Raw genomic sequence first — 57,671 nt, 5'->3', positions numbered from 1 at the left:
TCGAAAACTCAAAGTCTAATTGTAACTCTACTTTGCAAGCATTTGCGTCAAGTTGTTGAAAGTGCCAACGCCCCTGCAACATTTTAAACGGACCATCTACAAGATTTAATACCACGGTTTGCTCATCAACAAAGGTATTTTCTGTGGTAAACCACTTTTTTATACCTGCTTTTGATATTTCTAAACTCGCGGTCATGCTATTATTGTGTTGCTTAATAATTTTTGAGTCTGAGCAATTAGGTAAAAACTGAGGATAGGCTTCTACATCATTAATAAGGTCAAACATCTCTTTAGTGCTGTACATAACCAGCGCACTTTTTTTTATTTGTGGCATACTCACTCCCAACTGTGTGGTGGAATTTTAGCAAGCTTTACGCGTTTCCCCAAACTTTCACGCTGCTTAAATTAATTACTAAGCTTTTAAATGCATTATTAAAAAATCGATGTAAAACATCTCGTATTACGTATAATATAGGGCACTATGGCTAAGAATAAATCATCAAAATCGACAAGCAATACCATCGCGCTTAACAAAAAAGCGCGACATGAGTATTTTTTACACGATAAGTTTGAAGCGGGTGTAGAGCTCCAAGGCTGGGAAGTAAAAAGCATCCGAGCTGGCAAAGTTAACATCACTGAAACTTATATCCATCTTAAAAACGGTGAAGCATTTTTATTAGGCGCCCAAATCCAGCCTCTTAACAGTGCATCTACCCATGTAATTTGTGATCCTTTACGTTATCGTAAGTTACTATTAAGCAGACGCGAGCTAGATCGCTTAGTAGGCGCAACTGAACGCGATGGCTATTCATTAATTGCTACTGCTATGTATTGGAAGAATTGCTGGGTGAAACTTGAGTTTCATTTAGCAAAAGGTAAAAAATTACACGACAAACGCGAAGACGGTAAAGATAAAGACTGGTCGCGTGAAAAAGAACGCTTAATGAAGCATAAAGCATAAATAAAAACGCCTAATTTATTAGGCGTTTTTTTATTTATTTTAAAATAATTTAACGCACAATTTTAAACCAAACTGCATAAATATACTGCAACTTAGTGGCTGTTAATAAAAGAATAAATTATTACAAAATAAGTGCTCACTAAACTATTTAATTCTTACCACTAATTGCAACGCAAGATTTATATTAAAACCCCGCTTTACGTCGAACTTCTATCTCCAAGTAAATAAAACACACTGACTCTTTTACCAGCAACACCCAGACTAAAGTCACACCACAGCGCAATTGCTAACATCTTTGTTACATGGTATTAATGTGGAGGCTTTTTTAGCTACCAAATTCAACAAAACTAACAAGGACTTAAGGATGAAGCAATTTGCATTTACCCCTAGCTTAATTGCAGGGGCTACTTTGGCATTAACAGCTGGCTTTACAACAACAACATACGCCGCTGATGAAGTGAAAAAAGTAGAACGCATTGAAGTAACGGGCTCTCGTATTAAACGTTCTGATATGGAAGGCCCTTCTCCGGTTCAATCTATCAGTAGAGCCGATATTGATAACATGGGTTATGACAACCTACAGCATTGCTTGAAAGAATGCCTGTTGCAGGTAGCGGTACTTTCTCTACCCGTGGTAATAACCAAGACTCTACTGCAAATGGTTCTGCAGCGGTAAGTTTACGTGGCCTAGGCGCTGACGCAACTTTAGTACTTATTAATGGCCGCCGTGTTGCTATTAGTGCATTCGCTGAAGGTATTACTAACTCATTTGTTGATATTAACAGTATTCCTGTTTCAGCGATTGAACGTATCGACATTTTAAAAGATGGTGCATCGGCTATTTATGGCTCTGATGCTGTTGCGGGTGTAGTTAACGTTATCTTGAAAAAAGATATTGATGGTATTGAAGTAAACTTAGGCTACGGTGGCACTGACGGTCCTAATTACGAAGAAACATCAGCCAGCATCGTTTGGGGTACAAGTAACGAAAAAAGCAGTGCTTCCGTTATTATTGACTACTTTAAAAACACCTCTTTATCGTCAAGTGAAATGGGCAGTTTAGGCACTGCAGATCAAAGAGCTTTAGGTGGTGAGGACTTTCGTTCATCACGTGGCTTCCCTGGTTACTTTTACGTTGATGGTGTAAAAACCATTGACCCTGCTTGTCCAGCCGATAGCGCAACTGCCAGTGGCAGCTGTTTGTTCGATTACGGCCCATACGGCTATATTGCACCAGCATCTGAACGTATTGGGGCTATTTCGCAGTTTGAGTATAATTTTGATAATGGTATTACCGCATTTTTAGAAATGGCAGTACAACACAATAGCTCTGTGGCTATGGGTGCGCCAACCCCGCTAGATGAAGATGCAGGGCTTACTGTGCCAGCAAATCATCCTAATAACCCATTTGGTAAAGATATAGATATTGGCCGTTACAGAACGGTTGATGCCGGTGCTCGCCAATGGGATATTGAATCAGATACGATGCGTTTTGTAGCGGGTTTACGGGGCGAGTTTAACGACTGGAGCTGGGAGACAGCAGTACAAAAAGGTCGTAGTAAATCAATGCAAACTGGCGATCGCTCACAAGGCTGGGTGCGTACCGACTTTTTACAACAAGAAATAGATGCCGGTAATTACAACCCATTTGGCGGCACTTATAACGATCCTGCAGTAATCGACAGAATCACTACTAGCTTAGTACGTCAAGGTGAGTCACATATGACCTCATTTGACGCAAACATTAGCGGTGAAGCATTTAGCTTTGGCGACGATGTGGTGATGATGGCAGCCGGTATTGAGTACCGCGAAGAAGACGTTACAGATATCCCTGATGATCAGTTCCGTCGCGGTTTAATTTTTGGTACTGAAGCTGTATCAGCCGCAGCATCGCGCGATCAATATGCTGCTTATGTTGAATTTTCAATTCCACTAGCTGATACATTAGAATTGCAACTTGCTGGACGTCACGATGACTATAGCGATTTTGGCACAACTACCAATCCAAAAGTTGCACTTCGCTGGGCACCTAGTGATGAAATCACGGTTCGTGGCTCATGGGCACAAGGCTTTAGAGCACCCTCTTTAGCACAAGTTGGCCTAGGTCCATCAGAAAAAAGTCAGTTCTTTATTGATACTCAACGCTGTCAACAAACGGGCTTAGACTGTCAGGCACTTGATTACAACATTCAATTCTCTGGTAATGCAGACTTACAACCTGAAGAGTCTGAATCTTGGAACGTCGGCTTCATTTGGGCCCCTAGCGCAGAGTTTGGTTTAAGTGTTGATGTGTGGAGCATCACCCAAGACAATAAAATTGACCAAGAAGAGTTTGGTCCAATTTATGCTGCCGAGTGTGGTAACCAAAACAGTACTGTATGTGTTCGCTTACCGCCTACTAATGGTGAAAGCTTAGGTTCAATTCAAAAAATCTATAGCACATTTGAAAACGTCTCTTCACAAGAAGTATCTGGCATCGACTTTTCAGCAAATTACAATCATTCATTGGATGATTTAGGTTTATTGAAATTCAATTTAGAGTGGGCTTACCAAAACAAATTTGAAAAAGATGGCCGTGATTACTCTGGTGAGTATGGTTACCCTGAGCATCGTTGGATTTTCTCAACTAACTGGGAAGTGGGCGACTTTAATACTAATGTTAACTTAAGTTATGTTGGTGAGTTTGAAGACACACCTGATATCGACTTTGATGGTAACTTAGATTTTGATAGCAATACATCACGTATGATTGATTCACAAGTGTTGGTTGACTTACAAACGTCGTACCGTATCACTGAGTCAGCTAAATTATCACTAGGTATTAATAACTTGTTTGACGAAGAGCCTCCTTTTGCAATTGGTGATGGCGATTCTGACCTTTACGGTTATGCGTCTGGGGTTCATAACCCACGCGGTCGTTATATTTATACTAAAGTAAGCTTCTCGTTCTAAATTAGAAGCAACAAAAAAACCGCCAATTGGCGGTTTTTTTATTTAAAACGAGAGCTAAATTATAGATCGCCTTCGTTTTCAGATAGGAACTTAGCAACGCCTTCAGGGCTTGCATCCATACCTTTTTTACCTTCAGTCCAACCAGCAGGACATACTTCACCGTGCTCAGTGTGGAACGCTAGCGCGTCAACCATACGTAGCATTTCATCAATGTTACGACCTAGTGGTAAGTCGTTCACTACTTGGTGACGTACATTGCCTTCTTCATCAATTAGGAAAGAACCACGAAACGCAACACCCGCTTCAGGATGCTCAACGTCGTATGCTTTACAAATTTCATGTTTAATATCTGCAACTAGTGCATATTTAACTTTACCGATACCGCCATCTGCAACAGCAGTGTTACGCCATGCGTTGTGTGAGAATTGTGAATCGATAGAAACACCAATTACTTCAACGCCACGTTTTTGGAATTCTTCATAACGCTTATCAAATGCAATAAGTTCAGAAGGACATACAAACGTGAAATCTAGTGGGTAAAAGAAAATAACTGCTTTTTTACCTTTAATTTTTTCATGAAGGTTATAGCTATCTACAATTTCACCGTTACCAAGAACTGCTGCAGCGGTAAAGTCTGGTGCCTGGCGGCCTACTAATACACCCATTTTATTCTCCAAATATTTTGAGTTTGTTGTCAATTGCTTATGCAATGCTGATAGTTATATGGGCTCTAAAACTTAAAAACCAATAGCGCACATATAATTATTATTATTCTAGAGAGAACTGGTGCGAAATGACAATCGTATTTAACGATTCCTCCCATCGATAATACTGAACGCTAAAAAGTGATGGGGTTTATTTTATTAGCTCAGTTTCTTGGTTATAAAGTATTAATAAAATGAAGACACAAAAAAACCTGCAAATGCAGGCTTTTAAAATAGGTTTAATCCATTATGTCGCTGGGCATATCGCCACGAATTTGTTGCCAAATTTCACCGGTTTGATGACCATATTTACGCATCATCATGATCGCACCGTCGTGTTCTCTGTTTTCGGCCAATTTAGTTAAGTCTTTATAAAACTGGCGAGCCAACTCACGCGTCCCCGGATCTGAAAAATAATGACAACCTATTTTTGAATAAAATCCTTTAAAGCCATTGAGTATAAGCACGTAAATACGATTATTACCTGCAACAGCTAACTCGTGATGCACTTTATAATCGTAATCAGCAAATGCTTGCGCACTGTCTTCTAACTCATCGCTTTGTGAGAGAATTTCAATCACACGTTCTGGATTTAACTTTATAGCTGCACGCGTATAAATTGCGCTTATATTAGTGCGTGCAGAGAGTAACTGGTCGGTTAACTCTGGCATTTTATCTTCATCAAGACGTGCTAACGTTTCAAGAATATTTAGTCCTGACGTTTCCCAAAAGTTATTCACTTTTGTTGGCTTACCATGTTTAATAGTTAACCAGCCATCTCGAGCCAATCGCTGTAATACTTCACGTAACGTCGTTCGGGTAACACCTATTAACTCTGAGAGTTCACGCTCAGCAGGTAGAATAGATCCAGGAGGGAAATCGCCATTCCAGATAGACTCTACTATGTATTCTTCAGCAAATCCTGCTGGGCTTTTCGCTTTAAAAATTCTCATCCAATTCCCACTCGAATTAATTCACACTACTACATACGATTAACCGACTGATTGTACCAGACGACGCTCAAGTAACAAGTAAAGTACGCCATATTACTGCCAGTATGCGATTAAAATATTTGTGTCTATAAAATGCTTTATATTTTTTACTAACACTTGTCGCAAGCACTTATATATTCACCCTAGATACATTTTAAGTAGTTATTTACTTTAAGTTCGCGCCTTGCCTTATTAACTTATTACGTAAAGTCACCTCACACACATACTTTACTCGTTTAAAGGGCTACCTCTTTATTCACATTATTGGATTTTTATTGGCTTTTAGAATTATAACCTTAACTTTAATCATCATAAATGCATGTGGGTAGGCTTTAAGTCGTTTTGCTTGCCCCTAACTTTATCCTACGTCATAATCTAACGTCTTATTTAAATACGGATTTATTATGAACTGGCTTGCACAATTACCCACCCAACGTACTCCTTGGCTTTTGTTTAGTGGTATTGTTTTTCTGCTTGAAATAACGGCACTGTTTTTTCAATATAAAATGGGATTGGCGCCATGTATCATGTGCATATATCAGCGTACTGCGGTATTAGGTTTACTTATTGCAGGTATTATTGGTACAAGTAATCCAGAGCATAGAGGGGTTCGCTTGCTCGCCTATAGTGTATGGGCTGTTTCTAGTGTTTGGGGATTTATAATTGCCCGCGAGCATATCGAAATGCAAACAACCACTGATCCTTTTGCATTTAGCTGTGAGTTTGAACCTAACTTTCCTGCCTTTATGCCATTACATGAGTGGATCCCAAGCTTTTTTGCAGCCACTGGTGATTGCGGAAACATTGACTGGCAATTTGCGGGGCTAAGTATGCCGGCATGGATGGAAGTAATATTTGCGCTGTTTGCAGCCACTTTATTTTTACTGGTAACGAGTCGCTTAATGACTAAAAGGTCGCTGTAATGCTTGTGTTTTTTTCAAGCCAAATTAATGCTCTAAAACATTTAAAAATACGTGACAGACAAGCTGTTATAGCGATTTCTTTAAGTATGCTTTCACCTGTTAATAAAGTACTACTTCGTATTATAAAATTATTATTACTCAGTCCGCTGTTTTTAATATTTGCCGTATTTGAAGGCTGGTTACTCATCCCTTTTTTACTACTCGGTGGGTTGTGTTACCCACTACTAACGACTCCAATTGAGATTAACTTTGCTAAAAAGCATTTATGTGAAGCATTAACCCAATATACTAAGGGCGCTTAACGCGCCCTTTTTAACTTAAAACGAAACCTTACCTTCAAGCTTTGCAGCTAATTTTTTACCTATACCTTTTACCATTTTCAAATCCTCTAACGATGTAAAGTTACCCTTTGCTTCGCGATAATCTATAATAGCTTGTGCTTTTTTCTTACCAATACCAGGGAGCTTAGATAGCTGGCTAACATCAGCAGTATTAATATTTAAAGCCGCCTGTTTTACTTGCTGAGTTATTGCTGAGGTATCAACATTTGCGTAGGTAAGAGTTACTGGCAACATACAAAAAGCTGCAGCTAAAATACTATATTTTAGTTTTTTCATCTTTCTTCCTTTTTTGTTCATACATGAACATTTACTTTGTTGTTTATATGTTTAAGTCATAACGCAAAAGGCTTTTTACACCTGCACTTTATTAAATACTTAAACCTAACATTCACTCCCTGTGAGATCCTTAACTGCAACGGTACACAAAAGTGATTAAGTTAAATAAAGTAAAGTTAATCTTTGTTGTCAACTATTATCACTTAATATTAATTAGGGGACTTGCAAATTTAGGCACAAACTTGTACTGTACATAAAAACAGTAATCTAATGGTTTATATATACTATATGCCACGCAAGTAAGCAGGAGAAATCATGGCTGTTGTTGTTAAATATGTTGTAGAACGAAACGGAGTCGAGCGCATGACGTTTACTACCAAAAAAGAAGCTGATGCCTATGATAAAATGCTCGATATTGCAGAGTCGCTTGAAATTTTGCTAGAAAAAGTTGATGTACCATTAAGTGAGCAACAAGTAGAGTCACTCGCTTTAGAAATGGCAAAAAGTAAAGATGACTTCATGACAATATTAAAAGGTGGTAAAGAGCCTATAGCCCCTAAAGCTGCTGTAAAAGGCAAAAAAGCAGATAATGTTGCACCCATAGAAGAAAGTAGCGACAAAAAAGCGAGTTAATAAATTTTGCATAAAAAAGGGAGTAACCTAAGTTACTCCCTTTTTTTGTTTATAACTTTTTATAGTTCTTGTTCTACTTCATCAAATAAGGTTGTAATTTCTTTAGCTGGCTCATTGGTCATTAAGCTAACTAATACAATCGCAATACTTGATAAAATAAAGCCTGGGACTATTTCATAAATAACGCTACTTAAACTCCCACCATTAATGGTAATTGGTGCGTATATCCATATAAGTACTGTTGAAGCCCCCACTAACATGCCTGCTAAGGCGCCAGCAAAGTTCATTCTTCTCCAGTAAAGGCTAAACAATACGAGTGGTCCAAATGCAGCGCCAAAGCCTGCCCACGCATTACTCACTAAATCTAAAATAGAACTATCTCTATCGTAAGCTAAGTAAATAGCAAACATAGCAACTAATGCCACACTAATACGCCCAACAAAAACCAGCTCTTTTTGAGAGGCTTCGCGATGCAGGTATATTTTATAAAAGTCTTCAGTTAACGAGCTTGAACACACTAGCAATTGTGAAGAGATAGTACTCATTACAGCCGCTAAAATAGCTGCTAATAAAAAGCCAGCAATCAATGGATGAAAAACCAATTCAGATAGCACTAAAAATATTGTTTCTTTATCATTTATCGGCATTTCATTTTCTAGTATGAAGGCTGCCCCAAATAAACCAGTTAGTACTGCGCCTATTGCTGATAATGTCATCCAAGACATACCAATGCGTCGCATTGCTGGAATATCTTTAACTGAACGTACCGACATAAAGCGTACTATAATATGAGGCTGACCAAAGTAACCAAAGCCCCAAGCTAACGCAGAAATAATTGCGATAGTAGAGCCACCAGCAAACCAATCTAGCATATTTAGAGAATGAACTTCACTGGCCTTTGGCGAGATAAGTAACAGGTCATAGCTTGCATTAGCAAGCGTTTCCATTACTGGGTGATCAAGCATAGTAAACGTTACTATAGGTACGACTAATAGCGCTATAAGCATAATGCAACCTTGTACAAAGTCGGTCAAACTTACCGCTAAAAAACCACCAAAAAGCGTATAAAGTACTACAACGCCAGTAGTAACATAAAGGCCAACTTCGTAGCTCATTCCAAATGAATTTTCAAATAACTTACCACCAGCAACCACGCCAGATGAGGTATAAAGTGTGAAGAAAACAATAATAACAATAGCTGAAATAACACGTAATATATTTTTATTGTCCGCAAAGCGATTTGCAAAATAATCCGGGATAGTAATTGAATCATTCGCTTTTTCAGTATAAACACGTAGCCTAGGTGCAACTAAGAAGTAATTTGCCCAAGCACCAAGCACTAAACCAATCGCAATCCAAACCTTACTCAAACCAAAAAGATACATAGCGCCGGGAAGGCCCATAAGTAACCAACCGCTCATATCAGATGCACCTGCAGATAGCGCAGCAACACTTGGTGATAAATTACGGCCCCCTAACATGTAACCTGAAACATCGCTGGTTGATTGCTTAAATGCATACAATCCTATACCTAGCATTACAACAAAGTATAATGCTAGTGAAATAATCATTCCTGTTTCCAAATTCGCCTCCACTAATAAATTGCAACAGGCTTTTGATCCAAATAATGACTCTTAAAATATTATAGTTAAGACAGTATTGGGATAAAAACCATTCTCTGTCACTATAGCATGGGTAATAGTTAAAATTCCAACATGTCAACTTTAGTGAATTAAAAACAAACAAATCGTATGTATTTAAGTCAAAATTTCTGTAACTTATTAAAAATATGTTATTAATCTAAGATAAGCTTATTTACATCATGCTATTTTTAATGTTTTGCCATATATTGTTACAATCAATAGTTATTTTTTATCTATACGGAATTTTTTATGTACTTTTACGCTGCACGCCAACCGATCTTAGATCGCGATAAAAAGCTTATTGGCTATGAATTACTATTTCGTGATGGTGTAAATAACGTGTTTCCCGATATAGATGGAGATGAGGCAACAACACGCCTAATAGAAGGCAGCCAGTTTAATTTTGGCCTTGAGGATTTAACTGACAATAAACCAGCATATATCAATTTTACTCTAGAAACTTTACTAAAAGGCTACCCTACTTTACTGAGTAAAGACGCTGTGGTGGTAGAGATACTCGAAACGGTGCAACCTGGTAAGCGTTTACTTGCTATTGTTAAAGACTTAAAAGAAAAAGGTTATACATTAGCCTTAGACGACTACATTCATCAACCTGTGTGGCGCCACTTTTATCCATTTATTGATATTATAAAAATTGACTTTTTAACCTGTAATATAGAAACAATTAAAACAATTATTGATGATTTAAAACCTTATCCACATCTAAAATTACTTGCTGAAAAAGTTGAAACCCATGAGGTGTATAACCAAGCATTGGAACTTGGCTTTGATTATTTTCAAGGGTTTTTCTTTTCAAAACCAGAGATGATCCAAAGTAAAGCGCTTCCCCCCTCTGGTATGACATTAGCCGAACTACTTTATGAGACCTCAACGCTTGATATGGATCTAAAAAAGATCACCGATATATTTGAGCGAGATGTAAATCTATCTTATAAGTTACTGCGTTATTCAAACTCTGCAGCATTTGCTAGACGTGCAAAAATAAGCACAATAAAACAAGCGCTTATCACCCTTGGTGCCAATGAAATTAAAAAGCTTTTATCTTTATTATTTGCAGCGCAAGTTTCAACAGATAAGCCTATGGAGCTAATTAGGTTATCGCTCACTCGGGCGCGTTTTAGTGAGTTACTGGCTATTTCGCATGGTAAGTTTAAAGACACAGGAATGGTTTTTTTAACCGGCATGATGTCGCTTATGGATGCTATATTAGATGAGAGTATGCAAAGTGTGATGCAAAAGCTGCCATTATCTAATGAGATTAAAGCCGCTTTACTTAATGACGAGGGCTTGCTTGCAAGCTACTTAAACTTGGTTAAGTTTTATGAGCAAGGCAATTGGCAGGCAGCTAATCAGATCAGCCAACAACTTGGTTTAGATGATAAAGTACCCGATGCTTACCACGAAGCAATTAGCTGGGTGAACGAGCAAATGCAGTTAATGAGCAATGTTTAATAACAACTTTCTAATCACTAATGAGAAAATAAAACGCCAGCATTGCTGGCGTTTTTAATAGGTTTACAAACTTTCTAAAAAATCTTCATCAAAGTCATCAGGCTCTTCTTTGATTGGCGGGTTACCGTCGTAAAGTTCGTATAATTGGCGTTGAAAATAAATATCTTTAATAAATAAGTAAGGGTCTAGTGAATCGTTCAATAAACCTTCTTGCGCAATTAGTGATGCACGGGCCTCAACAGCTTTTAACGCAAACACTAAAATTGTTTGTGGTGTAGTTAACGCTATTTTAGGTAAAACAAAGTTATCAACTACATCGCCGGTTAAGTTACGCGCTGTAGAAGGCCCCATAGCAGGTAGCATCAAGTAAGCACCATCACCTGCACCCCATACACCTAATGTTTGCCCAAAATCCTCATCTACATGTTCTAGACCTAATGAGCTGGCCACATCAAATAAACCAAAAACACCTACGGTCGAGTTAACTAAAAAACGTGCTAAGCTAACACTGGCATTACCTGGTTTACCCTGTAAACCGGCGTTGATCATATCTACCGGCGCACTAATATTATTGGTAAAATGCACTAAGCTTTGACGCACTGGTACAGGGGTCACCGTGATATACCCTACGGCGGCCGGTCTTAGTATGTATGTGTCTAAAACATCCATATTAAAGTCGTATATTGGGCGGTTAATATTTTGTAGTGGATCGCGCTCGTCCTTTTGGCTATCAGGTACTTGTGCACACCCGGCCAGCACTAACAAAACTATATAAATTAAACCATGTTTTAACATCGCGTATCCTTAAGGTATTAATGTGTCTATTTGCAGTTGCAACTGACGGGTACTTTCACGTTTTAATGCTGCTGAATGCCCTTCTAACTCACCGCTACTTGGCATTACTGAGTCATCATTAGAGATACGTGCAGTAATAACTATATCTTCTGCGCTTGACAAGTTTAATCCTGCAACCATAGAGTTTGCATCACTTAGTTCAACTGTAATAGGAAATTGATACTCGTTAAGCTTAACAACCGCTAGTGGCATTGGAGAGCCATTTAACGCTTTTGCAAAAACAAATAAAATTCCGTTTTCAGGTTGTTTATTTTTAAGCTCTGTACTTACATTTACTGTCACTTTAATTGCTGCACTCTTTGTAACATCAACATTTTGTGCTTGTTGTTGTTCAATCTCACTAATACGCTGCGCAATCATATTATAGCGGGTATCTGCTTTATCCATACTGGCAAGTAATACTTCAAACGCTGCTTTTGCTTGTACCCAATCTTTACGTTCGTAAGCAATGAGTGCTAATAAAGAAATAGCATCTAAATTTTGCGGCTCTTCTTGCAGTACTTTTGAAAGCATACCTGCAGCACGTGTCATGCTTGCCTCACTGCCCTCAAGTAACAGCACTTGGCTGTAACTAATAAGCACCTGCATATTAGCAGGATTCATTTGCAACGCTTTATCAAACGACTGCTGCGCCATATCAAATTCGTTCAATGACATAGCCACACGGCCCAGTAACATCCAGGCAATTTCGTCATCCCCCGTTTGGTTAAGCTTAGTTCGCAGTGCCAATGCAAATGCTTGCAGCTCGTTTTCACTCAGCGGCTCGCCTTTTTGCATAACAGCTCGCTCACCGTACTCTGCCAAGTTATCCATAGCATCGTGCCAAGCCGATATTTGCTGCTGATTACCGGTCATAGAGTAAAAAATACCGGTTAGGGCAATCACAAACGCACCGCCTGTTAAGGCAAAAATACGATTATTACCACGGCTATTAAGTGACTTTTCTGGAGAGAGCTCATTGAGTAAGCGACGTTTGAGCTCGATCACTGACTCACTGTGATTTTGTGCATCAATTCGCTGGTTTTCTAAGTCGTTTTGTAGCTCAACTAAACGCTGTTCATAAATACTAATAAGTTCTGCGTTCGCATTGTGCGTAATGGTTTTAACACGCTCTTTTTTTAAAAAAGGCAACATCACAAACAACAGTGCAATAAGTGTGAGTAAAGCAAAAGACGCCCACATTAAAATCATTTAACTTTGCTCCTGACGTTTATTTTTAGCAATTAATTTAACTAACATTGCTTCGTCGTTGTTGCTCCAGCTTTGTTTTACCGATGCTTTGCGTTGGCGAATAACAATAAAACCAAAACCAAAAATTACAATCAATACCGGTAAAACCCACAGCACTAAAGTTGCAGGGGTTACTGGTGGATCGTAATGTACAAAGTAGCCATAACGATCGATCATATAATCTATTACTTCGTCTTTCGTTTTACCATCTTTTACTAAAGCTAATACTCGCTCGCGTAAATCTTTTGCTACTACCGCATCAGAGTCGGCAATATTTTGATTTTGACACTTAGGGCAACGTAACTCTTTGGTTAGCTCTTCAAAGCGAACCGCTTGCTCGTTACTGTCAAATTGGTAACGGTCTTGCTGAGCAAGCGCCCCCATACTGACAAAAAGGCTAAGGGTTAATAACAACCACTTCATTATTTGAGCTCCTGCATAATTGGTGCAAACTTAGCACGCCACACTCGCGGATTTATATCACCGGTATGGTGCAACAAAATGGTGCCGCTTTTATCAACTAAAAAAGTTTCTGGCGCACCCGACACACCTAAATCTAACGACAGTGTGCGATGTAAATCTAAAATATTAAACTGATATGGGTCGCCAGCACGCGTTAGCATATTGGTTACGTCACTACGCAGTGCTTGCATATCAAATGGCCCGTCAAAATCGGCATCGTAACCTTGCACATAGTACAAGCCTATAATTTTAACGCCTTGCTCGCGCAATTTAGTTAAGTAGCCTAGCTCTGCTAAACATGTAGGGCACCAGGTACCCCATACATTTAATAAATAAACCTCACCTTTTAACTGCTCATTGCTCCATTGCTTATTATCTTGCATTAGATCTGGCAGGCTAAATTCTGGCATAGATTGCCCTAATCGCCCTGTTTGTATTTCCCTTGGGTTAGCAAATAACCCTTGGAATAAAAACACACAAATAAAAGCAAAAACCAGTAACGGTGCTATAGCTAAAAGCTTACGATTCATGCTTCGCTCTCCGCTGTTTCTTTTGTTGATTGAGGCGATGAGGTGCGATAGCGTTTATCAAATAAAATAACAAACCCTGCTAACGAAATTAATATACCGCCAATCCACATCCAACGCACAAATGGCTTATGATAAATTCGTAATGACCACGCGCCTTCGCTTAATTGCTCACCTAACGCTAGGTATAAATCGCGTGTGAAGCCTGCATCAATTGCTGCTTCTGTCATAAACTGCATGCCAATATCGTAACGGCGTTTTTCGGCATGTAACTGAGTGACTAGCTTGTCATTTTTTAATACCGATACAACACCCGCATGGCCACTGTAATTAGCTCCGCGAACATTTTTCACTCCTTCAAAGCGGTATTGATACTGATTAAGCTGCACCGTATCACCTGGTTTCATTGATACGTCGCGCTCAACCGAGTATGCCGAAGTAAGGGTTACGCCAGCAATTACAAAGGCAATACCTATATGGCCAAGTACCATAGCCCAATAACCTAAACCTAAGCGCTTAAAGCCTTCTTTAAAGGTGCTATGTACGGTAACTTTACTGTACAAATCAATACCTGTTGTAATTACAATCCATACAGCTAACGTGGTTGCTAATAAGGTAAGCGGTGCAATCACATCATAGCTAGAAAATAACCAAGCAAAGGTAATAATAATACTGACTAATACACCCATTAGTATTTTGTTTTGTAAAAACGCCCATTTATTTTGCTTCCAGCGTAAAAACGGCCCAATACCCATTAAAATAGCAAATGGCACTAACAGTATTGCAAACATCTTATTAAAAAATGGTTCGCCAATTGAAATGCTGCCTAAGCCCATTTCTTTGTGCACCATAGGCAATAAAGTACCTAGTAATACAATTAAAGTAGCAACCACTAAGAATATATTATTTAGCCACAGTGCTACTTCGCGCGATACTAACTTGTAACGCCCTTCGCTTCGCACTTGCGATACGCGCATGCCATAAAGTGCTAATGCACCGCCAACAACAATAGCTAAAAAGGCCAGTATAAATAAGCCTCTATCAGGGTCAGTTGCAAAAGCATGCACAGATACAATAATACCTGAGCGCACAATAAAGGTGCCCAGTAAGCTAAGTGAAAATGCTGCAATTGCTAACAGTACTGTCCATGATTTAAATACACCACGTTTTTCTGTCACACTCAATGAATGTAAAAGTGCTGTTGCTACTAACCAAGGCATTAAAGATGCATTTTCTACTGGATCCCAAAACCACCAGCCGCCCCAGCCAAGTTCTGAATACGCCCACCAACTTCCTATGGTAATACCTAAAGTTAAAAAGCCCCACGCGGTCATAGTCCAAGGACGAGACCATTTGGCCCAAGTATTATCTAGCTTGCCAGTTAAAAGTGCCGCAATTGCAAAAGCAAACGCTACAGATAGCCCTACATAACCCATATAAAGTAACGGCGGGTGTATGATCATACCCGGATCTTGTAGTAGCGGATTTAAGTCGCGCCCCTCTACCGGAAAATAAGGTAATAAACGCTCAAATGGGCTTGAAAGCAATAAGGTGTACATCATAAAGCCAACACCTAAAAAGCCAAGCACACCAAGTACACGAGCACGCAATACCCAAGGTAGTGCTTTAGAGCGCAGTGCAACAACAGCTGTCCAACCAGCTTGCATCAATAACCACAATAAAATAGCGCCTTCATGCCCACCCCAGGTCGAGGTTATTTGATAATACCAAGGCAAAGAGCTACTTGAGTGATACGCCACATACGCAACTGTAAAGTCATTTGTAAGGCTGGCATAAATAAGGGCGGCAAACGAAATAAATACAAATACAAATTGCCCTACCGCTAACGAAGGAGCAGCACGCATTAAGCGTAAATTACCGGTATGTGCCCCCCACAGCGGAAAAACACATAATAAAACGCTTAGCACCATGGCAAGCGTTAAAGAAAAATAACCAAGTTCTGGGATCATTATTAATTACCACTATCTAGGTTGTATTTAGGTTTCTCGTGTTTAATTCCTTTTAACGCTTCTGCCACTTCAGCAGGCATGTATTCTTCATCATGCTTAGCAAGTACTTCAAATGCTTCTATTACATTGGGCTCCACAAGTACACCTTGTGCAACTATGCCTTGGCCTTCGCGAAATAGGTCAGGCAAAATCCCCTGATAACGCACTACCACGGTTGGGCCTGTATCAACTAAAGTAAAGCTTACTTTTAAACTTTGCTCATTGCGCTCTACCGAACCTGGTACAACCATGCCACCAATGCGTAGCTTTTGGCCTATTTGTGGTTTTTCTTTATTGGGGCCTTTACCGTCAACAAGCTCACTTGGGGTATAAAATAAATTAATGTTTTCTTGTAATGCATACAGTACCAAGCCTATTGAGGCACCAATACCAAACAGCACTGCAACAATAACTAAAAGGCGTTTTTTACGTCTTGGGTTCATTATATTTGCTCCTGCTTAGCATTTTTAATACGAACTTCTCGCGCTATTTGTTGCTCTACCGATGCCATAATATGCTTAGTCTCTCTGAGTGAACTAAATAAAATACCTAATAAAATAAGTGCGCATGTACCAAAAGAAAGCCACACATAAAATCCATAGCCTCCCATTGCAATAAAATCAGAAAATGAGTCAAACTGCATAACTACCTCTTAGTTAACAACTGGCGCACCCATGGGCGATGCTTTTCACGTTGTAATATTTCATTTTTAAGACGAATTAAAGTAACAGTGCCAACAAAAGCCGCAAACGCCAAAATGTTTACCATTAATGGCCAAAACATACTGGGATCAATTGCTTTGGTATCTAGCTTAGTTATTGAGGCTCCTTGATGTAGAGTATTCCACCACTCAACAGAGTAATGAATAATAGGTAAATTAATAACCCCTACAATAGCCAAAATAGAAGCGGCACGACCCGCTGCCTTCTTATCTTCAAAGGCATGGTACAAAGACAACACACCCAAATATAAAAATAATAAAATAAGTTCTGAGGTTAAACGCGCATCCCACACCCACCAAGCGCCCCACATAGGTTTACCCCATGCAGCACCGGTTATAAGTGCAATCGCAGTAATGCACGCCCCTACAGGCGCAATTGCAATAACTGCAAGTTCAGCGTTTCGTAACTGCCAAACCAGCGCAATAATGGCAGCAATTGCCATTGATGAATAAGCACCCATAGATAAAATAGCCGAAGGCACATGAATAAAAATGATACGGTAGCTGTCTTTTTGTTGGTAATCGGCAGGCGCAAAACCAAGCCCCCATACCCAACCAACTAACATACTAATAACCGTAACTACGGCAAAATAAGGCAATAACGTATTGCATAACTTATATGCACGCTCTGCTTTAGCATAGGGATGTAACCACTTCCACATATTAACTTACACTCACTTTTAATGCTGACGATATGGCGATTGGCGCACTAATAATAGCAATAACTAACATAGCGCCAAGAATGGCAAGCTGCCCACTATAATCCAGCGACATAGTACTGGTATCGATAGCTGACGTTGCAAAAATTAAAACCGGAATATACAAAGGCAACACCAATAAACTCATTAAAATACCGCCTTTTTGTAATCCTACAGTAAGCCCAGCCCCAATTGCGCCAATAAAGCTCAACAAAGGCGTACCTAATAATAGCGTTAGTAACGTAGCCATTAATGCTGTGTTATCTAAATTCAATAGTAGTGCAAACAGTGGGGTCATTAATACCAAAGGAAGCCCAGTGATCACCCAATGCGCGGCTACTTTAGCCAACACAGTTAACGATAACGGATACGACGATGCAATAAGTTGTTCAAGTGAGCCATCGTTATAATCATCTCTAAACAGCTTATCTAAGCCCAACATAGTTGAGAGTAAAGCAGCCACCCAAATTATACCCGGCGCCATTCTTGCCAGTAGACCGGGCTCTGGCCCAATAGCTAACGGAAATAATGAAATAACAATTAAAAAGAACAAAATAGGATTGATAATTTCAGCGCGCTGACGAAAAGCAAGTTTAACATCTTTACTAAACACGGCTTTAAAAAGTAACCAATAGGAGTGTTGTCGGGTCATTAGTGACGATACTCCAAAGTGAGTGTTTGTAGGTTGCTAAAATGAGCCGTTAAATCTTGATGCGTGGTTAGCAATATAGCTCCGCCATTTTTTAAATGCTCAACAAAACGTTGCTGTAAAAAGACAACACCACTTTTATCAAGTGCTGTAAATGGCTCATCTAAAATCCATAACTTAGCTTCACTTAACCATAATCGAGCTAACGCAACACGGCGTTGCTGCCCAGCAGAGAGCGTTCTAACCGGTACATCTTCAAGGCCTACTAAGCCAAGCTTACTTAATAAAGGGTATAAATCACCTTCATTAGTGTAGCCATTAATTGCCAGCCAATGCTTAACGTTTTCAAGCGCACTGAGCTGCACATTAACCCCGGTTTTATGGCCTATAAATAATAGATCTCTGGCGTACTCTTCATAGTACTTTTTAATCGACTGATTAAGGTACAGAATATCGCCTTCATCAGGCATAGAAAAGCCCGCTATAATACGTAATAAAGACGTTTTACCAGCACCATTAGCACCTGCTAATTGCATGATTTGGCCGCTATTAAGGCTAAAATTAAGATCCGCAAACAAACAACGTTCTTGCTTGATGCAGGTGACGGACTTAATGTGTAACAAGATGACGATTCTCTCTGCCAAAAATTAGGCGTTAGTCTATCATAATGATAGGGTAATACGAATATTGCTTTAAAATCGATTCACTAAAAATAAAGAAAACTTGATTTAAAATAATGAATACACCTACGCAAATTACATTATCTAATTCATTGGTTAATAACCTAACCTCTAATGCGCCTAAGCATAACTTAACCTCGCTTCCTGGCGAGATGCTTGCGGCAAAAAATATTCAGTTTTCTAAAGAATCGATTACCCTAGATGTATTAATAAATAAGCACTGGCAAACTCTCAGACTTGGCATTACAACTGCGCCAAAAAACTTAGACAAAATAGCCAGCGCAAATATACAGCTCAGTAATGAGGGCAAGTCACTTGCAATTACCCCCAACAATACAAGGCTTACACTTAATCAACCGGTGCAATTACAGCAATTTTTAAATTATATAAATACCGGAAGCGAGTTACAAAATAACCCTATGCCGGCGCAGGTCGTATTAACGCCTACACCCAAGCTGGTAATTGAAAAGCTTAATGCCAGCATTGCAATTAATAAAGAGGTAGCGCAACTACTGGCCGCCGAGCAACCATTAAAAATAATAATTAGCACTAATAACAAAGGCGCGCAGCTAGACGTTATCAATCGCTTTGTTGACTCCGTGCATACACAACCCATAACTCAAGCAAAACTAGCAAGTTTACTTGCGCAAAATTTGCCAAATGCACAGCTACAAGCAACCCCTAAATTTGCAATTTTAACGCATGCACAACAAGCAGGTTCATTTAAGCTTAATATAAACAATAATCAACTTAACCAACTTTCGCATACCGTAACAAACGTAAACTTGAGCAGCCAAGCCAACAAACTGTTAATTAAAACTAATATAAACAGTACCACTGTCATACTTAAAAACTCGTTCACAAAACCGTTTAATCAACTAATTTCGGCGCAGCAAAGCAGCGTATCAACAAGCAATTTAAATAACCCTACTAGTCCATTAATAGCGGCTAATAACAGCCCTATTGATTCTTGGTTAAAAAGTAGTTTTGGTGAACTAAAAACGCGTATAAGTGATGCAGTAAAATACTTCGAAAACAAACCTTTTGCCGCTATAAATCAAACGCCAACAGGTATTAATAAACTAAATGTCGCCGAGCAGTTAAACCAGCAACCTAACCAGTTGCCACCTTTAGTGCAGTTAACCCAATTAATTAAATCAAGTGTTAGCCTATGGCAGTTGCCAACAAGCATGCTCTTTGCAACAACGAGCAATGGCAAACTAAGTTCGCAAAATCAATTACACCCTTTAGAAGCTAAATTACTCGCTCCACTGCTAAACCAACTCAGTGCAGCTAGCGCAATAAACATACCCAATAACACGCCGCTTTTAAGCAGCAAAATAGCAGATATTGCACAGCAGTTATCGCAGCAACCAGCCGACTTAACGCGCCTCGTAAATCAGGCATTTAATCGGATGGTTTCTAGTAACAATTTGCACCCAACAGCTATACAGCGCGAAATTCTTGCCACATTACAACCAACGCAACTGACAAACGACACGCTGCAAAGCAGTTTTAGTAAGGGATTAGAGCAACTTGCAGTAAGCATTTTAGCCGCGCCTATTATTAGCCAAACAACTACACCTATTAGCATTAATAATCAAACCGGCTTAGATGCACTACTGCAGGTGTTATTACCCACATTTAAAACCGGCAACTCTGGTGCTAAATTACTTGAGCAACTGCAACAAAGCCAAGTGCAAGCACTTGCGGGGGAGTTAACACAAGTTAAAAATACCCTTGGCCAAGTAAATGTTACCCCTGCTAATCAGCTAGCCGACTCAAACCCCTTGGTAAACTTTTTATTACCAATGAAATTACCGCCAGAAGCGGCGCAAACAGAAATAACATTAGGCCAATATAAAAAGCCCAGTGGCGATAAGCTAGCAGGAAAAAATGTCTGGTTTGTTAGATTAAACTTTGATTATGCACAGCTTGGTCAGTTACAAATTACTGCCGAATTAATGGATAAAGCACTTGATTGCCAGTTATTTGCATCAAGCCAAGAAGTGACCGCTATGGCTCATCCGCATCTTGATAATTTAAGATCAAAATTAGCCAAGCATGGTTTGCAAGTAGGTGATCTTACTTTAAAGCAAGGCGATGCAAGCCATCAAGCTTTTTATAAATCGCATGCCATTATTAATATTAAGGTATAAAAAATGAGTGACTCAGCCAACAACAAATCTGCGATTGGGCTTTTATATGCAGCCGGAAACTCGCCAATGGTAAGTACCAAGGGCTTTGGTAAATTAGCTGATGAAATAATAGCAGCGGCTGAAAAAAAAGGCATTATGATCCATCAAGATGAAGCATTAGCCAAAACGTTATCACACTTAGAGCTTGGGGAAGAAATACCTAAAGAGTTGTATTATGTAATTGCTGAGCTAATTGCATTTTCGTATGTATTAAGAGGGCAATTTCCGCCAGGCTGGCAAGACTTTCAAGGTAAGTTAAATATTAAGGCGTAGCTTTAACAGCATTAAAAAGCAAAAAAGACGCTAAGCGCCTTTTTGTTTATGCAATGAAAACAGCAGTTCTGCTTCTGCTCTAGGTAATTCGCATTCACGAATTACTTCTTCTAAATCAGCTCCAAGTTCGACCATTTTTACAGCACGAGAATAAATTTTTGCATCTGGATCGTCATACTTTTGCGCTGCTTGTTGTTGAGTTAGCTCTTCATTTTGCTGCTCAACTTCAAGTACTCGCTTACCAATACTTAATAACCCAGTGCGCAACTCTTGTACCTCACTGCGTAAAATATTAATTTGCTCAGCCGAGTCTTTAAATTGCTGCAGCTGAGAGGTAAGCTCACTTGCATAGCTGCTTTTAAATAGAATGATCATCGCCAATGCTATAAGGGCAACAGCTAACGCTATAATTGCTAAACTGAGTAATAACATAATTTTTAGTGGTAAAGCTTATAAATCGCTCAACTCATCCCATTCGTCGTCACTAAGTAGCTTATTTAAATCAACTAAAATAAGTAACTCGTTTTCGCGATTACACACACCCTGAATAAACTTAGCGCTTTCTTCTGTGCCTACATTCGGCGCACTGTCTATTTCTGAGCTTCGCAAATAAACCACTTCAGATACGCTGTCGGCTAAAATACCAATAACTTGCTCTTCAGCTTCAATAATTAAAATTCGCGAATTATCTGTTGCATCCGTACCGGCTAAACCAAAACGGGCACGAGTATCAATAACCGTAACCACATTGCCACGTAAGTTAATAATACCAATCACGTACGAAGGTGCACCAGGTACAGGGGCTATTTCAGTGTAGCGTAATATTTCTTGCACTTGCATTACGTTAACACCGTAAGTTTCGTCTTCTAACTTAAACGTTACCCACTGTAGTATTTCATCATTATTATCTGCATTTTTATTTGCTGACAGTAACTTATCTTGGTTCATGCTGTTTCCCCGTAATGGTCATTACTACTGACGGCTGTCTAGGCCTTTCTCTAATAATGCATTTAAATTATTTACATCTATTAAAGCGCACATTTTTTCTTTAATAACACCGGCAAGCCATGGGCGCTTACTTTGGTTTGTACGCCATTTTACATCTTCTTTACTCAATGTAATGTTATTTATTAGCTTTTCTGCCAATAATCCCCACTGACTGTCGCCTAGTGTAATTAAATACTTGTAGTTAAGTGACGCCTCTAACTTTTCGTCATACTTTTCTGGCATAACCCAACGTGCGGTATCAACCACATTAAGTTTTTCATCTCTATTGAGCATAACGCCTTTAAACCACTTTGGTTTACCAAATAAATGATTTACTTCACTTAATTCATGTATACCGCCTAACGCTTTAAGCGGCACAGCTAGCGTTAATCCTGCCACTTCAAAAAATAAGGCTTGAAACTGCCCGTCAAAATAATCAGCTTGGCTTTGTGCGGCTAATATTTGCTCGGCCGACAGTGTTTGCTCAGCAGAGGTGACTAGGGCTTTGATTTCTTGCGCTATCGGCTTTTTAATAATTTCTGGCACAACTTGCTCAAATACTGGCGTACTTTGTGTGCTCTGCGCTTCTAAATCTGGGTGTTCAGTTTTTTTATCCGTTACTTGCTCAAGTAATTTTGCAACGGGTTCAAGATTATCTACAGGCTCGTCTTCGCACAATAACGCGCCTAGATATTGAGTCATTACTTTTTCATTAGCAAATAATTGCTTACTCATTGATTAACCTTGTTCTATTAAATAGTCGAGCAATGCCTTGTAGGCATATACCCCGCGAGACCGTGGGCAAAATTCACTTGGAACTTGTTGCGCTAAACTGGCGTCTCTAAATTTGGTATCTACCGGAACAACGCCCGGCCACACTTTATCAGTATAAGTATTTTGCAGTGTTTTATATGCCTCTAACGAGGCTTTAGTGCGCTTATCGTACATGGTGGCAATTATAGTATATTCATAGCTTTTAGCTTGAGATGTTTGCATTAACTGCATAGTACGCATCATTCTGTCGAGCCCCTTTAGCGCTAAAAACTCGGTTTGTACCGGCACTAAAATGCGTTCACTCGCAGCTAGCGCATTAACCATTAATACGCCAAGTACTGGGGGGCAATCGAGGATTGCATAGTCGTAATATTCGCTTATTTTTGCAAGCGCTTTTTTTAATATTAATCCCATGCCGGTTTTATTGCCCATACTTCTATCTAGAGTAGCGATAGCCATAGTGGCGGGTAATATATCTAAGTTTTCAATACTAGATGGACATAATGCTTGGAGTATTTCTTCGCTTTGCATGCTAGTTCCGCGTACAAAAATATCGTATACGCTAACCTCTAAATCCTCAGAATCAATGCCAAAGTAATAGGTTAATGAGGCATGAGGATCGGTATCAATCAATAATACGCGCTTACCTTGAGATGCTAAAATACCTGCAAGGCTAACCGCGGTTGTGGTTTTCCCTACTCCACCTTTTTGATTTGCTACAGTCCAAATCTTCACATTGCATCCTAATTACAGTTCATTTCGAGTCGATATACGAATACCGCCATGGGGTAAACGAATTATTTTTATTGTATTATCGTCAGAGGGTAATTCTGCTTCAGGCTCAGGTTTAACGACTACTTGTTGCGGCTCAACGCTTACTACTTCTGCTGTTGGTGGCAACCCATATTTAGATAGGGCAATAACTACTTTGCGATTTTCAGCACGCCCTTGCTTAGTATCGTTAGTGGCAAAAGGAGAATATTGACCATATCCCTCAATCGCCATTCGCGCTGAATTTATACCTAGCCTTTCAAGCTCAACTAAAACGGCTGTTGCACGCGCCACCGACAACTCCCAATTCGAGCTGTACATTTCATTACCTATGGTTTGGTTGTCAGTATAGCCGCGTACTCTAATATAGTTATCTACCGGAGCAATTATATCTTTAATTATTTTAACAACTTGCTTAGCTCGAACTTGCGCTACACTACTGCCACTTGAAAATAGCATGCCAGAACTAAGCTCAATGATCAGCCAATCTTGGCTGAGTTCTAAACTTGCTTCACCATCGCGTATTTCATCTATTAATGACGATTGCAGCTTAGCCAACAAACTATCGAGTGGTTTGCCAAGGTGTTTTTGCTCAATATTACTGGTATCGCTTTGTCCGTCCAGCAGCTTTGGCCCGTGTTCTTCTTTTAAAATACTTTCGCCGTAGAGCACTTCTTGCTCTGGGGTTACTCTGTCTGTCAATATTGCGTCGCCATTTACCCCAGTTCCTTGCTGCGAATGTTGACGGGCTGACTTATCAAATACATAACCAATCGAATCGGACAGCACTTGAAATTTCTCTTCTTTGTTAATTGCTATTGCGTACAAAACCACAAAAAAGGCAAACATAATCGTCATATAATCAGCATAAGACACCAGCCAACGTTCTGTGTGTTGACTTTTAGTAGTGGTGTTGCGTAAGCGACGACGTAACATAATAGGGGCTACTCAACCACGACATTTGGGCGGTCAACCCGATAGGCTTCAAGCTTTAATTCAATGCTTACTGGGCTTTCGCCTTGGCTTATTGCAATTACGCCCTCGGCAAGCATTTCGTGATAAAGCATTTTTTGCTCAACCCGTTGCTTTAACTTATTAGCCATAGGTAAAAATAATAAATTAGCTAAACCCACGCCATAAATAGTTGCTATAAAGGCAGTGGCAACACCGGCTCCAAGCTTTTGCGGATCTGTAATAAACGACATTGCCTGAATAAGACCAAGCACGGCCCCTAAAATACCTATGGTCGGACTATAACCGCCCATAGCTTCATAAACACGACTTGCCTCTAGCAGACGTTCGCGCTCTAACAGTAAATCTATTTCTAACGTATCGCGCAGTTTTTGATCTGAGCAACCATCAACTAATAATCCAAGCCCTTTTGCAGCATAGGCATCTGGGTGGGTAAGCGCTTCGTTTTCAAGGGCTAAATAACCTTCTTGACGTGCTTTATGTGACCATCCTTTTACTTGCTCTATGGCATCTTCAATATTGTATTTAGGCGATACAAAAACCCAGTGCGTAATTTCTAGCATCTTTTTAAAAGTACTGGCTGATGTTTGTAACATTACAGCACCCAATGTGCCGCCCAGTACAATGATCAACGCAGGTCCGTTAAATAATGCCGATACCACACCGCCCTCTAACGAGTAACCTATAGCAATGGCGCCCAAGCCAATAAGTAAACCTAGTACGGAAAGCTTATCCACAGCCCACCTCTGTCTTTAAACGTATTGCTACTTCATCTAATGGCAGACTTTCGCTCGCTAAACCAGCATTAGCAATTGCTTGTGGCATACCATAAACAACACAGCTTTTTTCATCTTGTGCCCAAATGGTTGCCCCTGATTGTTTAAGCATACGAGCGCCTTCACGCCCATCTGCGCCCATACCAGTTAATACTATAGCTAATACATCACCTTGATACGCTTTAGCGGCACTGGCGAAGGTTACATCAACGCTTGGTTTGTAACTAATGCGCTCGCTGTTATCTTCAAAAACTCGTAGTGTTCTACTTGCCCCACGACCATCAATCATCATTTGCTGGCCACCCGGTGCTAAGTAAGCCACACCTGCTTGCAGTCGATCTCCTTGCTGCGCTTCTTTTACCTGAATTTTACACAAACTATTTAAGCGTGCCGCAAAAGCCGGAGTAAACGCAGCAGGCATATGCTGAATTAATAATATAGGGTGCGGAAAGTTAGCAGGAAGCTGAGTTAATATAGTTTGCAGCGCAACAGGTCCACCGGTTGATGTGCCAATTGCAACTAGTTGATAGTGCTTGCCACTCGTGCGCTTTGTTACTATTGCACTGCGACTAGTTACTGCCGAATTATTAAAGCTTCGCTCTGGTTGTACTACTGTTGTTGCTGTTTTATTTGTTTGTGCAAACCTTGCTGCTAATGCGCTTGGCGCTGAAGTAGGTGTAAATAAAGGTTTGTTTATACTGGAGGGGCTAGGGCTAGCAACACGTCTAATACGTTGGCGGCCAATTTCTTTTACTTTGCTTTGCAGCAGCTTAATGGCATCTTCGTTATTGCGAGCAATGTCTTCAAATTTTTTCGGTAAAAAATCCATAGCACCAGCATCAAGTGCATCTAAAGTTGCAGTTGCACCGGAGCGAGTTAACGAAGAAAACATTAAAATTGGCGTCGGGTTACTGGCCATAATTTCTTTTACAGCACTTATACCATCCAACACCGGCATTTCTACATCCATAGTGATCATATCAGGACGTAAACTAGCTGCTTTTTCTACAGCATCTCGGCCATTTACGGCAAAGCCAATTACTTCAATCTCGCTATCTAATTCAAGAATCTCACTCACTCGACGGCGAAAAAAGCTCGAATCATCAACAACTAAAACTTTAACGGCCATTTTGCTCTCTTATTTTTATTGTGTAGACGTATAAAGTATACGTCTACTTTATTATTTACCTGCGTAGTGTTTTAACATACTCGGTACATCTAATATAAGTGCAATACCACCATCCGAAGTAATAGTGGCACCTGCCATTCCAGGCGTACCTTGTAATAAAGCGTCTAACGGCTTAATAACCACTTCTTCTTGACCAATTAACGAATCAACCACAAAGCCAACTTGTTGTGTACCTATTTGCACAATAACCACATGCCCTTGCGCTTTACGGCTTGTACGATCGGCACCTTTCACTAGCCAATGCTCTAAATAAAATAAAGGCACTGCCTTTTTACGAACAATAATAGTTAACTGACCATCAACCACATTCGTTTTAGTAAGGTCTAAGTTAAATATTTCACTTACCCCTGCTAATGGTAGTGCAAATGTTTGCTCACTCACTACCACCATTAAGGTAGGTAAAATAGCCAAAGTTAACGGTACTTTAATTTCAAGTATAGTGCCCACACCTAGTTCTGACTCTATGCTAACCGAGCCATTTAACTGGGTGATTTTAGTTTTAACCACATCCATGCCAACACCACGACCAGAAATATCAGATATTGCTTCTTTGGTAGAAAACCCTGGCGCAAATATCAGATTGTAAGCTTCGGTGTTAGACAAACGGCTTGCTTGCTCTTGATCAAGCACACCTTTTTTAATTGCTATTTGTTTTAGTTTTTCAGCATCCATACCTGCGCCATCATCTTTAATGGTAAGCAAAATATGATCCCCCTGCTGCGAAGCAGAAAGCGTAACGGTACCTGTTCTCGGTTTACCCGCAGCTTCACGATCATCTGGCATTTCTATACCATGATCAACCGAGTTACGTACTAAATGCACTAATGGATCGGCCAGTGCCTCAACTAGGTTTTTATCTAAATCGGTTTCTTCGCCAACCAGCAATAAATTAATATCTTTATTTAAGGTACGTGCTAAGTCGCGAACAACACGCGGAAAACGGCCAAATACTTTTTTGATTGGCTGCATTCGCGTTTTCATTACCGCGCCTTGCAAATCAGCTGTAACAACATCTAAGTTAGATATTGCTTTACTCATAGATTCACTTTCTGAACTGGTGGCTAAACTCACTAAACGATTACGTACTAATACAAGCTCGCCCACCATATTCATAATTTGATCAAGGCGTTTAGTATCAACCCTTACTGTTGTTTCAGCTTGTGCAGGCGGCGCTTTTTTAGCAACTGGCGCAGCGGTATTGGTATTAGCACTTGCTGCTACAACAGCCGCTTGTGGCTGCTTAACTTTATCAACTGCTACTGGTGAGGCTTTAACTACAGCTGCTTTAGGAGCCGTAACTTTATTTACAGGTGCAGGTGTTGCCGCGCTTTCTTTAGATTTTGGCGCCGCTCCCTTGCCATGTAGCTCATCTAGTAAAGCTTCAAACTCATCGTCACTTATTTCATCATCGTTAGTGCTAGCAGCCGGACTTTGAGCTGCTTGAGGTTTTGGGGTTTTATTTACCGCACCAAAACTTCCCACCCCGTGAAGCTCATCTAATAAGCTATCAAATTCATCGTCGGTAATATCGCCACTTAAGTCGCTGCTATTACTTAATGACTCTTTTATTGCAGGGCCTTTACTTTTGCCATGAAGTTCATCAAGTAAGTTTTCGAATTCATCTTCGCTAATTTCATCAATATGCGCATCGTTTGCTGTAGCGTTTGTTGCTGCACTGGGTGCATCAAACAACTCATCAAATGCAAAAGGGTCATCATCTAAATTAGCATCTTGCGTTATTACTGGCGCAATAGTGTCACCACCAAGCTCTTCTTCTGTGGGGGGTAAACCTAATTTATGTAATATTTCGAGTAACTGGGGATCGGCAGGCTCTGGTTGCTCACGATTTTTTATCGTAGCAAACATTTCGTTAATAGTATCAAGTGCTTGAAGTATAACATCCATTAGCTCAGAGTTAACTGTTCGCACTTTTTGGCGCAGTAAGTCAAACACGTTTTCTGCGCCATGGCAGGCATCTACCAGCTCTGACATCGCTAAAAAGCCCGCGCCACCTTTAACAGTGTGAAAGCCTCTAAAAATAGCGTTCAATAATTCAGTATCTTCTGGGTTATTTTCCAGTTCAACTAATTGTTCAGATAAAAGCTCAAGGATTTCTCCAGCTTCAACTAAAAAATCTTGTAATATATCTTCATCGACTTCAAAGCTCATGCAGTTACTCTCCTATTAGAAGCCCAAACTTGATAAAAGATCATCAACTTCGTCTTGATCAGATACAACATCATCACGCGATTCTTTATCAATAATAGGGCCTTCTGGGCCTGCTAATGCTTGTGCGGCAATCGAGTTTTCTGTTTTTTGTTGCTCTTGGTTATCGTTTTCATCTTGTGCTGCAAACGCAGTTAACAGATGAATTAAACTTTCTTCAACTTCGCGTACCAGCTCAATAACACGGCGAATTACTTGTCCGGTTAAATCCTGATAATCTTGAGCCATTAACACATTAGTCATTAATACTTGCAACTCATCGGTTTTAAGATGCGAGCTGTTCATAAATTTATCAATGCTATGACACAATGTTTTAAATTCACCAAGTTCAAGATCGCGGCTCATTAACCGATCCCAGGTTGGCTTGATATGCGAAATATCATCAGCTAATTGCTGGGCTAAAGGCAGGCTCGCTTCAACCGCATCCATGGTTTTGTTGGCGGCGTTTTCTGTCATTTCTATGACATAGTTAAGTCGCTTTTTAGCGTCCGGAATGGCATCAGTGGTTAAATCTGTTATGCGGGTGTCAAGCTCAAAACCCTTTAAAGACTCGTGCAACTGGCGCGTTAATTTACCTACTTCTGCAAACAAATATGATTGTTCTTGAGAGGCAGTTTCTAAAATTAACTGATCAGCTTTATGTTGCTCACCGTTTTCTAAAAAAGTGACCAGCTGACGTGCTTGCTCTAAAGTAATCTGAGGCGCAGCAGGTGCTGACATAAGCCTCTCCCCTTATTAACCTAAGCGTTCGAACACTTTTTCTAATTTAGTTTTTAATGTACCCGCAGTAAATGGCTTAACAATATAACCATTAACACCTGCTTGGGCTGCTGCAATAATTTGCTCTTTCTTAGCTTCTGCAGTAACCATTAAAACCGGAAGATGCTTTAATTTGTCATCTGCGCGTATTGCTCTTAACAAGTCAATACCTTGCATGCCCGGCATATTCCAATCTGTTACTACAAAGTCAAATGATTGATTTTGCAACATAGGTAAAGCAGTTGAGCCATCATCTGCTTCTAAAACATTGGTAAACCCTAAATCACGCAATAGGTTTTTAATAATACGTCTCATCGTTGAAAAGTCATCAACAACAAGAATTTTTATGTTTTTATCCAAAACATCCTCCAGTGAGGCCTAAACCTGTATTTACTTACTTCTAATTTATCCAGTCATTGATTTTTGCTTTTAGCTTAATCATCGCCTGACCATGTATCTGACTTACACGCGACTCACTTACATCGAGTATCTGTCCAATTTCTTTTAAATTCATTTCATCGTTATAGTACAACGAAAGCACCATTGCATCTCGCTCTGGTAGGGATTTAATTGCACTTAATAAAGATTCATTAAACCTTTCATTTTTAACATTATTAAAGGGTTTGTCTAGTGCTAAATCGTGCCCAACAGGTGTTATAACATCCTCATCAATACCTAAATCTTCTATTCCCAAGATTTTACTGGAATTAACATCGGTTAAAATATGATGATATTGCTCTAGTGTAATTTCAAGCTTTTGGGCAACTTCACTGTCTGTAGGTTCACGATTCAGGCTGCTTTCTAATGCTGAAATAGCTTCTATAACCTGGCGGCTTTTACGATGTACTGAGCGAGGAGCCCAGTCTCCACGGCGCATTTCATCAAGCATAGCGCCCCGAATACGAATACCCGCAAAGGTTTCAAAACTAGCGCCTTTAGTGGCATCAAAGTTTTTTGACGCCTCTATTAATCCTATCATTCCTGATTGAATTAAATCATCGAGTTGTACACTAGGGGGTAAACGAGCAATTAAATGACATGCTACTTTTTTTACTAATGAAGCATGCTTTTCAACAATCATATTTAAATTTTGTGTTGATTCATATCCCATAGCTCTATTCACCAATGTAGTCATAGTTAGCCGTTAACGAGTTTCTCAATGAAAAATTCTAAATGCCCCGAAGGCTGGTTCGGTATTGGCCACTTTGTTATTCTTGTTGCTAATGTTTTAAAGGCAAGTGCAGCTGGAGAACTAGGAAACAGTTCAACAATTACTTTTTGACGACGTGTTGCTTTGCGCATATTTTCATCATAAGGAACGGTTGCAACCAGCTCCATTGATATATCTAAAAATCGGTCTGTAACCTTTGATAGCTTTGCAAATAACTCTTGCCCTTCGCGTAATGAACGCACCATGTTGGCAACAATTTTAAATTTATACACGCCATGTTCGCGGCTTAATACTTTGATCAGTGCATAGGCATCGGTTATTGAAGTTGGCTCGTCACATACCACAACCAAAACATCTTGTGCAGCGCGAGAAAAACTCAGCACCATATCCGATATACCGGCAGCGGTATCAACAACTAATATATCAAAATCAGTATTGAGTTCGCTAAAAGCACGAATAAGCCCAGCATGTTCTGCAGGCGACAACTCAACCATACTTTGTGAACCCGACGTCGCTGGTACTATTTTGATCCCAGCGGGGCCTTCTACTAGTATTTCATCAAGCTCACATTCGCCAGATAACACATGCGATAAATTACGCTCAACACGTAGTCCAAGCATTACATCACAATTGGCTAAACCCAAATCGGCATCAAGCACTAACACTCTATTGCCTTGCTGACCTAAAGCGATCGCAGTATTTAACGATACATTTGTTTTTCCAACGCCACCTTTACCGCCAGTGACGGCGATAACCTTAACGCCGTTATTATTATTTTTGCTCATTTTACGCAGGCCGCTTGCTTGATCTAATACTGTGTTAATCATACATCTCTACTGTGCTCGACGCCACTGATTGGTGTCGTGAATGTTGTACTTTTGTTCTCTTTAAATATAATTGCTCAGCTTTTTTCACTAGTTTTTCTGCATTTGCAACTCGAATATCTTCAGGTACTCGTTGACCATTAGTAAGATACCCTATTGGCAGGCGATTTTGAATCGCAATACTAATTATCTCGCCTAAACTTAATGATTCGTCGAGTTTAGTGAAAATACAACCGCTTAACTGTACTTTTTTAAAGTGTCTTACGGTTTCTTGTAACACATTTATTTGCGCAGTGGCACTTAATACTAAGTAATTACGAATATCCACACGCTGATTACGCATTAAGGTATTTAACTGCTCAGTTAAACGTAAATCACGTTGGCTCATACCTGCAGTGTCTATAAGTACTAAGCGCTTGTTACGTAAATGATATAACACTTCGGCCAGTTCGTTCGCATCTTTAACTTGTTTAACCCCACAGCCTATAATACGGCCATATGTTGCAAGCTGCTCGTAAGCACCAATTCTGTAAGTATCGGTAGTAATTAGCGCTACTTTATCAGCACCATATTTTTGTGCACCTAATGCCGCGAGCTTAGCCACTGTAGTGGTTTTACCCACACCGGTTGGGCCAACTAATGCGTAAACACCACCTTGGCGCAAAATTTCGTTATTCGTGGTTTGCATCTGATCTTCAACCATAGTTAACAGCGCTTTCCAGCCCTGCTGACGCGGAACATCTTCAGGTACAAAACAAGCCATTTGCTCAGCAACTTCTTTATCGATTCCCATGCCTACTAAGCGGTCAATCATGCATGCGCGCGTTGGGTCACGGCGCGCCATATCTTGCTGCATTAAACCCGACACTTGGTGCTCTAATAACTGGCGAATTGCGTTCATTTCTTCACGCATTGTGCTCATTGCTTCACTTTCGGTATTTTTAGTCGTGTGTGTTTGCGCAACTGGCGTGTCTAATTCATCAAAATCACGGTCTAGGTCATCAAAACCTAAGCTGTCAGCTTGCGTTTGTGGGCGTGCTTGCGCGGCTTCTTCACGCGCAAACATATTTGTAGGGCGTTGTTTAGCGACCGGCTCTTGATAATGTTCTGAGGTATCTATACCTGATTGCGAAAACATTGAAGCCAATTCTGCTGAACGTGGACGCGGCGACTGGCGCTCTAATAGTGCTTGTAAGCTGTCGGCTACCTTTGCTTGTGGCTCAGGTCTAGCACGCTGTGGCTCTGGTTTTACAAAGTTATGCATGCTTTGCGAGTGGGCAGAATGTGCCGTACGCTGCTGCAGCGGCGCACTTTGTTGTGGCGCGGCGGCTTTAGGGGCTGCTTTGTCATAATCAACCGCTGCGACAATTTCTACGCCGTTTGCGAGTTTTTTATTAGACATAATAACCGCATCAACACCTAGCTCATCTTTAACTTCTTTAAGTGCTGTGCGCATATCTTTAGCAAAAAAACGTTTAATCTTCATGGTTCAACCCCTTTAAAATCTTATTGTTGGCCTACTGAGCTAACAATCTTGATCTGCCTTTCGTCTGGTATCTCTTGATAAGACATCACTCGCAATCCTGGAATGGTGTACTTAACAAAACGAGATAACACAGTGCGTAACATTCCTGACGTTAACAGTATTGAAGGTTCACCGGCCATTTCTTGATTTTGATGCGCTTCGTTTAATGACACTTGAAGTCGCTCTGCAAGTCCTGGCTCTATTCCGGCACCTTCGTCGCCTGCATTTTGTAATGACTGATGCAACATCTGTTCCAACTCAGGCGCCAAGGTTATGACAGGGATTTCTGAAGACATGCCCACTGCATCTTGAACTATTAATCGACGCAGTGAAATACGTACCGCAGCGGTTAAAACATCTGGATCTTGGCTACGCGGGCCATACTCTACAAGGGTTTGTACTATTGAGCGCATATCGCGAATAGCTACACCTTCGTTTAATAAATTTTGTAAAACTTTAACTATGGTAGTTAATGGCAATACATCAGGCACCAAGCCTTCTACTAACCTTGGGTGACTTTTTGCTAGCATATCTAATAGATTTTGTACTTCTTCGTGGCCTAATAATAACGCCGCATTATTGGTGAGTAATTGGCTAATATGAGTGGCAACCACAGTCGCCGAATCAACCACGGTATAACCAAGCGATTGCGCTTCATCTTTTTGATCAGGCTTGATCCACACCGCATCCAAACCAAAAGCCGGATCTTTAGTTTCAATCCCTTTTATAGGACCAAATACTTGCCCCGGATTAATTGCCAATTCGTCGCCGTGTTTTAGTTCGCCTTCGCCACTTGATACGCCCATTAAGGTAATTCGGTATGCATTTGGGTCTAGCTCTAAGTTGTCGCGTATATGTACCGGGGGCACTAAAAAGCCTAATTCTTGAGAGAGCTTTTTACGCACGCCTTTAATACGGTTTAGCAATTCACCACCTTGGGATTGATCAACCAATGGAATAAGTCGGTAACCTACCTCTAAACCAATTACATCAACTTGCTGCACATCGTCCCAGCCTAACTCTTTTTGTTCTTGCTTATTGGCAATGCCTGTACCTACTGCGCTGCCATTAGCGGTTTCCTCAGCAAGTGCTGCTGCCGCTTTTAATTTATTTTGTTGAGTGTAGTAAGCTAAATAACCTAATAGTGCGCCCAAGCTTAAAAACGCTACGTGCGGCATACCAGGTACTAAGCCCATAATAATTAAAATGCCTGAAGCAATAAATAACGACTTTTCGTTACCGAGTTGTTTCTTAAATTGATCGCCCATGTTGTGCGACTCATTTTGACGCGTTACAACAATAGCAGTACCAATAGAGAGTAATAATGAAGGGAGTTGCGCAACCAAGCCATCACCTATGGTGAGCAAGGTATAAATTTCCATGGCATTGCCAAAGCTTAAATCGTGTTGGATCATGCCAACAAATAAGCCACCAACAATATTAATAATTAATATAACAATACCGGCAATAGCATCGCCTTTTACAAATTTACTGGCACCATCCATAGAACCATAAAAGTCGGCTTCGCGGGTTACTTCTTCGCGGCGCTCTCGGGCTTGCTCAGCGCTAATAAAACCCGCATTCATGTCAGCATCAATTGCCATTTGTTTACCCGGCATAGCGTCTAGGGTAAAACGCGCCGACACTTCAGAAATACGCCCAGCACCTTTAGTAATTACCACAAAGTTTATGATGATCAAGATTAAAAACACCACTAAACCTACTGCATAGTTACCACCAATAACCACAGAGCCAAAGGCTTCAATTACTTTACCGGCAGCATCACCACCATTGTGGCCCTCAAGTAATACTACTCGGGTGCTGGCAACGTTAAGTGCCAAACGCATAATAGTGGCGATTAGTAACACAGCCGGAAACATACCAAACTCAAGTGGTTTCATGGTGTATACAGTTACCAGTAACACCACCAAAGCAAGGGCAATATTAAAAGAAAATAATATATCAAGCAGGAACGGAGGAAGAGGTAAAATGACCATACCCAGCGCAGCTAGTACCATTAATGGTGTACCTACGCCTTTGGCATACTCTTTTTTATCTTTGTTAAGTTGTTGTAATACCGCTTTAAATCCCATAACCCTACAATTTCAAAAAATTGACACTACTTTGAAATTGCAATAACTATTCCAAGTTATAGGTTATTTAAATTAATACTGATAATCGTCAGGAATAGGCAGTTTTTTATTAAGTTTGGTGGGGCGTTTTCCGCGCCCTTTATTAAAGCGCTTAAGCTGAAACACATAAGCTAATACTTGCGCAACTGCGGTAAATAACTGATCCGGAATTTGCTCCCCCACTTCTGCAGTATGATAAAGCGCTCGAGTAAGCGACGGCGATTCTAAAATAGGCACTTCATTACCAATCGCTATTTTACGAATTTGCATTGCCATTTCATCAATTCCTTTGGCAACTACTATAGGTGCTCCGGCGCGTTCGGTGTCGTACTTTAAAGCCACAGAGTAATGGGTAGGGTTAGTTACAATAACATCGGCATCGGGCACATCTTGCATCATACGTTTTTGCGACATTTGCCGCTGGGTTTGCCTTATGCGCGCTTTTATTTGCGGGTCACCCTCTGAGTTTTTATACTCGTCTTTTACTTCTTGAAGGGTCATTTTAAGTTGTTTATTGTGATTATAACTTTGAAATGGCGCATCAATCGCAGCAATAATAATTAAGGTACAAGACAAGCCTAAAAACATCCAAGCCAATATTTCTAAGGCATGAATAATATTACCTGGGGCGCTTTCTACACTTAAGTGCAGTATTTCATCAAAAAAGGTATTAATTAAAAACACTGCAAAACTGGCAACTAAACCAAATTTTAACAGCGACTTTAACAGCTCCACCCCAGCTTGGGGGCCAAACATACGTTTAAAGCCTTTAGCGGGCGACATTTTACTAGCTTTAGGCGCAGCAGCTTGCCAACTAAAATTAAAGCCACCTAACATGGTGTTACCAATAAAAGCAGCTAATACAATAATAAATACAAACATTGCCATAGGGAACATCAGCGCATCGGCCACTTCGCCCCATACGGCAAACATTTTGGTGGTGTCGTAGGTTTCGTTACGGTTAAGGCTAAGCATTCTACCCATTACGTTATACAAACCTTTACCAATTTCGGGGCCGTACATGAGCAACGAAATAGCCGAAAAGATAAGCACAAACATAGTGCCCAACTCTTTGGATCGCGCTATTTGGCCTTTCTTTTTGGCATCCTCTACTTTTTTGGATGTGGGTTCTTCGGTTTTTTCTTGTCCAGAATCTTCAGACACAATAACCTCCTAAGGCGAGCAGCCCACTAATGAGCACATTAACTCGACCATTTTTAGCCACTGAAACTCAAACTGCGATACAAAGTTACCTAAGGTCGCCCAAATAATGATAAGCCCTGCAACTAAAGTAAACGGAAAACCAATAGAGAAAATATTAAGCTGCGGCGCGGCGCGGGTCATAATGCCAAACGACATATTAATTACCAGCATAGCGGTAAGCGGTGCAAGTGAGAGCACAAGCGCCGTGGTAAACATCCAGCCACCCCAGGTTACTATGTCCCAGTAATGATCCACCGACCACCAATTACCGTCAATAGGCAGCACTTCAAAGCTATGTATCACCATTTGAATCATCATTAGGTGACCATTAAATACAAAAAATAATAAGGTCGCTAAAATAAGATAAAACTGCCCTACTGCAGGCACACTTAAACCATTAGAGGGGTCAACCACAGAGGCAAAACCAAGACCCGTTTGCATAGCCAATATTTGCCCAGCTAACACAAAGGTATTTAACAATAAGGTAGATGCAAAGCCAATCGCAATGCCTATTAGCATTTGCTGAATAACCACTAAAATCATTTCAAACGAAAACAAATTAGTAAAGGTAGCAGGCGGCAGCATAGGCACAGCAACAAAGGTAACAACAATTGCTAAGCCCATTTTTATACGAGTAGGTACGTTTTTAGCGCCAAGGCCAGCCATTACCATAATCATTGAGCTAATGCGCACTAACGGCAGTAAAAAGTCACTCAACCATTGAATAACGACAGCAAACGGTAATTCCATACCTAGCCTGCAATTTCAGGAATAAGTAATACTAGGCGGGTAAAAAAGTCCATTAACTCTTGGGTAAACCAGTGGCCGCCAACAATAAGCGCACTTATAGTAATAAGTAAGCGTGGTAAAAAACTCAACGTTTGCTCGTTAATTGAAGTTGCAGCCTGAAACACGGCAACCACTAAGCCCACAATTAAGCCCGGCACTACAATAGCAGAAACCAATTTAATTACTAAAAACAGCGCGCTACTTAAAATATCAACAAATACTTCTGGTTCCACGGCGTACTCCTAGTGCGTAATTCGCTTAGTGTTAAGTAAGGTCATGTGCCTAAACCAAAGCTTTTTGCCAAGGTTCCCATCACTAAGCTCCAGCCATCAACCAACACAAACAGCATTATTTTAAACGGCAAAGACACTATCATTGGCGATAACATCATCATACCCATGGCCATTAATACCGACGCCACCACTAAATCCACGATTAAAAAAGGAATAAAAAACATAAAACCAATAATAAAGGCCGTTTGCAGCTCACTGGTTACAAACGCCGGAATAAGTACAATTAACGGCGTGGCCTCTGGCGAGTCTAACTGATCGTATCCTGCTATTTTGGCAAAGGTTTCTAAATCTTTAATACGCACCTGCGACAGCATAAAGGCTTTCATTGGCTCTTTTGCTAGCTCCAATGCTTCCATTGAAGTGACTTGCTCGCTTAGGTAGGGCTCTATAGCGCGCTCGTTCACTTGCTGATAAATAGGCGCCATAATAAAAATACTTAAAAATAAAGACATGCCTAGCAATACTTGATTTGAAGGGGTTTGTTGTAAACCTATGGCTTGGCGTAAAATAGCCAGCACTACAATAATACGGGTAAACGAGGTCATCATGATTATAGCCGCCGGAATAAAGCTCAGCGCGGTCATAATAGCCAATACTTGCAGCGTTACCGAGTAATCTTGGGTGCCATCTGCATTTGTGGTAATGGTTAGTGCGTCTATTCCTTCTGCACTTACATTTGGTACAAACAGCATGACAAAAATAAGAAGCAGGCATTTAGTCATAATTTTAATTCTTTTTATTTTGATTTGCTTGTGGATTTAAAAGCTTACTAAAGCGTTTTGCTAATTCTGGTAGCTCTTTTTCACTCAAAGGTGTATCTAATTTATGTAAATAGTTAATGCTGTGCGGGGTAACCCCTAACAAATGTTGTGCGTTGTCTATTTCTACCACCATTAAACGCTCACGCGAACCAAGCGGTAAACTACGCACTACTTTAAATTCATCACTATTTGCTAAATTTGGATTAAACTTTTTTACAAAAAATGCCAGTACTATAATTAGCACCAGCACCATAACAAGCGATAACACCATAGAGAGAATATCGCCTGTGGGTGTTACCTGCTCTGCTTTTGTAAATACCGAGCTGGTTAAAGCAACAACCATACTCATCGTAATTTTTTGATCCGTTCTACTTGGCTAATTACGTCGGTTAAACGAATACCAAACTTATCGTTTACTACCACCACTTCGCCATGGGCAATTAAAGTACCATTAACCAGTACATCTAACGGCTCACCTGCAACACGGTCAAGCTCTACCACCGAGCCTTGGTTTAATTGTAATAAGTTACGAATATTAATTTTAGAGCGCCCTACTTCCATAGAAATAGTCACAGGTATATCTAAAATTGTATCGAGCTTGCGCTTTTCATCGCCACTGATCTCGTGTTTTGCATCGCTTAATTCATCGAGTTCAGTTACTTTTGCTTGGCCACTGTCATCAGTGCCCTCAGCTTCGGCTAAAGCTGCTGCCCATTCATCCATAGTGTCTTGATCATCGCTCATACGTTTAACCTTTTAATCAATTACCAGTCTAAGTCTACACCGTCAGAGAGGTGTAAATCATCTTCTAGTTCTGCTAATTCTGCATCTGAATCAATTTTCTTGCCGCCTTTGGTAAATACATGCAGCTCAGATTTAACTGAATCAGGTCGTTTAATTTTTTCACTAATTTGCAGCGCAACACTATCGCGTGAGCGGCCCATTTTAGCTCTAAATGTCGGTAACTCTTCAACAAATACAGTTATATGCTCAGGCATTTCTACCGGAATAATATCACCCGCTTTAAGTTCCATTATTTGTTTTAGCGTTAAATCCACTTCCAATAACTGAGTAGATAACTCAACCTCTACGTCCATTATTTCATCGCGTAGTGCCTTACTCCAACGTAAATCGGTGTCTTCGGTATCCGATTGCACACCCGCGTCAAGCAGCTCTCTAATTGGCTCCAGCATAGAATAAGGTAGAGCAATATGAAAGTCCCCTCCGCCGCCATCCAATTCAATATGAAAAGAGCTAATAACCACCACTTCGGTTGGGCTTACAATGTTAGCCATAGCAGGGTTTACTTCAGAATCTAAGTATTCAAACGATACATCCATTACCGGTGCCCATGCTTCTTTATAATCTTCAAAGATTATTTTTAGTAACATTTGCACAATGCGTCGCTCTGTAGGGGTAAATTCACGCCCTTCAATTTTTGCATGGTAGCGGCCATCACCACCAAAAAAGTTATCAACCAAAATAAACACTAAACGTGCTTCCATGGTTATAAGGCCGGTGCCTTTTAAAGGTCTAAAACGCACCATATTTAAACTAGTTGGCACAAACAAAGTATGCACATACTCGCCAAACTTAATCATTTGCACGCCATTTATAGACACCTCAGCGGTGCGGCGCATCATGTTAAATAGGCTAATTCGCATATGACGAGCAAAGCGTTCGTTAACAATTTCCAGTGTCGGCATTCGTCCACGTACGATCCGATCTTGCGAAGAAAAGTCATACTGAAGCGTATTGCCTTCACCGTCTTCACCTTCGGGTATATCTTCCTCGTCAACGTCATCAACACCATGCAATAACGCATCAATTTCGTCTTGGGATAATAAATCGCTCACGCTAGCCCCTTATTGCATCACAAAGCCGGTAAATAATACCCGCTCAATTACTTTACTGCCTTCAACGTCCATTAAGCTAGCTTGTACTTTTTCTAGTGCTGCAAAGCGTAAGTTTTCTTTACCTACACTGGTGCTTAGTTCGTCAGCCGTGGTCATAGAAAATATACTTAATAATGTACTTTCTATTAGTGGAATATGCTTTTTAGCGGTTTCTTCGTTTGCTTCGCCGCGCACTAATAATTCCACTTTAATTTGCACAATTCTATCGCGACTAGAGCCCGGTATGTTAAATACAAAAGGTCTTGGCATTGCAACATAAAGTGCGCTGCCTATTTTGGCCGATGAGCCTGTAGAAGAGCTTGTTTGCTGTGCTGTAGCGGCTTCATCATTTAACGTTTCCGCTGGCGTGTCTGAGCCCGAAAGCAAAAAATAACCAACAACAGCTGCAACAATAACAAGCAATACAGCTGCAATAATTACTATGATTTTCTTTTTGCTGTTACCTGTTTCTTCTATTTCTAAATTAGTCTCTTCAGCCATGATATTTCCTTTATTAGCAAAGGTACTTGCTTGTTTTAGCTATTATAATAGCAGTACTTAGGCATAGTAATCTATTGATGATGACGTTTGTTGTCGAGAACTTGGCATTTGTGTATTAATTTGCTCATCGTTTTCATCAGTAGTCAATTCATTATTAGCTAAACGACGACTATCGTTGTCATCATTTTGCTCTGCTCCTTGCCCTCCAGGCTCACCATAAGAAATAGTACTTTCGCCTAAATCTATGCCTTGTTGGGCAAGCATTTCGCGTAAGCGCGGAAGCGATTGTTCAAGCGCTTCTTTAGCTTGCTGGTTTTGTACTACAAAGTTTATTTGTGCTTGCTCTGCATCGCTTCTGATGCGAATTTGCATACTGCCCATTTCTGGTGGGTCGAGACGAATTTCTGCTACTTTATTATTTATGCTAAGCATAGAGCTCACTCGCTCTTGCAACATTTTTGCCGCGTCACTTTTTATAATATTAAGCGCTTGCATAACGCCTGGGTCCAAGCTTGCTTGTTTAACTTGCGCTGTGCTTTGTAATTGCCCAGCCTGCAACGCTTGCATATCAATTATAGCTTGCTCATACCCTACACTATCGTATAGGCCTAAACCATTTACCGTACTGGTAATTTGCGTCAATAATTGTGCTGCTCGGGGTGATAACTGTTCAGTGTTATTTTTTTGCAATGACTCTAACGATTTAGTGAGTTCTTTATCGCTAAGTGCGTTTAATGCTTTTTTATCAATCGATGCGCTTAAATCTGCAATTGTTTGCTTAATACTTGCTAGTTGCTCACCTTGGGGCTGCTCATTTTTAATATAGCTATTTAACTGGCTCAGTAGCGCTTGTTTTTCTGGTGTGGTCAAAGCATTTATTTGAGAATTTAAGGCCTGTTTAGCCGTGTCTGCCGCGCTTGCTTTATCACTTTCAACAACATATTGAGTAAGCATTTGCTTTAACGTTGCTAGGTTGTCGTTGCCATTGGGTTTGCTACTTGCCTGCAGCTGCGTAGTTAATTGCTCATGCTGCTCGGGTGTTAGTTTAGCAAGTAACGGATCTGCTTTAATTGCCTCGCTATCTTTGCTTAGCAAGTTCATTACTGCGGCATCTACAGATTGTTTTTGCGCTGTTGCATCGCCTTTATTATTTGCAGTGGCCATACTTTGAGATAAGGGCATTAGCTTTTCGTTTGCCGCCTCAGCGCTTGCTGCAACATCGCTAAGCACACCTTTTTGCGGTGCAATTACAATAGGGGCAAGCTGATCATCAGGCTTCCCTTTTAATTGCTTAGCGTCTTCATCTAAAGCCTCGGCTTTAGCATCAGCGTTCTTTTTAACTGTGGTGTCTATAGTGTGCGCAGCATTTATTTGCGCCAACATACTATCGCCCGAAACAGCATCGTCTTGTGTTTCAGGCTGCTCAGCCTTAGCATTGCTAGCGCCTGCTTTAGCTTTGCTGTTATTATTGTAAGCCGCTTTATTGGCATCTTCTAACTGATTAAAAAAACCAGTATCAGAGTCATCATTACGTCTTGAGTTACTCGTTTGTTTATTAGAGTAAGCGTCTTGCTCAGATACCGCTAACATTGAAATATCATTAATCGTCATAAATCACCTAATATAAAGCGGCAACAAACCACCCAATAATGCCTAAAATTATAGTTCATTTAACAACAGAGCAATTAACGTGCCTTTGTTTATAAGGTACAAGCTTTTGTTAAAGCGGTTAAAGTACTCGCTACTTACTAAAGTCGATTGTTGTGTCGTTGAAAAAATTGATTAGCCGAAAATTCATCCAACATTTTTTGCTCATTTTTAGCCACTAGCACATCGGCCTTTAACTGTTGTTTTTCTATGAGTTTAGCGACTGCTTTAGCCTTAATTTGCTGCTTTAACCACAGGGTTTTGCGCTGGCTAACCACTTGTTTTGCAGTGTTAACTGTATTGGCTTGTTGGCGAATTGCTTCTTCTATTTTAGCAATAAATGCATGAAACTGACTAAACCCAGCACTTGATAAGCCCGACTGCCCTTTAATGTGTAATTGCTGGGTGTATTCCAATCTAAAGTTATTTAAACCTTGGAGTTTTTGCTGGTTTGCCTGCAAATTTTGATTCGCCTGCAAATAGCTCATCCGCAGCGTTTCTTCTTTATCGTTTTCAATCTTTAGTAATAAATGCAGTTTGTTTTTAGCCATTATGCTTGCCCTAATAACTGCGCTAGCCCTTGCAGGCCGTCGTCGTAACTAATTACATCACGCATGCCTTGCTGTAAGAAGGCATTTACTCTTGGCATCATATTTATGGCTTGATCAAGCATTTGATCTGTCCCTTTTTGATACGCACCCAAGGTGATCATGTCTTTATTTTGCTGGTACATAGAATATACCTGCTTAAGCACTCGCGCTTGTTGCATATGCGTCTCAGATACCACTTGTGGCATCACTCGCGAAATGGATTTTTCTATATCAATTGCCGGGTAATGACCGCTGTCGGCCAGTTCCCGCGAAAGTACAATATGGCCGTCGAGTATAGCGCGCGCCGCATCGGCAATGGGGTCTTGCATATCATCGCCTTCACTTAGTACGGTAAAAAAGGCAGTAATAGAGCCTTGCCCTTCTCCGCCGTTACCGGCACGTTCCACCAGCGCTGGCAGTTTTGCAAACACCGAAGGCGGGTAGCCTTTAGTCGCCGGTGGCTCGCCTACTGCAAGTGCTATTTCACGCTGCGCCATGGCATAGCGCGTTACCGAATCGAGCAATAACAAAACGTTTAATCCCTGATCGCGAAAGTACTCTGCAATTGTTACCGCACTTTCGCAGCCTTTTAAACGCATTAATGGTGAAGAATCTGCCGGTGCTGCTACAACCACCGAGCGTTTACGCCCCTCAACACCAAGTATTTCTTCAATAAATTCTTTTACTTCGCGGCCACGCTCGCCCACCAGCCCCACCACAATAACATCGGCTTCACTACCACGAGTCATCATACCAAGCAGTACCGACTTACCTACACCCGAGCCTGCAAACAAGCCCATTCGCTGGCCTTGTCCTACTGTTATTACTGAATTTATAGCACGCACACCTACATCCATAGGCTGGCTTATGGGTCGTCTTGAAAGAGGGTTTATCGGTTTTTGGGCAAACTTAAGATAGTGCTCGGCATTAATTTTACCTAAACCATCAAGAGGACGACCTAAGCCATCAACTACGCGGCCCAGCAAACTCATGCCTACAGGTAAACCTGTGTCGTTAAGTTGGGGGATCACCCGAGCACCAGGGAGCACCCCCGATATATGATCGTTTGGCATTAAATATAAGGTTTGGTCGTTAAAACCAACTATTTCGGCATCAACAAAGCCGTTCATAGTTTCTATTTTACATTGGCTACCTACAGGCGCACGTAAGCCTTTAGCCTCAAGGGTAAGGCCAACTACTCGTGTTAAAATACCCGCTACAGCAAGTGTTGGCGGTTTAATATGCTGTTTGTATTGAGATAAGCGTTCGCTTAATGAAACATCTAAAGCAGACATAACAGACCAATAAAATAGTTAGATACTACTGCTATGCAAAAAACTATCCAATGTTTCTTTGACACGCGTTTTAAGTGTCATATCAAGCGATGATTGCGCCGTTTTAACTTCGCAGCCGCCTCGCTCTAACGTTGGCTCTGCAATCAACTGCCAGTTATTATCTGTCACTGTTTGCTCGCCATAACTTTGCTTTATTAGCTCTAAATCTTCGGGGTGTAAATGAATGCGTACTTTTTCTTGCTCGGTATTAAGCGCATCAATACTGTGTTTAAGGGTGTGTAAAATAACATCAGGAGAGGTTTTTACTTCTTGATAAATAATAGCTTCTGCAAGCATAACGGCTAATTGCACTAATTGCTTTTCAGCTTGCTCATCTACTTTACTTAGCGGCGCGGTTAACCCCTCTAAAATACTACGTAGGCCAGTTAACTGCTCCTCTATTAGTGGTTTTACATCTTCTTGGCCTTGGGTTTTTCCCAGCTCTAGGCCCTCTTTGTAGCCAGCTTCTTTACCTTCGGTAACACCCTTATCAAAACCATCTATGTAACCTTGCTCGTGCCCTTGTTTTACACCTTCTTCAAACGCATCTTGTCTAATGCGCTCAAGTTCGGCCATAGTAAGCGCAGGTAACTCAGGTTCTTGCGGCTCTTCAATTAGCGACTCTTCAGCCATTTCTTTTCGATACAACTCAGCAAGCGGTGTACCAAAGGCAGTAGAGCGATTACCAAAGCTTTTTTCATCGGGTGCTACATCAGGAACATCCCAGTGCTTTAATAGTTCATCGGCTTCATCTGCGTGCAGTGGACGCCCTTTGTGCATTGACGATTTAGTCATGGTTTATAAAAACTCCTCGCCGCCGCCGCTGCCAAGCTGTATTTCGCCCGAGTCAGACAATCGACGCGCCGTAGAGAGTATTTCTTTTTGCGCTGCTTCTACTTCACTAATACGCACTGGTGCCATTGCCTCTAAGTCATCGGCAAGCATTTCGGCAGCACGTTTAGACATATTACCGAGTATTTTTTCTTTAAGCGCATCGTCTGTACCTTTAATAGCTTTCATTAGTACGTCTTGTTGTACTTCGCGTAAAATTGCTTGAATACCACGGTCGTCTACGTCCATTAAGTTTTCAAACACAAACATAAGATCTTGAATTTGTTGCGACATTTCTTCGTCATGCTCACGAATAGAGTCCATTAACTGTCCTTCTACGTTGGTATCTAGGTAGTTCATAATATCGGCAGCCGCTTTTAAGCCACCCATTTTCGCAGCTTGCGCACCCGCTTGGCCTGCAAACTGTTTTTCCATAATTTCGTTAAGCTCTTGCAAGGCAGCTGGCTGCACTTCTTCAAGGTTAGCAATACGCATGGTTAAATCCAGGCGCACTTTATCAGGAAACTGCGCCAGTATTTCGGCAGATTGCTCAGGCTCTAAATAAGATAATACAATGGTTTGAATTTGCGGATGCTCATTACGAATAATGTTAGCTACTTGTTTCGAGTCCATCCACTTTAACGAATCTAGCCCTTTAGCGCCCGATCCCATTACTATTTGGTCAATTAAGCTAGCGGCTTTATCTTCACCTAATGCAGCAGTAAGCGCTTTTTTAATAAAGTCTTCTGATTGAAAACCAATTGTACTAAAGCTTTGAATTTGTTCTATAAATAAATTATGTACCGCACTTATTTTAGCTTGCGATAGATCCTGCAAACCGGCCATCGCCATACCCACTTTTTGCACCTGTTTGGGCTCTAAATGTTTGAGTATTTGCGCTGCATCTTCTTCAGATAAACTTAATAGCAGTATGGCCGCTTTATCTACGCCATCTAGCTTATCAACATCGAAAGCTGCTGGGAGTTGTTTTTGGTTTTGATCAGTCATCTTCTGTTAACCACGCTTTCACTACTTGTGATGATAGTTCTGGTTCATTAGCTACAAGGGCACGAACGGCTTTAAGTAAGTCTTCGTCACCATGTAAATCGGGTAGCTGCAGTGTACCATCGCTTGAGAAGCCAACTGAAGCAGAATCAAAGTCTTTATTTAGCATATCTAAGCTACTATCGCCAATATCAACCCCTGAGCTAAGTGCATCTTCATCGTACTCATCAAGCGTGCTGTCTGGGTAAATTAAGCGTTTTAGCATAGGTTTAACTACAGCCATAATCAACACAATAATAACCAATGCAGCCAGTACTAAGCGTACTATTTTCATAAACCAGTCTTGTTCCCATAAAGGTACTTCAAAACTCATATCTACGGCTTCTCGTACAAAGGGAACTGTTACTACTTCTAGGGCATCGCCGCGCTGTATATCAAAGCCAACACCACCTTGTAATAAACGTCGAATATTTGACAGTGCCTCAACCGAGCGCGGGGTCATGGTGGTTTCACCGTTTTCGCCCACTGTTGGCAAATAATCAACCGCTACCGATACACTAATTCTGCGAATCGTGCCGCTTTGTTGGCGCTTATGCGAAATAGTAGTATCGAGCTCATAGTTACGCGTGGCTTCTTTATGCGTACGACTCGGTGAAGTAGCACTTCCTGCGCCGCCTTGGCCTGCTACTTCTGGAATATCTGAATTTACCGGAGGCTGATTACTTAACGCGCCAGGAATACCCACAGCTAAGCCGCCTATGTTGTTTTCCTCAAACGTGGTTTCGCTTCTTACCGCTGGTAGGTCTGGGTTATAACGTTTTTGCGTTTCTTCTAATGAGCTAAAGTCCATGCTCAAATCAACTTGCGCAGTGTAATTACTCAAACCAACAATAGGGATTAAAATGCTATCAATTTTTTCTAGGTATTCTTGCTCGCGCTTACGCTCTAGGTCGTACTCTTTACGAGAACGCGCAGAAAGTGAGCTTTGTGAGCCCGAATTTAATAAACGGCCATTTTGATCGGTAACCGTTACACGTGCAGGCTCAAGCCCTTGCACAGCTGAGGCTATAATATCCACAACAGAGTCTACTTCTTCGCTGTTAAGCGAGCGTCCGCGTTTAAGCGTAAGTACGACCGTTGCTGATGGTTTTTTCTCTCTGCGGGCAAATACGTTTTCTTTTGGAATAGCTAACAGCACCTTGGCGCGAGTGATGTTATTTAGCTCTTCTATAGTGCGGGCAAGTTGTTGCTCTCGGCCATGCTTTAGGCGCTCGCGCTCTAAGCGCTGGCTTACACCAAAGCCCATGTCTTGCATTATTATGTCTGAACCAGAAGTAGGACCTTGATCCAAGCCTTCGCGAGTCATTAGTAATTTTATATTTTGGTATTCGCTTTCATCAACCGACACTACATTGCCATCTAGTTGATAATCTATTTTTTGCGCATCTAAAAAATCAAGCGTTTGAATTAGCTCTTCGGTGGGCATTTTACCTAATGGGCGCATATCTGGCTGACGTGCCCAAATAATCACAAAAATGGCAATTGCCAAACAAATCGCCAGTGCAATAACAAGGGTAACTTGACGCAATACATCAACACCGCTTAACGCACTTAAATAGCCCGACTTTTGTTCTTGTTGATCGTCACTATCGCTTTGCTCAATACCGCCACTAGCAAGTGCAAGATCTGTAGATTGATTAGATTGCGCCACAATTATTCTCCACTACCTGATTAAACAGGCATATTCATGATTTCTTTGTAAGCTTCAACAAGTTTATTACGCACTTGTACGGTCGCTTCAAATGCAACAGAAGATTTTTGCGAAGCAATCATTGCCTCTGCAAGCGATACGCTTCTGTCGCCCATTTCAACCGCTTTTACTTTTTGACCTGTGTCTTGCTGTAACTCATGCACAGTATTGAGCGCATTGCTAAGCATATCGCCAAATTGTGCTGATGACGTAGACTGAACTTGCGTAGGCAATTTATTAATTTGATTATTACGGCCCGCTTCTAAGGCCATTGATTGCATTTCTTGAAATACAGCGCTATTTTGAATTTTCATTATTTGTCTCTAACAATGCAGTTAACTCTTAAGGTTAATAAAGCACAAAACGTGCCACATAAATAAAGCTTTAAATACATGGTGTTACAGTTGGTTTTACTTAGTCAGAGTTTTGACAGCCCTAAATTCAAGGTGTTGAATTTAGGGCTTTTTTGAAGGTTATGCAGGAAGTGAAATACCTAAGTCGCGCATTTGCGCTAGTTTATAACGTAAAGTTCGCGGGCTAATACCCAAGGTTTCTGCTACGTCTTTACGCTTGCCTTGGCAACGCGCAAGTGTTTCTAAAATAATTCGATGCTCTTTATCTTTAAGCTCATCTTTATAACTGCCTGTATCTTGAGCGAGTAAATCTGATTTTTGCTCATTCGGTGTTTGATCATCAAGCTTTTCATCACCCGACTTTTCGTCATTAATAATGGCTGTTGTTTTACTATCGTAATAGGCGCTAGTTAACGCACTTTCACTAATTGCTGGCTCTACTACAAAGTTGCTTGGGGCTAAGTTTTCAATAAAAATAGCTTGCTCACTTATGCTGTTGCCACTGCGCAGTATAAGCGCACGCTGAATTACGTTATCAAGCTCACGCACATTACCTGGCCATGTATGGCTAAGCAGCTTTTGTTCAGCTTGCTTATCTAAAATAGCCAGCGGCTGCTTAGCTTTAATTAAATGGCGTTCAATTAAGTGCTTTGCCAACACAATTATATCGCCAGGGCGCTCGCACAATGGCCGCCACATTAGCGGAAAAACGTTAAGGCGATAATATAAATCTTCCCTAAACTGATTATTCGCTACCGCTTGTTTTAAATCACGGTTACTGGTTGCGAGTATGCGTACATCTAGCGTAATGGTTTTACGACTCCCTAAGCGCTCAACTTCGCGCTCTTGCAATACACGCAGTAGTTTAACTTGTAAGCCCAAATCCATTTCGGTAATTTCATCAAGTAAAATAGTACCACCCTGCGCTTGCTCAAACTTACCTGGGCATGCCTGAATCGCGCCAGTAAAAGCACCTTTTTCGTAGCCAAATAATGTTGCTTCTAGCATGTTTTCAGGAATCGCCGCACAGTTAATAGCCACAAAGGGCTTTGCAGCACGCGCTGATTTATCATGAATAAACCGCGCTAATACTTCTTTACCCGAGCCACTTGGCCCCAGCACCATAACACTGGCGTCTGATTTAGCTACCCTGCTTGCAAGCTCCAGCAATTGAATACTCGTTGGGTCGGCAACAATAGGGCCGTCGGTTTCTTTGGGTTTTTCGGGTAAATAGCGGCTCACCATATTTAATAGCACCTCGGGTGCAAATGGTTTGGCCATATAATCAATCGCGCCTAAGCGCATTGCCTCTACCGCATCGTCAATAGTTGCGTAGGCGGTCATCATTAATACCGGTAAATCGGGGTAATTTAATTTAATACTGCGCAGTAAATCTAGGCCGCTCATAGCGCCCATTTGCACATCGCTCACCACTAACGAAAAGGATTCTTTTTTTAGTAGTAACATCGCCTGCTCTGCACTGTCGGCAGCAACGCATTCAATACCCGACATTTCTAGAGTATCTATTAATGCTTCGCGAAGCCCTGCGTCGTCCTCTACAACTAAAATAGTATTACTCATAACGATTCCTCTAATTTAGATGCTGCGCTAATTGGCAATAGCAAGTTAAAACAAGCGCCGCCATGTACATTATTAGTCACCTCAATACGCCCTTGGTGCGCATTAGCAACAGAGCTAACAACCGCCAACCCTAAGCCTGTGCCTTGGCTGCTAGTGGTAAAAAATGGTTCAAACAGTTTATCTACCTGCTGTAGGTCAACACCTGGGCCATTATCACTCACGCTAATGCGTACAAAATCTGGGGTTTGCAAATCGCGCATTGCACTTACTCGCACTTGTGCCCCAGAGCCTATAATTTGAATACTGTTATGAATCAGGTTTTGAATCGCACTGGCAAGCGCGGTTTTATTCCCTAAAATCGCAATGTCGGGCTCAGGTAAGCTTACATCAAGCTCACTGTTATTAAGCGTTACCATGGCATCTGCACCGGTTTTTACTTCGCTTAATAATTGCTGCATAGACACCTGCTCAACCACATGCTGATCGCCACTTTTGGCAAATAGCAGCATGTCGTTTACTTGGTTTTCTAAATCTTTTAAGCGCGACATTAATTTAGTTTGAAAGTTATCGCGCGACGCTTCGGGTAAGCGTTTTGAACCTAAATTAGCAGCATAAAGCATAGCCGCCGACAGCGGCGTACGTACTTGGTGCGCCAAAGATGCCACCATTTTACCCAGCGCACTTAAGCGCTGCATATGCGCAACCCGCTTTTGTAAGCGGCGGGTTTCACTCAAGTCTGTCATTAAGATAAGTTGCCCTGGCTCTGGGGCAAGTGCGGTAATATCAAGTTTTATTAAGCGCCCGTCTTTTAAAGACACTTCGTGGCCATCATCTTGCTGAGGCCGAAATGAGCGCTGAATAACACTAAACCACTTTTCGCCTTCTAGCGGCTCGCCAAGCATATCAATCGCAATTTGATTCGCTTTCGCTATCATGCCTTTACCATCAAGCACTATTACTCCTGCGGGCATAGTATCTACTAAATGCGAAAGCCAACTAGCCTGTTTACGCAGATCGCTTAACTCCCCTATATACTCCTCTTGAAGTAAACATGGGTTATACTGATTTGCAGAAATAAACTGTGGTTTTAACACACTAGCAAGTGCCATAATCAAATCTCTAATTGATGCAGATATAGCTTTAAATGCACAATTTATACCACCTTTTATTACCATGTATATCATTGAGTTACACAGTAAAAATACGCGACATTAAAATGACGCGCAAATAAAAGCACCGCAACTAAGGAACTATAATGACCAAGCAATCTCGCTGCTCATGGCTCGACACCAGCAAACCCGACTACATTGCATACCACGATAACGAATGGGGAGTGCCAGTGTATGACGATAAAAAGCTGTTTGAATTTTTAACGCTGGAGTCGGCGCAAGCAGGCTTGAGTTGGTACACTATTTTAAAAAAGCGTAATGGTTATAAAAATGCTTTTGCCGACTTTGATGTACACAAAGTAGCAGCATTTACCGAGCAAGATATTGAGCGACTAATGCTTGATGCGGGTATTGTGCGCAATCGCTTAAAAATTGCTGCTACTGTAAATAACGCCAAATGCTTTATTAAAATTCAGCAAGAGTTTGGCAGTTTTAGTAACTATCAATGGCAGTTTGTTGGCAATAAGCCGCAAGTAAGTAATTTAAATTCTGCTGACAACGCCCCAGCAATTACCCCTACCTCAAGCGCATTTGCTAAAGATTTAAAAAAGCGTGGTTTTAAGTTTTTAGGGCCAACAACCGTATACGCCCATATGCAAGCCTGCGGTATGGTTAACGATCACAGTAATAACTGTTTTAGAAAAGAAGAAGTTATGAGGCTAGGGGCTAGGGGCTAGGGGCTAGGGGCTAGGGGCTAGGGGCTAGGGGCTAGGCAAACAGTCTGATTTCTGGCTTTTAATCAAGCCTCTGTAATTATTACATTTAGTGAAATTTATTTTCACCAAGAGCTGTGCATAACAACACAAAAAAAGAACAGTACACCTATTTATAAGTCTCTATAGCTCAGCGTCTCTAACCCTCTTAGCGAATATTGTTACTAAGACTAAGTCGCACTACGTACGCGCGTCAGCAAGCTAAACGCTGTGCTTGGTTATTTTTTACCTAAAGCCTGAACCCTGACACCTAAAACCTGATAGCTGCCTTAATTTTTAGTCTCTCGACAAGTTATATTTTTTCATTTTTTCGACCAAAGTAGTGCGGCGTACTCCGAGTATTTCGGCGGCGCGGGCAACTACATAATCAAAGCGCTCTAATGCTTGAGTAATTAAGTTAATTTCTAGCTCGGCTAAGTATTCTTTAAGCTCAATCCCTTCGCTGGGTAACAAGCCTGAATCTGCTGCTGTAGAGTGTTCGGGTTCATCGTCATAATCGCTAAAGTCGGTGCTAAATATGTCGTTAAAAGCATCGCGCTCCATTAACTCTTCTGGGTACTGCGGCTCATAGGCTTCAACTTCAATATAACGATACTTAGCCGGTAAATCAGGAACATCTACCACTTTTTCTGGGAACATTATCACCATTCGCTCAACTAAGTTTGCAAGCTCGCGAATATTACCCGGCCAACTATGCTCTTTTAGACTCTCGACCGCGCGCTCAGTAAACTTAGCCGTTGAGCCGCTTTGCTCATTAACGCGGCGCATTAACTCTTTTAATAGCAAAGGTATGTCATCGGCACGCTGGGTAAGCGACGGGCTTTCAATGGGGAATACGTTTAATCGGTAGTATAAATCTTCACGAAACGTGCCTTCCTCTATCATAGTTTCGAGGTTACGATGGGTTGCAGCAATAATGCGTACATCGGCCTGAATCGCTTTAGTGCCGCCTACTCGCTCATAACTGCGCTCTTGCAATACGCGCAGCAACTTAACCTGCATTTGCAGCGGCATATCACCTATTTCATCTAAAAACAGTGTACCGCCTTGCGCCAGTTCAAAACGCCCTTTACGAGCAGAAATAGCCCCTGTAAATGCGCCTTTTTCATGGCCAAACAATTCACTTTCGAGCAACTCTCCCGGGATCGCACCACAGTTAACTGGTACAAAAGGCCCTTTAAGACGTTTAGACAATAAATGTACGTTACGCGCCACTACCTCTTTACCTGTGCCCGACTCACCTAAAATAAGCACATTAGCATCGGTTTTTGCTACTTGCTCAATTAAAAAGCGCAGGTCTTTAACCGCCGATGTTTCGCCCACTAGGCCATCAAAAGTATTGTGTGGTTTACTGTGTTTGTGCTCAATAGGCAACATGCGCTGATATTGTTGGCAGTCGTGTAATAGTTGCGTGGTTATTTCGTGGCTAAATGGCTCACAAATTAGCCCCACTACATTAGCAATACTCAGTAAAGGCTTGAGTGTTTCGCCAATTAGCAAAAAAGGAAACGTAGGGTAGCGTTTAATTAAACTTTCGTGATCAAGCGCCTGCAGTGCACCTAAAATTACAATACATTCTTTACTTTGATACTTACTACACGCTTGCTCAAAGTCGGCTTCCGTTTGTAATTGCACCGCTTCACCAATAAAAGTAAGTGAGGCATATAATCCTATCGAGCGGTTGTTATTATTATCTAAAATTAAGATCATATTTAGCGGGCCATTCATTTCACTAATTTATTTTGTTAATCAAATTGTAAGCCAGTTGAAATTGTATGCAAGCACTAGTGGCGACTTTTTGACATAAACGCCAAAAAACAGACACTTTAATTAAAGCAACAATACTTAAGGATTAACCATTAAGTATTAAGGTTATAAAGGCCCCCTACATTCGCATAATAAATTAATCGCAAAGCTTAATACTTAAATTAGAGATATAAAGTCACTTTATAATAAAAATATTCACTAATATTTACTTAAGTTGCCGCCTTAAATGCCGATAAGTAAGTATATAAAATGCTTGGCATTATAATTGCTCGCATTGTATTAATATTTTTAGTTATCAAAATTTAGGATCTTCTCATGGCACATGCATCAATTAAAAAATACGGTCAAGTTCGTGCAAGCAGTATTAGCGAAATGACACCTTACGAACAAATAAACCTAATTTTTAGTAACATTATTGGGCGCTTAGCTGCAACCAAAGGTTTTATTGAACGCAAAGAAATTGAAAAAAAGGGCGAAAATATTTCAGCCTGCATTTTACTTTTTGGCGCATTACAAGACGCACTTAATTTTGACGTTGAGCAAGGCTCAGAAATTTCAGACAACTTATTAGCGCTATACGACTATTGCCAGCGTACACTAACTAAAGCTAACTTAAATAACGATACAGCAGCAATTATGGAAGTTTCTAGCATAGTGAAAGAAATAAAAGAAGGGTGGGATAATATTCCTGCTAGCGAACGCTCTCCTGCAGTTTAATTTATTATGACTTTAATTACTGACCAACAGCCAGCAGAGCAAATTAAACAATTGCTCTGCGAGCTTGAAACACTGGTAAATAACAACGATGCTGACGCGGCAGCTTTACAGCTTGAAGCGTTAAATACGTGTTTAAAAAGCTGGTGCGAAAGCGCTGAGCAGCCAAGTAGTGACGAGCTAACCACAGCACAAGCGCATATTAATGCTATTTTAACTCAAGCTAATATCCATAAAGACGACTCGTTTAGAGCCTTGTTAAAGCATAAAAAATCAGACAAAGCGATCAGCGCTTACAAAAGCACTTAAAAAGCACTTAAAAAGCTAATTAGCATAATGAGAAGTGAATTAAACGATGGTTTTATACTTTTCTTCTCTAAAGCGCAGCGCCCTCTTATCCTCTTTATAAATAAGTTATTTAAAGATCATTTTGCACAAAGAGAAAACAATGAGAGTAAATGAGGAGTAAATTAAACACATAATTGAGTGTCTTTTCTTCTCTAAAGCGCAGCGCCCTCTTATCCTCTTTATAAATAAGTTATTTAAAAATTATTTTGCACAAAGAGAGTAAATGAGGAGTGAGTTAAACACATAATTGAGTGTCTTTTTTCTTCTCTAAAGCGCAGCGCCCTCTTAACCTCTTTGTGAATATATTTACTTAAATCAAATATGCATAGCGAGGAGAGGACGCGGGGAATGAGAAGTGAGTTAAACAAGTAATTTAGTGCCTTTTCTTCTCTAAAGCACAGCGCCTCTTAACCTCTTTGTGAGTAAATCACTTAAAGCCTTTTTGCACTGTTTTAATCTGTTTAACGCAAAAAGTGCGGTATTGTTGTGATTAAATAAAACCGCACTTATAAAACTAAAAACTGCCTTTTCGCAAGCTCAGTATTTGCCTTAGCCTAAAGCCTAGTATATTCCCTAGAGCCTAACCCTTAACTACTTAGACTTTCTAACTACACCTGGCATATTATCTAACTGAGATTGAAGGTAACTACTGGTTGAATTTAAGCCTGCCACCAATAAATCCATGCTGTTGTACTGCGCATAAAGGCGCGACTCTAACGACTGCATTTTACGTGCAAACGATACTCGTTCGTCATCAATCCCACGAAGCTGGCCTTCTTTACTCTCTATTCTGTTTTGAATTAAACCATCTGACTTAGTATAAAAGTTCATTAGCTCATCAAACGATTGGGCAAAGCCACCTTCATCTTTATTTTCGCCAATAAAAAACTGCTGCACTAAATCAACATCATTTTTTACTTGCTCATCTAAGCGTTCGCTATCTAAGCTTAATTTACCATAGCGGTCGGCTTCTACACCTAACTGCGATAGCGACAAAGAGTTACCATCACCTAAGTCAACACTGTTGGTAATTTCTTGCCTTAACTTTGACATAACACCACGTAGCAGAGAATCACCCGCCATTACGCCAGCACCATCTTCGCCAGATTTACCTAAGTTTTTACTTAGTTCTAGCAGCTCGTTATAACTTTTAATAAAGCTATCTAGCCCTGCTTTTATATTATTGTTATTTTCTTTAACGGTTAGCTTACTTAGGTCGTCGTCAACACCCTGTGCTTTTTTAGCGGTAATAGTCACGCCATCAATCACATTTTTAAATTCGTTAGTGCTACTAGTTACTGTTACTGTGCCGTCAATAGTTATTGACGCATCAACAGCGGCAACCACTTCGCTCACATTTTTTATTCCTGCAGGTGCAGGGTCAAATGCTAAACGCGAAAGGCCTAAGGTATCGGTGTTGTTAGCATCGTCATCAGCCACTGCTATTTTAATTTGGTTTTCTACACCACTGGTTTGAGCCGAAAATACTAAGCGCTGGCCTGTGTCATCGGTAATTATGGTGGCGTTAATGCTTTTGTTATCTTTACTGTTGTTTATTGCATCGCGCACTTCGCTTAGCGTTGCAGTGTCTGATACTGCAATATCAAAACTATTATCGCCCGAGCTTAACGTCATAGTGCCAGCACCAACAGGGTTGGTGGCATCAAACGCACTCGACATTATTTTATGCTCAGTGGCTAAATTATTTACTTTTACCGAGTAACCACCTGGTTGGGCGTCTTTATCTGAGCTAAGCGATATAAAATCATCATTACCCGATGTTGTACGTTTTTGATAGTTATCGGCGTCGCCTAATGCATTCATCGACTCTTGTACTTTTTCAAGCGCAGCTTTTAGTGCACCCACAGCGGAAATATCGGTAGTTAAGTTAGCTTCTTTTCTATTTAAACGTGATTCAAAAGGCGCTTTTTCGGCATTAACCAATGCACCCACAATTTCAGATACTTGTAAGCCTGAACCTAAGCCAGTAAACGAAATAGCCATGTTTATACCCCTTTACACTATTAAATAAAAACAAAAAACTTAAAAAACGCAGCTACTATTTAGTTATATATCTATATAGCTATACCGTTTGGTCAATCAATAAACCCGCAGTTTCAGACAACTTAGACACTAAACTTAATACTTCTTCAGAAGGATACTGCTTAATAACCTCACCACTGGTTTTATCGAGTACTTTAATTACATCGCGACCTGAATCTTCATCAACTTTAAACTGTAAGCTCCGGTTCATTTCGCCCATAAAGTCCTGCAATTGTTGCGCCATTTTTTCTAGCTGTTCACGCTCTAACGGCTGAGCAGTTACTTCTTGGTTATTTTTTTCGTATTGATTTTGCTGTAATCGTTGCTGATTTTGTGTGTCAGCTTGCTTTACATCGTCAACAGCGCGTTCGGTTAGCGAACTAGCCGCTTGACCAACTACTTTATCTTCACCCGCAAGCGGAGTTGGTAATGTAACTTCTGCATTGGAATTAATGGTATTCATAACAGATTCCTATTTATTAGTTAATTAAACAATAGCTCAATTAAAACCCTTAAACCACAAAAGGAGGTAGCTAAAGCCACCTCCTTTTTTGTAAAACTAATACTGACTTTATGTACTAGCTAGCTAACCATTAAGCTATTACTTTAACTTATTAACCTAATAAGCTAAGTGCTGCTTGTGGTAACTGATTCGCTTGCGATAAAATTGACGTACCTGCTTGTTGCAATATTTGGTTCTTCGTCATGTTAGCTGTTTCAGTCGCAAAGTCAGTATCTTGAATACGGCTACGTGACGCAGATACATTTTCTTGAATATTCGAAAGGTTACTGATTGTATGGCCAAAACGGTTTTGTAATGCACCTAAATCAGCACGCTGCTCATCTACCTGTTTCAATGCAGCATCAATTGATTCAAGTGCTGCTTGTGCACCTGATCCATCAGCTCCACTAATATTAATTGAGCCAACCGCAGTACCACCTGTAGCAGTATCTGCTCCCCCTGGTGTTACTGAAGTTACTGCTGAAGCGAAAGCCCCTGCATCAGAGCCAATACTACTAGATGTCTCAAAAGCAGTTACTTCATTAGTCGTCGTGAATGTAATTCCCCCTGAGCTAC

General features: G+C 40.7%; 60 protein-coding genes and 1 pseudogene (2 of these 61 only partly in view). 11 read left to right on the top strand and 50 right to left on the bottom strand.

Features of this window, described 5'->3' with window-relative positions:
* On the bottom strand, positions 1-334 hold the 5' portion of the coding sequence (locus AAEZ18_RS01360) for a type II toxin-antitoxin system RatA family toxin (protein WP_011327535.1). 107 nt of this gene lie to the left of the window's left edge; 334 of the gene's 441 nt are visible here — the first part of the coding sequence; the start codon lies at positions 332-334; its stop codon lies beyond the left edge, outside the window.
* A gap of 147 nt (positions 335-481) precedes the next feature.
* Here AAEZ18_RS01360 and smpB point away from each other — a divergent pair, with 147 nt between their 5' ends.
* Complete coding sequence (gene smpB / locus AAEZ18_RS01355; RefSeq protein WP_011327534.1) at positions 482-961, top strand: SsrA-binding protein SmpB; 480 nt, start codon at positions 482-484, stop codon at positions 959-961.
* Between the two features lie 364 nt (positions 962-1,325).
* Positions 1,326-3,913 (top strand): annotated as a pseudogene (locus AAEZ18_RS01350) (TonB-dependent receptor).
* Between the two features lie 59 nt (positions 3,914-3,972).
* Here the strand turns inward: AAEZ18_RS01350 and AAEZ18_RS01345 are convergent.
* Positions 3,973-4,578: a peroxiredoxin gene (locus AAEZ18_RS01345; protein WP_011327532.1), complete on the bottom strand. Its 606-nt coding sequence runs from the start codon at positions 4,576-4,578 to the stop codon at positions 3,973-3,975.
* Positions 4,579-4,856: 278 nt separating this feature from the next.
* Positions 4,857-5,570, bottom strand: coding sequence for a fatty acid metabolism transcriptional regulator FadR (gene fadR, locus AAEZ18_RS01340; protein ID WP_011327531.1), 714 nt, complete (start codon positions 5,568-5,570; stop codon positions 4,857-4,859).
* A gap of 443 nt (positions 5,571-6,013) precedes the next feature.
* Here fadR and dsbB point away from each other — a divergent pair, with 443 nt between their 5' ends.
* Complete coding sequence (gene dsbB, locus AAEZ18_RS01335) at positions 6,014-6,532, top strand: disulfide bond formation protein DsbB (protein WP_011327530.1); 519 nt, start codon at positions 6,014-6,016, stop codon at positions 6,530-6,532.
* On the top strand, positions 6,532-6,834 hold the full coding sequence (locus tag AAEZ18_RS01330) for a DUF6170 family protein (RefSeq protein ID WP_011327529.1): 303 nt from the start codon (positions 6,532-6,534) through the stop codon (positions 6,832-6,834). Before dsbB ends, AAEZ18_RS01330 begins: the two co-directional genes overlap by 1 nt.
* Before the next feature lie 15 nt (positions 6,835-6,849).
* Here AAEZ18_RS01330 and AAEZ18_RS01325 read toward each other — a convergent pair whose 3' ends face one another.
* Positions 6,850-7,149: a ComEA family DNA-binding protein gene (locus AAEZ18_RS01325; protein ID WP_011327528.1), complete on the bottom strand. Its 300-nt coding sequence runs from the start codon at positions 7,147-7,149 to the stop codon at positions 6,850-6,852.
* Between the two features lie 315 nt (positions 7,150-7,464).
* On the opposite strand from AAEZ18_RS01325, the gene AAEZ18_RS01320 reads away from it, so the two are divergent.
* A complete protein-coding gene (locus AAEZ18_RS01320) occupies positions 7,465-7,782 on the top strand; it encodes a YebG family protein (protein WP_089367888.1) in 318 nt (105 codons plus the stop codon).
* Between the two features lie 59 nt (positions 7,783-7,841).
* Here AAEZ18_RS01320 and putP read toward each other — a convergent pair whose 3' ends face one another.
* Entirely contained in the window at positions 7,842-9,353 is a 1,512-nt protein-coding gene (gene putP, locus AAEZ18_RS01315) for a sodium/proline symporter PutP (RefSeq protein ID WP_339684418.1), read from the bottom strand.
* Positions 9,354-9,674: 321 nt separating this feature from the next.
* Here putP and AAEZ18_RS01310 point away from each other — a divergent pair, with 321 nt between their 5' ends.
* The gene (locus AAEZ18_RS01310; protein WP_011327525.1) at positions 9,675-10,898 is read left to right on the top strand and encodes an EAL and HDOD domain-containing protein; all 1,224 of its coding nucleotides are present in this window, start codon (positions 9,675-9,677) and stop codon (positions 10,896-10,898) included.
* A 63-nt stretch (positions 10,899-10,961) separates the two neighbouring features.
* On the opposite strand, the gene AAEZ18_RS01305 is transcribed toward AAEZ18_RS01310, so the two are convergent.
* The 10 genes from AAEZ18_RS01305 to ccmA are packed head-to-tail and all read right to left on the bottom strand — an operon-like array spanning position 10,962 to position 18,672.
* Positions 10,962-11,693, bottom strand: coding sequence for an MlaA family lipoprotein (locus tag AAEZ18_RS01305; protein ID WP_339684417.1), 732 nt, complete (start codon positions 11,691-11,693; stop codon positions 10,962-10,964).
* A gap of 9 nt (positions 11,694-11,702) precedes the next feature.
* Positions 11,703-12,944 (bottom strand): c-type cytochrome biogenesis protein CcmI, encoded by a 1,242-nt coding sequence (gene ccmI / locus AAEZ18_RS01300; RefSeq protein ID WP_339684414.1) that lies wholly within the window; start codon positions 12,942-12,944, stop codon positions 11,703-11,705.
* Positions 12,945-13,406, bottom strand: coding sequence for a cytochrome c-type biogenesis protein (locus tag AAEZ18_RS01295; protein WP_011327522.1), 462 nt, complete (start codon positions 13,404-13,406; stop codon positions 12,945-12,947).
* The gene (locus AAEZ18_RS01290) at positions 13,406-13,975 is read right to left on the bottom strand and encodes a redoxin family protein (RefSeq protein ID WP_011327521.1); all 570 of its coding nucleotides are present in this window, start codon (positions 13,973-13,975) and stop codon (positions 13,406-13,408) included. Before AAEZ18_RS01290 ends, AAEZ18_RS01295 begins: the two co-directional genes overlap by 1 nt.
* Positions 13,972-15,942 (bottom strand): heme lyase CcmF/NrfE family subunit, encoded by a 1,971-nt coding sequence (locus AAEZ18_RS01285; protein ID WP_011327520.1) that lies wholly within the window; start codon positions 15,940-15,942, stop codon positions 13,972-13,974. The genes AAEZ18_RS01290 and AAEZ18_RS01285 overlap by 4 nt, the downstream gene beginning before the upstream one ends.
* A gap of 2 nt (positions 15,943-15,944) precedes the next feature.
* Positions 15,945-16,424, bottom strand: coding sequence for a cytochrome c maturation protein CcmE (ccmE, locus tag AAEZ18_RS01280; protein ID WP_011327519.1), 480 nt, complete (start codon positions 16,422-16,424; stop codon positions 15,945-15,947).
* Positions 16,424-16,624, bottom strand: a complete 201-nt coding sequence (gene ccmD, locus AAEZ18_RS01275) for a heme exporter protein CcmD (RefSeq protein ID WP_011327518.1) — start codon at positions 16,622-16,624, stop codon at positions 16,424-16,426. The genes ccmE and ccmD overlap by 1 nt, the downstream gene beginning before the upstream one ends.
* Positions 16,625-16,626: 2 nt before the next feature.
* Positions 16,627-17,364 (bottom strand): heme ABC transporter permease, encoded by a 738-nt coding sequence (locus tag AAEZ18_RS01270; protein ID WP_011327517.1) that lies wholly within the window; start codon positions 17,362-17,364, stop codon positions 16,627-16,629.
* Position 17,365: 1 nt separating this feature from the next.
* A complete protein-coding gene (gene ccmB, locus AAEZ18_RS01265; RefSeq protein ID WP_011327516.1) occupies positions 17,366-18,052 on the bottom strand; it encodes a heme exporter protein CcmB in 687 nt (228 codons plus the stop codon).
* Complete coding sequence (ccmA, locus tag AAEZ18_RS01260; protein ID WP_350594216.1) at positions 18,052-18,672, bottom strand: cytochrome c biogenesis heme-transporting ATPase CcmA; 621 nt, start codon at positions 18,670-18,672, stop codon at positions 18,052-18,054. Before ccmA ends, ccmB begins: the two co-directional genes overlap by 1 nt.
* 113 nt (positions 18,673-18,785) lie before the next feature.
* On the opposite strand from ccmA, the gene fliK reads away from it, so the two are divergent.
* Together fliK and AAEZ18_RS01250 are read left to right on the top strand one after the other, a co-directional pair.
* Positions 18,786-20,888, top strand: coding sequence for a flagellar hook-length control protein FliK (gene fliK, locus AAEZ18_RS01255; RefSeq protein WP_350594218.1), 2,103 nt, complete (start codon positions 18,786-18,788; stop codon positions 20,886-20,888).
* 3 nt (positions 20,889-20,891) lie between these two features.
* Positions 20,892-21,200: an EscU/YscU/HrcU family type III secretion system export apparatus switch protein gene (locus AAEZ18_RS01250; protein WP_011327513.1), complete on the top strand. Its 309-nt coding sequence runs from the start codon at positions 20,892-20,894 to the stop codon at positions 21,198-21,200.
* Between the two features lie 30 nt (positions 21,201-21,230).
* On the opposite strand, the gene AAEZ18_RS01245 is transcribed toward AAEZ18_RS01250, so the two are convergent.
* From AAEZ18_RS01245 to AAEZ18_RS01095, 31 genes are all read right to left on the bottom strand, one after another.
* Positions 21,231-21,632 carry a DUF2802 domain-containing protein gene (locus AAEZ18_RS01245; RefSeq protein WP_011327512.1) on the bottom strand — a complete coding sequence of 134 codons (402 nt, stop codon included), beginning with the start codon at positions 21,630-21,632 and terminating at the stop codon, positions 21,231-21,233.
* An 18-nt stretch (positions 21,633-21,650) separates the two neighbouring features.
* Entirely contained in the window at positions 21,651-22,148 is a 498-nt protein-coding gene (locus AAEZ18_RS01240) for a chemotaxis protein CheW (protein WP_011327511.1), read from the bottom strand.
* 24 nt (positions 22,149-22,172) lie between these two features.
* The gene (locus tag AAEZ18_RS01235) at positions 22,173-22,922 is read right to left on the bottom strand and encodes a chemotaxis protein CheW (protein ID WP_089367882.1); all 750 of its coding nucleotides are present in this window, start codon (positions 22,920-22,922) and stop codon (positions 22,173-22,175) included.
* Between the two features lie 3 nt (positions 22,923-22,925).
* Entirely contained in the window at positions 22,926-23,696 is a 771-nt protein-coding gene (locus tag AAEZ18_RS01230) for a ParA family protein (RefSeq protein WP_011327509.1), read from the bottom strand.
* A gap of 12 nt (positions 23,697-23,708) precedes the next feature.
* Positions 23,709-24,668 carry a flagellar motor protein MotB gene (locus AAEZ18_RS01225; protein WP_179807111.1) on the bottom strand — a complete coding sequence of 320 codons (960 nt, stop codon included), beginning with the start codon at positions 24,666-24,668 and terminating at the stop codon, positions 23,709-23,711.
* An 8-nt stretch (positions 24,669-24,676) separates the two neighbouring features.
* A complete protein-coding gene (locus AAEZ18_RS01220) occupies positions 24,677-25,441 on the bottom strand; it encodes a flagellar motor protein (protein ID WP_058372798.1) in 765 nt (254 codons plus the stop codon).
* Positions 25,434-26,609: a protein-glutamate methylesterase/protein-glutamine glutaminase gene (locus AAEZ18_RS01215; RefSeq protein ID WP_350594222.1), complete on the bottom strand. Its 1,176-nt coding sequence runs from the start codon at positions 26,607-26,609 to the stop codon at positions 25,434-25,436. The genes AAEZ18_RS01220 and AAEZ18_RS01215 overlap by 8 nt, the downstream gene beginning before the upstream one ends.
* Positions 26,610-26,660: 51 nt before the next feature.
* Entirely contained in the window at positions 26,661-28,838 is a 2,178-nt protein-coding gene (locus AAEZ18_RS01210) for a chemotaxis protein CheA (RefSeq protein ID WP_179807109.1), read from the bottom strand.
* A gap of 15 nt (positions 28,839-28,853) precedes the next feature.
* The gene (locus AAEZ18_RS01205; RefSeq protein WP_011327504.1) at positions 28,854-29,615 is read right to left on the bottom strand and encodes a protein phosphatase CheZ; all 762 of its coding nucleotides are present in this window, start codon (positions 29,613-29,615) and stop codon (positions 28,854-28,856) included.
* Between the two features lie 15 nt (positions 29,616-29,630).
* A complete protein-coding gene (cheY, locus tag AAEZ18_RS01200) occupies positions 29,631-30,014 on the bottom strand; it encodes a chemotaxis response regulator CheY (protein WP_011327503.1) in 384 nt (127 codons plus the stop codon).
* A 40-nt stretch (positions 30,015-30,054) separates the two neighbouring features.
* The gene (locus AAEZ18_RS01195; protein ID WP_011327502.1) at positions 30,055-30,765 is read right to left on the bottom strand and encodes an RNA polymerase sigma factor FliA; all 711 of its coding nucleotides are present in this window, start codon (positions 30,763-30,765) and stop codon (positions 30,055-30,057) included.
* Positions 30,766-30,791: 26 nt separating this feature from the next.
* Positions 30,792-31,652, bottom strand: coding sequence for a MinD/ParA family ATP-binding protein (locus AAEZ18_RS01190; protein WP_011327501.1), 861 nt, complete (start codon positions 31,650-31,652; stop codon positions 30,792-30,794).
* Entirely contained in the window at positions 31,645-33,135 is a 1,491-nt protein-coding gene (gene flhF, locus AAEZ18_RS01185; RefSeq protein WP_193038479.1) for a flagellar biosynthesis GTPase FlhF, read from the bottom strand. Before flhF ends, AAEZ18_RS01190 begins: the two co-directional genes overlap by 8 nt.
* Before the next feature lie 20 nt (positions 33,136-33,155).
* Positions 33,156-35,267: a flagellar biosynthesis protein FlhA gene (gene flhA / locus AAEZ18_RS01180; protein ID WP_058372793.1), complete on the bottom strand. Its 2,112-nt coding sequence runs from the start codon at positions 35,265-35,267 to the stop codon at positions 33,156-33,158.
* A gap of 72 nt (positions 35,268-35,339) precedes the next feature.
* The gene (gene flhB, locus AAEZ18_RS01175; RefSeq protein ID WP_089367878.1) at positions 35,340-36,470 is read right to left on the bottom strand and encodes a flagellar biosynthesis protein FlhB; all 1,131 of its coding nucleotides are present in this window, start codon (positions 36,468-36,470) and stop codon (positions 35,340-35,342) included.
* A 9-nt stretch (positions 36,471-36,479) separates the two neighbouring features.
* Positions 36,480-37,259 (bottom strand): flagellar biosynthetic protein FliR, encoded by a 780-nt coding sequence (fliR, locus tag AAEZ18_RS01170; protein WP_058372791.1) that lies wholly within the window; start codon positions 37,257-37,259, stop codon positions 36,480-36,482.
* A gap of 2 nt (positions 37,260-37,261) precedes the next feature.
* Positions 37,262-37,531 (bottom strand): flagellar biosynthesis protein FliQ, encoded by a 270-nt coding sequence (gene fliQ, locus AAEZ18_RS01165; RefSeq protein WP_011327496.1) that lies wholly within the window; start codon positions 37,529-37,531, stop codon positions 37,262-37,264.
* A gap of 41 nt (positions 37,532-37,572) precedes the next feature.
* Positions 37,573-38,313 (bottom strand): flagellar type III secretion system pore protein FliP, encoded by a 741-nt coding sequence (gene fliP, locus AAEZ18_RS01160; protein WP_089367877.1) that lies wholly within the window; start codon positions 38,311-38,313, stop codon positions 37,573-37,575.
* Positions 38,314-38,317: 4 nt separating this feature from the next.
* On the bottom strand, positions 38,318-38,701 hold the full coding sequence (fliO, locus tag AAEZ18_RS01155; protein WP_041454360.1) for a flagellar biosynthetic protein FliO: 384 nt from the start codon (positions 38,699-38,701) through the stop codon (positions 38,318-38,320).
* On the bottom strand, positions 38,698-39,096 hold the full coding sequence (gene fliN, locus AAEZ18_RS01150; protein WP_011327493.1) for a flagellar motor switch protein FliN: 399 nt from the start codon (positions 39,094-39,096) through the stop codon (positions 38,698-38,700). The genes fliO and fliN overlap by 4 nt, the downstream gene beginning before the upstream one ends.
* A 20-nt stretch (positions 39,097-39,116) precedes the next feature.
* Positions 39,117-40,208 carry a flagellar motor switch protein FliM gene (gene fliM, locus AAEZ18_RS01145; protein ID WP_011327492.1) on the bottom strand — a complete coding sequence of 364 codons (1,092 nt, stop codon included), beginning with the start codon at positions 40,206-40,208 and terminating at the stop codon, positions 39,117-39,119.
* Positions 40,209-40,217: 9 nt separating this feature from the next.
* Positions 40,218-40,748: a flagellar basal body-associated protein FliL gene (fliL, locus tag AAEZ18_RS01140; RefSeq protein WP_350594226.1), complete on the bottom strand. Its 531-nt coding sequence runs from the start codon at positions 40,746-40,748 to the stop codon at positions 40,218-40,220.
* A 57-nt stretch (positions 40,749-40,805) separates the two neighbouring features.
* Positions 40,806-42,359 (bottom strand): flagellar hook-length control protein FliK, encoded by a 1,554-nt coding sequence (locus AAEZ18_RS01135; RefSeq protein ID WP_350594228.1) that lies wholly within the window; start codon positions 42,357-42,359, stop codon positions 40,806-40,808.
* Positions 42,360-42,496: 137 nt separating this feature from the next.
* Complete coding sequence (gene fliJ, locus AAEZ18_RS01130; RefSeq protein WP_041454359.1) at positions 42,497-42,946, bottom strand: flagellar export protein FliJ; 450 nt, start codon at positions 42,944-42,946, stop codon at positions 42,497-42,499.
* Positions 42,946-44,280, bottom strand: a complete 1,335-nt coding sequence (fliI, locus tag AAEZ18_RS01125; protein ID WP_011327488.1) for a flagellar protein export ATPase FliI — start codon at positions 44,278-44,280, stop codon at positions 42,946-42,948. The genes fliJ and fliI overlap by 1 nt, the downstream gene beginning before the upstream one ends.
* Before the next feature lie 18 nt (positions 44,281-44,298).
* A complete protein-coding gene (fliH, locus tag AAEZ18_RS01120) occupies positions 44,299-45,114 on the bottom strand; it encodes a flagellar assembly protein FliH (protein ID WP_226898005.1) in 816 nt (271 codons plus the stop codon).
* Positions 45,115-45,117: 3 nt separating this feature from the next.
* Positions 45,118-46,158 carry a flagellar motor switch protein FliG gene (gene fliG, locus AAEZ18_RS01115; RefSeq protein ID WP_193038476.1) on the bottom strand — a complete coding sequence of 347 codons (1,041 nt, stop codon included), beginning with the start codon at positions 46,156-46,158 and terminating at the stop codon, positions 45,118-45,120.
* Entirely contained in the window at positions 46,151-47,866 is a 1,716-nt protein-coding gene (gene fliF / locus AAEZ18_RS01110) for a flagellar basal-body MS-ring/collar protein FliF (protein ID WP_350594230.1), read from the bottom strand. The genes fliG and fliF overlap by 8 nt, the downstream gene beginning before the upstream one ends.
* Before the next feature lie 20 nt (positions 47,867-47,886).
* Positions 47,887-48,219, bottom strand: a complete 333-nt coding sequence (gene fliE / locus AAEZ18_RS01105; RefSeq protein WP_041454357.1) for a flagellar hook-basal body complex protein FliE — start codon at positions 48,217-48,219, stop codon at positions 47,887-47,889.
* Between the two features lie 159 nt (positions 48,220-48,378).
* A complete protein-coding gene (locus AAEZ18_RS01100) occupies positions 48,379-49,839 on the bottom strand; it encodes a sigma-54-dependent transcriptional regulator (protein WP_350594233.1) in 1,461 nt (486 codons plus the stop codon).
* On the bottom strand, positions 49,836-50,948 hold the full coding sequence (locus AAEZ18_RS01095; RefSeq protein WP_350594235.1) for a sensor histidine kinase: 1,113 nt from the start codon (positions 50,946-50,948) through the stop codon (positions 49,836-49,838). Before AAEZ18_RS01095 ends, AAEZ18_RS01100 begins: the two co-directional genes overlap by 4 nt.
* A gap of 146 nt (positions 50,949-51,094) precedes the next feature.
* On the opposite strand from AAEZ18_RS01095, the gene AAEZ18_RS01090 reads away from it, so the two are divergent.
* A complete protein-coding gene (locus AAEZ18_RS01090) occupies positions 51,095-51,685 on the top strand; it encodes a DNA-3-methyladenine glycosylase I (RefSeq protein WP_350594237.1) in 591 nt (196 codons plus the stop codon).
* A gap of 312 nt (positions 51,686-51,997) precedes the next feature.
* On the opposite strand, the gene AAEZ18_RS01085 is transcribed toward AAEZ18_RS01090, so the two are convergent.
* Positions 51,998-53,431, bottom strand: a complete 1,434-nt coding sequence (locus AAEZ18_RS01085) for a sigma-54 dependent transcriptional regulator (RefSeq protein ID WP_350594240.1) — start codon at positions 53,429-53,431, stop codon at positions 51,998-52,000.
* Positions 53,432-53,803: 372 nt separating this feature from the next.
* On the opposite strand from AAEZ18_RS01085, the gene fliS reads away from it, so the two are divergent.
* Both fliS and AAEZ18_RS01075 read left to right on the top strand, forming a co-directional pair.
* Positions 53,804-54,205, top strand: a complete 402-nt coding sequence (gene fliS / locus AAEZ18_RS01080) for a flagellar export chaperone FliS (RefSeq protein WP_179807101.1) — start codon at positions 53,804-53,806, stop codon at positions 54,203-54,205.
* 6 nt (positions 54,206-54,211) lie between these two features.
* Positions 54,212-54,511: a hypothetical protein gene (locus AAEZ18_RS01075; protein ID WP_350594243.1), complete on the top strand. Its 300-nt coding sequence runs from the start codon at positions 54,212-54,214 to the stop codon at positions 54,509-54,511.
* 630 nt (positions 54,512-55,141) lie between these two features.
* On the opposite strand, the gene fliD is transcribed toward AAEZ18_RS01075, so the two are convergent.
* The 3 genes from fliD to AAEZ18_RS01060 all read right to left on the bottom strand — a co-directional run.
* Complete coding sequence (gene fliD, locus AAEZ18_RS01070) at positions 55,142-56,554, bottom strand: flagellar filament capping protein FliD (RefSeq protein WP_350594245.1); 1,413 nt, start codon at positions 56,552-56,554, stop codon at positions 55,142-55,144.
* A 79-nt stretch (positions 56,555-56,633) separates the two neighbouring features.
* On the bottom strand, positions 56,634-57,056 hold the full coding sequence (locus AAEZ18_RS01065) for a flagellar protein FlaG (protein ID WP_350594247.1): 423 nt from the start codon (positions 57,054-57,056) through the stop codon (positions 56,634-56,636).
* A 151-nt stretch (positions 57,057-57,207) separates the two neighbouring features.
* A protein-coding gene (locus AAEZ18_RS01060; RefSeq protein ID WP_350594248.1) for a flagellin crosses the window boundary here: on the bottom strand, positions 57,208-57,671 show its final stretch. It continues 712 nt past the right edge of the window; only the last 464 of its 1,176 coding nucleotides appear in the window; its start codon lies off the right edge, out of view; the stop codon is at positions 57,208-57,210.

Origin of the sequence: Pseudoalteromonas sp. 19-MNA-CIBAN-0066 (assembly GCF_040308705.1) — a bacterium.
GTDB lineage: Bacteria > Pseudomonadota > Gammaproteobacteria > Enterobacterales > Alteromonadaceae > Pseudoalteromonas > Pseudoalteromonas nigrifaciens.
This window is presented reverse-complemented; position numbering and strand designations above follow the sequence as displayed.

Excerpts from the sequence above, each read along its gene's own strand:
- smpB (WP_011327534.1), top strand. The coding sequence starts at position 482 with ATGGCTAAGAATAAATCATCAAAATCGACAAGCAATACCATCGCGCTT.
- AAEZ18_RS01345 (WP_011327532.1), bottom strand. The coding sequence starts at position 4,578 with ATGGGTGTATTAGTAGGCCGCCAGGCACCAGACTTTACCGCTGCAGCA.
- fadR (WP_011327531.1), bottom strand. The coding sequence starts at position 5,570 with ATGAGAATTTTTAAAGCGAAAAGCCCAGCAGGATTTGCTGAAGAATAC.
- dsbB (WP_011327530.1), top strand. The coding sequence starts at position 6,014 with ATGAACTGGCTTGCACAATTACCCACCCAACGTACTCCTTGGCTTTTG.
- AAEZ18_RS01330 (WP_011327529.1), top strand. The coding sequence starts at position 6,532 with ATGCTTGTGTTTTTTTCAAGCCAAATTAATGCTCTAAAACATTTAAAA.
- AAEZ18_RS01325 (WP_011327528.1), bottom strand. The coding sequence starts at position 7,149 with ATGAAAAAACTAAAATATAGTATTTTAGCTGCAGCTTTTTGTATGTTG.
- AAEZ18_RS01320 (WP_089367888.1), top strand. The coding sequence starts at position 7,465 with ATGGCTGTTGTTGTTAAATATGTTGTAGAACGAAACGGAGTCGAGCGC.
- putP (WP_339684418.1), bottom strand. The coding sequence starts at position 9,353 with ATGATTATTTCACTAGCATTATACTTTGTTGTAATGCTAGGTATAGGA.
- AAEZ18_RS01310 (WP_011327525.1), top strand. The coding sequence starts at position 9,675 with ATGTACTTTTACGCTGCACGCCAACCGATCTTAGATCGCGATAAAAAG.
- AAEZ18_RS01305 (WP_339684417.1), bottom strand. The coding sequence starts at position 11,693 with ATGTTAAAACATGGTTTAATTTATATAGTTTTGTTAGTGCTGGCCGGG.
- ccmI (WP_339684414.1), bottom strand. The coding sequence starts at position 12,944 with ATGATTTTAATGTGGGCGTCTTTTGCTTTACTCACACTTATTGCACTG.
- AAEZ18_RS01295 (WP_011327522.1), bottom strand. The coding sequence starts at position 13,406 with ATGAAGTGGTTGTTATTAACCCTTAGCCTTTTTGTCAGTATGGGGGCG.
- AAEZ18_RS01290 (WP_011327521.1), bottom strand. The coding sequence starts at position 13,975 with ATGAATCGTAAGCTTTTAGCTATAGCACCGTTACTGGTTTTTGCTTTT.
- AAEZ18_RS01285 (WP_011327520.1), bottom strand. The coding sequence starts at position 15,942 with ATGATCCCAGAACTTGGTTATTTTTCTTTAACGCTTGCCATGGTGCTA.
- ccmE (WP_011327519.1), bottom strand. The coding sequence starts at position 16,424 with ATGAACCCAAGACGTAAAAAACGCCTTTTAGTTATTGTTGCAGTGCTG.
- ccmD (WP_011327518.1), bottom strand. The coding sequence starts at position 16,624 with ATGCAGTTTGACTCATTTTCTGATTTTATTGCAATGGGAGGCTATGGA.
- AAEZ18_RS01270 (WP_011327517.1), bottom strand. The coding sequence starts at position 17,364 with ATGTGGAAGTGGTTACATCCCTATGCTAAAGCAGAGCGTGCATATAAG.
- ccmB (WP_011327516.1), bottom strand. The coding sequence starts at position 18,052 with ATGACCCGACAACACTCCTATTGGTTACTTTTTAAAGCCGTGTTTAGT.
- fliK (WP_350594218.1), top strand. The coding sequence starts at position 18,786 with ATGAATACACCTACGCAAATTACATTATCTAATTCATTGGTTAATAAC.
- AAEZ18_RS01250 (WP_011327513.1), top strand. The coding sequence starts at position 20,892 with ATGAGTGACTCAGCCAACAACAAATCTGCGATTGGGCTTTTATATGCA.
- AAEZ18_RS01245 (WP_011327512.1), bottom strand. The coding sequence starts at position 21,632 with ATGTTATTACTCAGTTTAGCAATTATAGCGTTAGCTGTTGCCCTTATA.
- AAEZ18_RS01240 (WP_011327511.1), bottom strand. The coding sequence starts at position 22,148 with ATGAACCAAGATAAGTTACTGTCAGCAAATAAAAATGCAGATAATAAT.
- AAEZ18_RS01235 (WP_089367882.1), bottom strand. The coding sequence starts at position 22,922 with ATGAGTAAGCAATTATTTGCTAATGAAAAAGTAATGACTCAATATCTA.
- AAEZ18_RS01225 (WP_179807111.1), bottom strand. The coding sequence starts at position 24,668 with ATGTTACGTCGTCGCTTACGCAACACCACTACTAAAAGTCAACACACA.
- AAEZ18_RS01215 (WP_350594222.1), bottom strand. The coding sequence starts at position 26,609 with ATGGCCGTTAAAGTTTTAGTTGTTGATGATTCGAGCTTTTTTCGCCGT.
- AAEZ18_RS01210 (WP_179807109.1), bottom strand. The coding sequence starts at position 28,838 with ATGAGCTTTGAAGTCGATGAAGATATATTACAAGATTTTTTAGTTGAA.
- AAEZ18_RS01205 (WP_011327504.1), bottom strand. The coding sequence starts at position 29,615 with ATGTCAGCACCTGCTGCGCCTCAGATTACTTTAGAGCAAGCACGTCAG.
- AAEZ18_RS01195 (WP_011327502.1), bottom strand. The coding sequence starts at position 30,765 with ATGGGATATGAATCAACACAAAATTTAAATATGATTGTTGAAAAGCAT.
- AAEZ18_RS01190 (WP_011327501.1), bottom strand. The coding sequence starts at position 31,652 with ATGATTAACACAGTATTAGATCAAGCAAGCGGCCTGCGTAAAATGAGC.
- flhF (WP_193038479.1), bottom strand. The coding sequence starts at position 33,135 with ATGAAGATTAAACGTTTTTTTGCTAAAGATATGCGCACAGCACTTAAA.
- flhA (WP_058372793.1), bottom strand. The coding sequence starts at position 35,267 with ATGGGATTTAAAGCGGTATTACAACAACTTAACAAAGATAAAAAAGAG.
- fliR (WP_058372791.1), bottom strand. The coding sequence starts at position 37,259 with ATGGAATTACCGTTTGCTGTCGTTATTCAATGGTTGAGTGACTTTTTA.
- fliP (WP_089367877.1), bottom strand. The coding sequence starts at position 38,313 with ATGACTAAATGCCTGCTTCTTATTTTTGTCATGCTGTTTGTACCAAAT.
- fliO (WP_041454360.1), bottom strand. The coding sequence starts at position 38,701 with ATGAGTATGGTTGTTGCTTTAACCAGCTCGGTATTTACAAAAGCAGAG.
- fliN (WP_011327493.1), bottom strand. The coding sequence starts at position 39,096 with ATGAGCGATGATCAAGACACTATGGATGAATGGGCAGCAGCTTTAGCC.
- fliL (WP_350594226.1), bottom strand. The coding sequence starts at position 40,748 with ATGGCTGAAGAGACTAATTTAGAAATAGAAGAAACAGGTAACAGCAAA.
- AAEZ18_RS01135 (WP_350594228.1), bottom strand. The coding sequence starts at position 42,359 with ATGACGATTAATGATATTTCAATGTTAGCGGTATCTGAGCAAGACGCT.
- fliJ (WP_041454359.1), bottom strand. The coding sequence starts at position 42,946 with ATGGCTAAAAACAAACTGCATTTATTACTAAAGATTGAAAACGATAAA.
- fliI (WP_011327488.1), bottom strand. The coding sequence starts at position 44,280 with ATGTCTGCTTTAGATGTTTCATTAAGCGAACGCTTATCTCAATACAAA.
- fliH (WP_226898005.1), bottom strand. The coding sequence starts at position 45,114 with ATGACTAAATCGTCAATGCACAAAGGGCGTCCACTGCACGCAGATGAA.
- fliG (WP_193038476.1), bottom strand. The coding sequence starts at position 46,158 with ATGACTGATCAAAACCAAAAACAACTCCCAGCAGCTTTCGATGTTGAT.
- fliE (WP_041454357.1), bottom strand. The coding sequence starts at position 48,219 with ATGAAAATTCAAAATAGCGCTGTATTTCAAGAAATGCAATCAATGGCC.
- AAEZ18_RS01100 (WP_350594233.1), bottom strand. The coding sequence starts at position 49,839 with ATGAGTAATACTATTTTAGTTGTAGAGGACGACGCAGGGCTTCGCGAA.
- AAEZ18_RS01095 (WP_350594235.1), bottom strand. The coding sequence starts at position 50,948 with ATGGCACTTGCTAGTGTGTTAAAACCACAGTTTATTTCTGCAAATCAG.
- AAEZ18_RS01090 (WP_350594237.1), top strand. The coding sequence starts at position 51,095 with ATGACCAAGCAATCTCGCTGCTCATGGCTCGACACCAGCAAACCCGAC.
- AAEZ18_RS01085 (WP_350594240.1), bottom strand. The coding sequence starts at position 53,431 with ATGATCTTAATTTTAGATAATAATAACAACCGCTCGATAGGATTATAT.
- fliS (WP_179807101.1), top strand. The coding sequence starts at position 53,804 with ATGGCACATGCATCAATTAAAAAATACGGTCAAGTTCGTGCAAGCAGT.
- AAEZ18_RS01075 (WP_350594243.1), top strand. The coding sequence starts at position 54,212 with ATGACTTTAATTACTGACCAACAGCCAGCAGAGCAAATTAAACAATTG.
- fliD (WP_350594245.1), bottom strand. The coding sequence starts at position 56,554 with ATGGCTATTTCGTTTACTGGCTTAGGTTCAGGCTTACAAGTATCTGAA.
- AAEZ18_RS01065 (WP_350594247.1), bottom strand. The coding sequence starts at position 57,056 with ATGAATACCATTAATTCCAATGCAGAAGTTACATTACCAACTCCGCTT.